The sequence below is a fragment of the Actinomadura sp. NAK00032 genome (assembly GCF_013364275.1).
In the GTDB taxonomy this organism is placed as follows: domain Bacteria; phylum Actinomycetota; class Actinomycetes; order Streptosporangiales; family Streptosporangiaceae; genus Spirillospora.
The window spans coordinates 9,387,548-9,430,849 of the sequence record NZ_CP054932.1 but is presented as its reverse complement, the minus strand read 5'-3'; the positions used below and the strand labels follow the sequence as shown (position 1 = coordinate 9,430,849).

33 protein-coding genes and 2 pseudogenes (1 of these 35 running past the window's edge) are annotated in these 43,302 nt (G+C 71.5%); 17 read left to right on the top strand and 18 right to left on the bottom strand.

The window, feature by feature from the left end:
* Positions 1-641: 641 nt before the first annotated feature.
* From rpmH to HUT06_RS43590, 5 genes and pseudogenes are all read left to right on the top strand, one after another.
* Positions 642-779, top strand: a complete 138-nt coding sequence (rpmH, locus tag HUT06_RS43610) for a 50S ribosomal protein L34 (protein ID WP_131736510.1) — start codon at positions 642-644, stop codon at positions 777-779.
* Between the two features lie 12 nt (positions 780-791).
* Positions 792-1,160, top strand: coding sequence for a ribonuclease P protein component (gene rnpA, locus HUT06_RS43605; protein ID WP_138638929.1), 369 nt, complete (start codon positions 792-794; stop codon positions 1,158-1,160).
* Positions 1,157-1,432, top strand: a pseudogene (yidD, locus tag HUT06_RS45095) (membrane protein insertion efficiency factor YidD); the annotation flags it as partial. The gene rnpA and the pseudogene yidD, both read left to right, overlap by 4 nt.
* A 193-nt stretch (positions 1,433-1,625) precedes the next feature.
* Positions 1,626-2,666, top strand: a complete 1,041-nt coding sequence (yidC, locus tag HUT06_RS43595; RefSeq protein ID WP_176201039.1) for a membrane protein insertase YidC — start codon at positions 1,626-1,628, stop codon at positions 2,664-2,666.
* Positions 2,667-2,703: 37 nt separating this feature from the next.
* A complete protein-coding gene (locus HUT06_RS43590) occupies positions 2,704-3,189 on the top strand; it encodes a R3H domain-containing nucleic acid-binding protein (protein WP_176201038.1) in 486 nt (161 codons plus the stop codon).
* A gap of 307 nt (positions 3,190-3,496) precedes the next feature.
* On the opposite strand, the pseudogene HUT06_RS45090 reads toward HUT06_RS43590, so the two are convergent.
* Positions 3,497-3,625 (bottom strand): annotated as a pseudogene (locus HUT06_RS45090) (AAA family ATPase); the annotation flags it as partial.
* 1,032 nt (positions 3,626-4,657) lie between these two features.
* Positions 4,658-5,125 carry a DUF6458 family protein gene (locus HUT06_RS43580; RefSeq protein WP_176201037.1) on the bottom strand — a complete coding sequence of 156 codons (468 nt, stop codon included), beginning with the start codon at positions 5,123-5,125 and terminating at the stop codon, positions 4,658-4,660.
* A gap of 185 nt (positions 5,126-5,310) precedes the next feature.
* On the opposite strand from HUT06_RS43580, the gene rsmG reads away from it, so the two are divergent.
* From rsmG to HUT06_RS43560, 4 genes are all read left to right on the top strand, one after another.
* Positions 5,311-5,988, top strand: a complete 678-nt coding sequence (rsmG, locus tag HUT06_RS43575; protein WP_176201036.1) for a 16S rRNA (guanine(527)-N(7))-methyltransferase RsmG — start codon at positions 5,311-5,313, stop codon at positions 5,986-5,988.
* Between the two features lie 293 nt (positions 5,989-6,281).
* On the top strand, positions 6,282-7,160 hold the full coding sequence (locus tag HUT06_RS43570; protein WP_302931873.1) for a ParA family protein: 879 nt from the start codon (positions 6,282-6,284) through the stop codon (positions 7,158-7,160).
* Positions 7,157-8,146, top strand: coding sequence for a ParB/RepB/Spo0J family partition protein (locus HUT06_RS43565; protein ID WP_176201035.1), 990 nt, complete (start codon positions 7,157-7,159; stop codon positions 8,144-8,146). Before HUT06_RS43570 ends, HUT06_RS43565 begins: the two co-directional genes overlap by 4 nt.
* Positions 8,147-10,243: 2,097 nt before the next feature.
* On the top strand, positions 10,244-10,882 hold the full coding sequence (locus tag HUT06_RS43560) for a maleylpyruvate isomerase family mycothiol-dependent enzyme (protein WP_176201034.1): 639 nt from the start codon (positions 10,244-10,246) through the stop codon (positions 10,880-10,882).
* 194 nt (positions 10,883-11,076) lie between these two features.
* On the opposite strand, the gene HUT06_RS43555 is transcribed toward HUT06_RS43560, so the two are convergent.
* On the bottom strand, positions 11,077-12,018 hold the full coding sequence (locus HUT06_RS43555) for a D-alanine--D-alanine ligase (RefSeq protein WP_176201033.1): 942 nt from the start codon (positions 12,016-12,018) through the stop codon (positions 11,077-11,079).
* A 68-nt stretch (positions 12,019-12,086) separates the two neighbouring features.
* The gene (locus tag HUT06_RS43550) at positions 12,087-13,379 is read right to left on the bottom strand and encodes a PLP-dependent aminotransferase family protein (RefSeq protein WP_368407017.1); all 1,293 of its coding nucleotides are present in this window, start codon (positions 13,377-13,379) and stop codon (positions 12,087-12,089) included.
* Between the two features lie 202 nt (positions 13,380-13,581).
* Here HUT06_RS43550 and HUT06_RS43545 point away from each other — a divergent pair, with 202 nt between their 5' ends.
* Complete coding sequence (locus HUT06_RS43545; protein ID WP_131943541.1) at positions 13,582-14,199, top strand: GNAT family N-acetyltransferase; 618 nt, start codon at positions 13,582-13,584, stop codon at positions 14,197-14,199.
* A gap of 113 nt (positions 14,200-14,312) precedes the next feature.
* Here the strand turns inward: HUT06_RS43545 and trxA are convergent, their stop codons facing one another.
* Positions 14,313-14,627 carry a thioredoxin gene (gene trxA, locus HUT06_RS43540; RefSeq protein ID WP_176201032.1) on the bottom strand — a complete coding sequence of 105 codons (315 nt, stop codon included), beginning with the start codon at positions 14,625-14,627 and terminating at the stop codon, positions 14,313-14,315.
* Positions 14,628-14,757: 130 nt separating this feature from the next.
* Positions 14,758-15,705 carry a thioredoxin-disulfide reductase gene (gene trxB / locus HUT06_RS43535; RefSeq protein WP_176201031.1) on the bottom strand — a complete coding sequence of 316 codons (948 nt, stop codon included), beginning with the start codon at positions 15,703-15,705 and terminating at the stop codon, positions 14,758-14,760.
* A 141-nt stretch (positions 15,706-15,846) separates the two neighbouring features.
* Between trxB and HUT06_RS43530 the strand changes: the two genes are divergently transcribed.
* Positions 15,847-16,419, top strand: coding sequence for a dienelactone hydrolase family protein (locus tag HUT06_RS43530; protein WP_176201030.1), 573 nt, complete (start codon positions 15,847-15,849; stop codon positions 16,417-16,419).
* A 289-nt stretch (positions 16,420-16,708) separates the two neighbouring features.
* On the opposite strand, the gene HUT06_RS43525 is transcribed toward HUT06_RS43530, so the two are convergent.
* From HUT06_RS43525 to HUT06_RS43500, 6 genes are all read right to left on the bottom strand, one after another.
* Positions 16,709-17,476 (bottom strand): anti-sigma factor, encoded by a 768-nt coding sequence (locus tag HUT06_RS43525; RefSeq protein WP_176201029.1) that lies wholly within the window; start codon positions 17,474-17,476, stop codon positions 16,709-16,711.
* Positions 17,473-18,081 (bottom strand): RNA polymerase sigma factor SigM, encoded by a 609-nt coding sequence (gene sigM / locus HUT06_RS43520; RefSeq protein WP_254715709.1) that lies wholly within the window; start codon positions 18,079-18,081, stop codon positions 17,473-17,475. Before sigM ends, HUT06_RS43525 begins: the two co-directional genes overlap by 4 nt.
* 184 nt (positions 18,082-18,265) lie before the next feature.
* Positions 18,266-19,852: a protein kinase family protein gene (locus tag HUT06_RS43515; protein ID WP_176201027.1), complete on the bottom strand. Its 1,587-nt coding sequence runs from the start codon at positions 19,850-19,852 to the stop codon at positions 18,266-18,268.
* A gap of 217 nt (positions 19,853-20,069) precedes the next feature.
* Positions 20,070-21,683, bottom strand: a complete 1,614-nt coding sequence (gene murJ, locus HUT06_RS43510) for a murein biosynthesis integral membrane protein MurJ (protein WP_302931897.1) — start codon at positions 21,681-21,683, stop codon at positions 20,070-20,072.
* A gap of 118 nt (positions 21,684-21,801) precedes the next feature.
* Complete coding sequence (locus HUT06_RS43505) at positions 21,802-24,372, bottom strand: DUF6049 family protein (RefSeq protein ID WP_176201026.1); 2,571 nt, start codon at positions 24,370-24,372, stop codon at positions 21,802-21,804.
* A gap of 110 nt (positions 24,373-24,482) precedes the next feature.
* Positions 24,483-25,133 (bottom strand): aminoacyl-tRNA deacylase, encoded by a 651-nt coding sequence (locus HUT06_RS43500; protein WP_176201025.1) that lies wholly within the window; start codon positions 25,131-25,133, stop codon positions 24,483-24,485.
* A gap of 378 nt (positions 25,134-25,511) precedes the next feature.
* Here HUT06_RS43500 and HUT06_RS43495 point away from each other — a divergent pair, with 378 nt between their 5' ends.
* Together HUT06_RS43495 and bioA are read left to right on the top strand one after the other, a co-directional pair.
* Positions 25,512-27,107, top strand: coding sequence for a CCA tRNA nucleotidyltransferase (locus HUT06_RS43495; protein ID WP_176201024.1), 1,596 nt, complete (start codon positions 25,512-25,514; stop codon positions 27,105-27,107).
* Positions 27,104-28,417 (top strand): adenosylmethionine--8-amino-7-oxononanoate transaminase, encoded by a 1,314-nt coding sequence (gene bioA / locus HUT06_RS43490; protein ID WP_254715707.1) that lies wholly within the window; start codon positions 27,104-27,106, stop codon positions 28,415-28,417. The genes HUT06_RS43495 and bioA overlap by 4 nt, the downstream gene beginning before the upstream one ends.
* Positions 28,418-28,433: 16 nt before the next feature.
* Here bioA and HUT06_RS43485 read toward each other — a convergent pair whose 3' ends face one another.
* Together HUT06_RS43485 and HUT06_RS43480 are read right to left on the bottom strand one after the other, a co-directional pair.
* Positions 28,434-29,738 carry an MFS transporter gene (locus HUT06_RS43485; protein ID WP_176201023.1) on the bottom strand — a complete coding sequence of 435 codons (1,305 nt, stop codon included), beginning with the start codon at positions 29,736-29,738 and terminating at the stop codon, positions 28,434-28,436.
* Positions 29,739-29,806: 68 nt separating this feature from the next.
* Positions 29,807-30,484 carry a TetR/AcrR family transcriptional regulator gene (locus HUT06_RS43480; RefSeq protein ID WP_176201022.1) on the bottom strand — a complete coding sequence of 226 codons (678 nt, stop codon included), beginning with the start codon at positions 30,482-30,484 and terminating at the stop codon, positions 29,807-29,809.
* 99 nt (positions 30,485-30,583) lie between these two features.
* On the opposite strand from HUT06_RS43480, the gene HUT06_RS43475 reads away from it, so the two are divergent.
* The gene (locus tag HUT06_RS43475; protein ID WP_176201021.1) at positions 30,584-31,102 is read left to right on the top strand and encodes a hypothetical protein; all 519 of its coding nucleotides are present in this window, start codon (positions 30,584-30,586) and stop codon (positions 31,100-31,102) included.
* A 10-nt stretch (positions 31,103-31,112) separates the two neighbouring features.
* Here the strand turns inward: HUT06_RS43475 and HUT06_RS43470 are convergent, their stop codons facing one another.
* From HUT06_RS43470 to HUT06_RS43460, 3 genes are all read right to left on the bottom strand, one after another.
* Positions 31,113-32,882 carry an ABC transporter substrate-binding protein gene (locus HUT06_RS43470; RefSeq protein WP_254715706.1) on the bottom strand — a complete coding sequence of 590 codons (1,770 nt, stop codon included), beginning with the start codon at positions 32,880-32,882 and terminating at the stop codon, positions 31,113-31,115.
* Between the two features lie 205 nt (positions 32,883-33,087).
* Positions 33,088-34,167 carry an inositol-3-phosphate synthase gene (locus HUT06_RS43465; protein ID WP_176201020.1) on the bottom strand — a complete coding sequence of 360 codons (1,080 nt, stop codon included), beginning with the start codon at positions 34,165-34,167 and terminating at the stop codon, positions 33,088-33,090.
* A gap of 69 nt (positions 34,168-34,236) precedes the next feature.
* Entirely contained in the window at positions 34,237-34,860 is a 624-nt protein-coding gene (locus HUT06_RS43460) for a PadR family transcriptional regulator (RefSeq protein WP_176201019.1), read from the bottom strand.
* Positions 34,861-36,087: 1,227 nt separating this feature from the next.
* Here HUT06_RS43460 and HUT06_RS43455 point away from each other — a divergent pair.
* The 3 genes from HUT06_RS43455 (at position 36,088) to HUT06_RS43445 (ending at position 43,220) form a co-directional block, all read left to right on the top strand.
* Positions 36,088-38,703 carry a transglycosylase domain-containing protein gene (locus HUT06_RS43455; protein ID WP_176201018.1) on the top strand — a complete coding sequence of 872 codons (2,616 nt, stop codon included), beginning with the start codon at positions 36,088-36,090 and terminating at the stop codon, positions 38,701-38,703.
* Between the two features lie 748 nt (positions 38,704-39,451).
* Positions 39,452-41,623 (top strand): transglycosylase domain-containing protein, encoded by a 2,172-nt coding sequence (locus tag HUT06_RS43450; protein WP_176201017.1) that lies wholly within the window; start codon positions 39,452-39,454, stop codon positions 41,621-41,623.
* Between the two features lie 139 nt (positions 41,624-41,762).
* Entirely contained in the window at positions 41,763-43,220 is a 1,458-nt protein-coding gene (locus tag HUT06_RS43445) for a glycosyltransferase family 87 protein (protein WP_254715705.1), read from the top strand.
* Positions 43,221-43,241: 21 nt separating this feature from the next.
* Here the strand turns inward: HUT06_RS43445 and HUT06_RS43440 are convergent, their stop codons facing one another.
* Positions 43,242-43,302: the end of a MerR family transcriptional regulator gene (locus HUT06_RS43440; RefSeq protein ID WP_176201016.1), read on the bottom strand. Its footprint extends 875 nt past the window's final position; the window shows 61 of its 936 coding nt (coding positions 876-936); its start codon lies off the right edge, out of view — the gene reads right to left on this strand; its stop codon occupies positions 43,242-43,244.

Below are 43,302 nucleotides of genomic sequence, written 5' to 3'. Positions count from 1 at the left end.
GCGCAAGGTCCCCCCTCCACCGACTCCGCCGTACGGAGTACCTGACTGCCCGGCTCTCCCACGGGTTACGGCTCGCCTCTCAGGGCACGGCCGCGACGCGGAAGACTTACTCTCTCACGAGTTGTCCACAGAGTTGTCCACATGCTGTGCATAGGCATGCGGCGCCTGTGTAAAACCCACGGGGCGGGGTCTTCGGAGACGGGGTCGGGAAGGCTCCGGCCATCGCGTGGCCGGTACCGGGGCGGTTCTCGAACGGGGGCTTGAGGGGCAGAGCGCCGACATCAGATCCTCGAATTCGTCGAAGTCGGAGGAGTGTCGGCTCGCCCAGACGACCTTAACCGCTGCCGTCCCCACCCGCAACACGAACCGACCCCGTCCACAGCGGCCCCGCGCCCGCGGTCTGTCCACAGCGACCGTGCCGTCCGACGGTCGGAGGAGCGCTCCGTTTGACCGCGCACCCGGAGAGCCCGTAACGTGCTGAGGTCGAGTCGCATCGACGGAGATGCCGCGTGCCCGCCGGCAGCAGCCCCTTCAGGCGAGTCCGGGTGGGCCCCCGCTGCGGGGGACCGGACGCGGCCCTCGACGCGAACCAGCGAGACTCAACACCCGTAGCCGAACGAACCGCAGCACTGGAGCCTCAAGTGAGCAAGCGTACTTTCCAGCCGAACAACCGTCGTCGCCACAAGAAGCACGGCTTCCGGCTGCGGATGCGCACGCGCGCCGGCCGCGCGATCCTGTCCGGTCGGCGGGGCAAGGGCCGCGCCCGCATCGCGGTCTGAGCCACCTGCACTGTGCTGCCGTCCGGTAACCGGATGCGGCGGCGGGACGACTTCACGTTGGCCGTCCGGCGCGGTCGCCGCGCCGGACGGCCAACTGTCGTGGTTCACCTGCTTCGCCCGGATGAGACACCGGCGCCGGCGACGCCGCCGCTGGTCGGATTCATCGTGGCGCGCACCGTCGGCAACGCCGTCGTCCGCAACGCGGCGCGGCGGCGCCTGCGCCACCTCATGCGTCCGCACCTCGACCGGCTTCCAGCGGGTAGCCTGCTCGTAGTGCGCGCCAACCCCCGCGCGGGAACGGCGCGTCCAGACGAACTGGCCGCGGATCTGGAGTCGGCGCTCGACCGGCTGCTGCGGCCCGCGTCCAAGGGGCGAAGATGAGGAGTCGGCAGGGGACCGCGTCCCCCGCGCAGCACGAGGAGGCCCGTCCGGGCCCCGTCGCGCGCGTACTGATCCTTTTCGTCCGCGCCTACCGCCGCTTCTTGAGTCCCCTGCTCGGGCAGCAGTGCCGCTTCCACCCCTCGTGCAGTGCGTACGGCCTGGAGGCGCTCCAGGTTCACGGGGCGGCGCGCGGCACGTGGCTCACGGCCCGCCGCATCGCGCGGTGCCAGCCCTTCAACCCCGGGGGTTACGACCCGGTGCCGCCTAAGAAGACGTCCGAACCCCCCTCCGGTGAGTCCGGGGACGGGGAATCCGGGGAGTCACGGGACGCGTTCACTCAGGGACCGTCCGTCTTCTCCGGGGAATCTGGGGGGACGACCCCTCAGCAGCGCTCCACGGCGGCCTCCTCGAACTCCGGCCGCGAGGAGAGCGGCCACGCCCTAGCAGAGCCCAAGGAGCTGCCCGGTGCTTGATTGGTTGTACGAGATCGTCTCTCAGCTCATCGTGTGGATTCACACGGGGCTCAGTACGGTCGTCCCCAAGGACAGCGGATGGGCGTGGGGCGGTTCGATCATCCTGCTCACCGTCCTGCTGCGGCTGATACTCGTCCCCCTCTTCGTGAAGCAGATCCACGCTTCACGGAAGATGCAGGAGCTGAACCCGAAGGTCCAGGCGCTTCGCAAGAAGTACAAGAACGACAAGCAGCGCCTCAACCAGGAGGTCATGAAGCTCTACCAGGAGAACGGCGCCAACCCGCTGTCGGGCTGCCTGCCGCTCCTGGTGCAGATGCCGATCTTCATCGGGCTGTTCCAGACCCTGAAGCGCATCTCCGACGCCAAGCCCGGCGAGAGCGTCTTCGCGGTCTCCTCCGACCTGGTGGCGAGCGCGCAGCACGCCAACATCTTCGGCGCGCACATCCCGGACACCTTCCTGAACGCGTGGGGCGCCGACCCCAAGAGCTGGACCGCGATCATCGTCACCGGCATCGCCGTGGTGATCAGCTCCTGCACGACGTTCTTCACCGTCCGCGCCAGCATGAAGCGGCAGCCCGTCACCGACGACGCCAACCCGATGATGCAGGCGCAGAAGATGATGGTCTTCCTCGCGCCGCTGTTCGGCCTCTTCGGCCTCGGCTTCCCCCTGGGCGTCCTCATGTACTGGGTCACGTCCAACAGCTGGACGCTGGCGCAGCAGCACTACATCTACAAGAAGTACCCGCCGCCCAGCACCGACGGCGAGGCCGCGACGACCACCGGCACGGCCAAGAGCGGCACCAAGGCCGGGACTAAGGCCGGCACCAAGGCGGGCACGAAGCCCGGCACCAAGACGGCCGGTTCGCGGGCTGCCGCGGCCAAGAACGGCCAGTCGCCGTCCGGCGCGAAGGCCAAGGCCAGGCTGAAGAAGGAGCCCGAGGCGGACCCCGAGCCCGAGGACAAGCCGAAGGTCGTGCGCAACCAGCCGACCCGCAAGCCGCGCAGCAAGCGCAGCGGCACCCAGAAGCGCTAGTTTGAACCCCGAGCACGTGCCGGAGAAGGAGTCACCGTTGAGCCAGACCGACACCACCGAGGTCGACGTGCAGGCGCTCGAACAGGAAGGCGAGATCGCCGCCGACTACATCGAGGGCCTGCTGGACATCGGTGACTACGACGGCGACATCGACATGGACGTCGAGGGCGAGCGCGCGATGGTCGCCGTCGTCGGCGCCTCGCTGGACGAGCTGGTCGGCAAGCGCGGCGAGGTCCTGGAGGCGCTGCAGGAGCTGACCCGGCTGGCGGTCCACCGCCAGACCGGCAACCGCACCCGCCTCATGCTCGACATCGGCGGCTACCGCGAGCGCCGCCGCGCGGAGCTCACCAAGCTCGGCACGGACGTCGCGGACGAGGTCAAGCAGGCCGGCGAGTCCAAGCCGCTCGCCCCGATGACCCCGTTCGAGCGCAAGATCGTCCACGACGCGGTCGCCGCGGCCGGCCTCCGCAGCGAGTCCGAGGGCGAGGAGCCCGACCGCTACGTCGTGGTCTACCCCGCCTGACCGACCCTCCGAACGGCCCCGCTGCCTCCCGGCACCGGGGCCGTTCGCATTCCCCTCGCCTACCCGAGTTATCCACACCTCCCGATCCATGACCGGGAGCACTCCGCGACCCGGAACCATCGCAGATAGCAGGCCCCCAACCTGCCCGGCGCGTTGTGCGCCGTCTGGGGGTTATCCACAACTTCCGATTCATGGTGGGGACGACCGGGAGAGGCTCGACCATGGAGCCAGCGGATCCAACTCGAAGGGGGCCACGCCATGAACACGCGCACCGAGACCAGGGAAGCGCCCCCATGGCCCGGCGTTAGGCCATGACCTTCACCAGGGCGGCCTGGACCTGGGCACGGTCGATCTCCTCGGCGAGGACGAAGGTGACGAAGACAGGGCCGAGCTCGACGTCGAGTTGCTCGGTGGCGGGTTGCGGGAGCCGCCGACCATGGGAGGGCCCCGCGCCCTGGCCGACGCGGGGCCCTCGGTAGCCCGGTGTGCACCGCCGCCAAAGCACACCGGGCAGGCCCTTACACCATCACCCACCCCTGAACGTCACGCCCGCAGCCTTCCGTCACCGACTCTCACCACCCGCACCCCTCTGGCACGAACCACCTCGCCCCGCGCCACCCCACTAACGCTCCCCCACACGAAAGCCCCGGCCCACACGAAAGCCCCGGCCCACACGGAAGGCGCGGCCCACACGGACGGCGCGGCGCCACACGGACGGGCCCGGCCCACCACCAAAGCCCCAGCCCACACGGACGGGCCCGGCCGGCGCGGGCGGCCTGGACGGCGTGGCCCGCGGGGGCGGTGTGGCCTGGGGGCGCTGTGGGCTCGTGCGGACCGTGCAGTCCGCGCCGCCTGTGTGGCTTTGTGCGGGCGGTGCAGTCCGCGCCACCTGTGTGGCTTGTGCGGGCGGTGCGGCTCGCGCGGACGTTCTGGCTCGCCCCGCCGGCGTGGCTCGCGTCGCCAGCGTGTGCGGGGGTGGCGTGCCTCGTGCGGTCGGTGCGGCTCGTGCCGCTGGCGTGGCCCGCAGGGGGCGGTGTGGCCTGGGTGCGCTGTGGCTCGTGCGGGACCGTGCGGGCGGCGCCGCCTGTGTGGCTTGTGCGGACGGTCTGGCTCGCCCCGCCAGCGTGGCCTGCGGGGGCGGTGTGCCTCGTGTGGGCGGTGCGGCTTGCGCGGGTGGCGTGCCTCGTGAGGGCGGTGCGGCTTGCGCGGGCGGCGTGCCTTGTTGGACGGTGCGGCTCGTGAAGCTGGCGTGGCCCGCGGGGGCGTGTGCCTCGTGCCGGCGGTGCGGCTTGTGTGGGCGGTCTGGCTCGCGCCGCCGGCGTGGCTCGTGGGGGCGGGGTCAGGTTGTTTGGGATGCCTTGTGCCGGGAGAGCGGCTTGCGTGGGGGCGCCAGGTAGGCGGCGGCCGCCGGGCGGAGGTGTCGGACGCGGTCGATCGCGTGCGGCTCACCGGGTGCCTGCCGAACGGGTTATCGGCGGGCGGTGCGGCGCCATCGGCGGCGCTGGGGTGGGATGCGGTCGCCTGCGTCCACGACGGAAGTGCTGTTCTCCTCCGCGGGGTCCTGCGCGTGCGCGGGGTCCTGGGCGAACTCCGGGTCCTGGGCGACGTGCCCGTGGGTCACGCCCTCGTCGGCAGGGTGTTCGATCACGCGTTCGACTCGCTCGGCCGGACGTCCCAGGGGTGCGGGGTCCTCGATGATGTGCTCTTCGCGGACGATGGTTCCGGGCTCGTCGCCGTAGGCGGGGTCGGCGCCGACGACGCGTCCGGCGCTCCGGCGGGGGCGCGTGTACTTGAGGGTGAAGCCCATGCTGAAGAGCCCCACCACGATGAGGATCCAGCCGACCAGGTGAATATCGACGCCGCTGAGGTCGACGCGCAGCGCGAACGCGAGGATCGCGCCCACGGCGATGAAAGCGAGACTGACTCCGATTCCCATGGCTCGGAGCTCCTTCCGGGGGGACGGTCGGGCGACACGGCACCTCTACCCGGCAGGTCCCGAATATGCAGTGGGGTCATGTGGTTCTCGCCATAACGCAAGGGTCGTGCAACCCTCCGCCTGGACGCTGCACCGGCACGTTTCGCGTGTACGCCGCCGCCGGGTTTTGTGGAACGATTCGTCTGATGGGCATTGGACGTGAGGTTTTCGGGGACGCGCTGCCGGTCGCGGAGCGTTATGCGGCGTTTCTCGCCGATGCGGGGGTTGAACGCGGGCTCATCGGGCCGCGTGAGGTCGACCGGCTCTGGGAACGCCACTTGATCAACTGCGCGGTGGTGTCCGAGGCCGTCCCGGCAGATGCGCATGTTGTGGACATCGGCTCCGGCGCGGGGCTGCCCGGCATCGTCCTCGCGATCGTCCGGCCCGATCTGCGGATCACGCTGCTGGAGCCGCTGCTGCGCCGCACCACCTTCTTGGAAGAGTGCGTCCAACTGCTCGACCTGCCGAACGTCGAGGTGCGCCGGGCCCGGGCCGAGGAGGTGGTGAAGGAGTTCGCGGTGGACGTGGTCACCGCGCGAGCCGTCGCGCCTCTCGAACGCCTGGCGAAATGGGCGCTCCCCCTCCTCCGCCCGGACGGGGAACTCCTCGCGCTCAAGGGGGAACGGGCCCAGACCGAATTGGACGAGGCGGAGCCCGTGCTGAAGCGGCTCGGGGCGCGCTCGGCGGAACTGCTCCAAGTCGGGCGCGGTATGGTCGACCCGCCGACAACACTCGTCCGTGTGGTCGCCGGCCGAGGAGAGGTTGTCGGGCGACGACAGCGCGCGCCGCGGCGTGCCAGAGGGTCGAGGAAGAGGTCTTCATGAGCACGGGACCAGGACTGGGCCGGCCTGACCGCGCCGACGAATCCCCCGACGAGCAGCCGTCCGGCCTGGGCGAGGGGGCCCAGCCGTCCGCCGGCGGGACAGAGGGAGTCCCGGCCCCGCGGACGGCGCCGGGATCCGGCCAGGGGACCGCCCCGGGGAGCACGCCCTCGGGGCACGCGATGTGGGGTAGCACGACGTCCGGTACCGCGGAGAACGTCGGATACGTACCGACGAACACCGGCGCACGTCCGCCGGAGCCGCGCAGCGGACCGAACCAGGGGGAGTCAGAACTCGTGCGCGAGGCGCTCAAGGACGCCAAGGTTTCACATGAAACAGCGGTCACCGCGCTGAAGGCGATGTCGGGCCGCAGGGAACGGGAGTGGCCGCGGCCCGACAGGTGCCGCGTGATCACCATCGCCAACCAGAAGGGCGGCGTGGGCAAGACCACCAGCTCGGTGAATCTCGCCGCGTCGCTGGCCATGCATGGCGCGCAGGTGCTCGTGGTAGACCTCGACCCGCAGGGCAACGCGTCCACCGCCCTCGGCGTCGACCACCACGCGGAGGTCCCGTCGATCTACGACGTGCTGATCGAGGACATGGCGCTCGCGGACATCATCGTCCCGGCGCCGGAGATCCCGAACCTGTACTGCGCGCCGGCCACCCTCAACCTCGCGGGCGCGGAGATCGAACTCGTCTCCAAGGTGGCCCGCGAGTCGCGGCTGCGACGGGCGCTCGACGCCTACGACACCGAGAAGTTCGACTACGTGCTGATCGACTGCCCGCCGTCGCTCGGCCTGCTCACCGTGAACGCGCTCGTCGGCGGCGACGAACTGCTCATCCCGATCCAGTGCGAGTACTACGCGCTGGAGGGGCTCGGGCAGCTGATCCGTACCGTCGACCTCGTCAAGGCGCACCTCAACCAGAAACTGAAGGTGTCCACGATCCTGCTCACGATGTACGACGCCCGGACGCGGCTCGCCGCCCAGGTGGCCGAGGACGTCCGGAACCACTTCGGGGACGTCGTCCTCAACACGGTGATCCCCCGCAGCGTCCGGGTATCGGAGGCGCCGAGCTACGGGCAGTCCGTCATGACCTACGACCCCGGTTCGAGTGGCGCGCTCGCCTACAGCGAGGCCGCCTCGGAGATGGCCCACGGAGGAGCTGTCCAGTGAGCCAGCAGCGACGCGGTCTGGGCAAGGGGCTCGGCGCCCTCATTCCCACCGCCCCGCCCCCGCCGACGCCGGACGAGCCGGGGAACGCGGGCGAGCCCGGCTTCCCCGGTGGCCCCGCCGCTTCGAACGGCGCCGCGGCCCCCGGGCTCGAACCGGTCGCCGGCGCGCATTTCGCGGAGCTGCCGGTCGGATCCATCACCGTCAACCCGCGGCAGCCGCGCGATCACTTCGACGAGCAGGCGCTGCAGGAACTCGCCGAGTCGATCGGCATCGTGGGGCTGCTGCAGCCGATCGTCGTCCGCAAGTCCGCGTCGGGCGATCACGACTACGAACTGATCATGGGCGAGCGCCGGTGGCGGGCGTCCAAGATGGCCGGACTGGACGTCATCCCGGCGATCGTCCGCGACACCGGCGACAACGACCTGCTCCGTGACGCGCTCATGGAGAACCTCCACCGCCAGCAGCTCAACCCGCTGGAGGAGGCCGCCGCCTACCAGCAGCTGCTGCAGGACTTCGGCGCCACCCACGAGCAACTCGCCACCCGCATCGGCCGGTCGCGCCCGCACATCACCAACACGCTGCGGCTGCTGAACCTGCCGCCCGCCGTCCAGCGCCGGGTGGCCGCCGGCGTCCTGTCCGCCGGCCACGCCCGCGCCCTGCTCTCCCTCGACAGCATCGAGGCCCAGGAGCACCTGGCGCAGCGGATCGTCCAGGAGGGGCTCTCCGTCCGCGCCCTGGAGGAGATGATCGCGCTCCGCGAGGTCGACGACGAGCCCAAGGCGCCACGCCAGGGCCGCCGCAAGAAGCCGGTCGCCCCCGGCCTGCGAGAGCTGGCCGACCGCCTCTCCGACCGCTACGAGACAAAGGTCCGCGTCGACATGGGCCGCAACAAGGGCAAGATCGTCGTCGAGTTCGCCACCCTGGAAGACCTCGACCGCATCATCAAGTCGATGGCCCCCGAGGACGACGACCTACCCGGCAACTGACCAACCCACCACCGCGCCCCGGAACGCCACCCGCCTCCGGGGCGCTTCTCTTTGCCCACTCCCCCAATGTTTCCCGTGAAACATCCCGTCATCAACACCGCCCGCCCATCCCACCAAACACCACGACGACCGCCCCACAGCGGTCCTGGGCGGGCCCAGTCGAAGAGCCGACCGTCCTACGTCTGTGGCTCTGTCTCGCCGCTCAGGCGGTGCGCGTCGCTGCCGCCGGTGGGGGTGGTCCCGGGCGGCGGCTTCAGCTGTGTGCCGTGGACGGCCCCGTCCCCGTGCGGCGTAGGCCTGTAGCGGCTGACGCGATTGGTCGGGCAGGTTGGCGGCGGCCTCGGTCGTGCCCAGATGAAGAGCTGGCCGTGCGCAGCCTTCCGGCTTGGCCCGTTGCTGGGGGCTGTGCGCGGTGGTTGGCGAAGCCGAAGGCGTAGAAGTCGGCGGTGTCCCCGTGGCCCACGCTCAGCTCGACCGCGCGGCGCAGCAGCGCGACGGCGTCGCCGGGGCTGCTGCGCAGGCGGTCGAGCTGGATACTGCGGCACATCGCCCTCAGCCACGCCCCGTTCAGCTCGCCGATGCGGCGTGTCGCTGGTCGAGGCGCATCAGATTAAGACGCGATCGCTGACGGACCGCCCGTCCCGCCCGCTCTGCACGCGGGGTAGTGGCAGTTCTGCTGCACGGGGCACGGGTCGGTGGCGGCCTTGGTCGTGCGCAGTGGGGCGGGCCGACGCGGTTTTGCACGTACCCCGCACCTTGGGGGTGCTGCTGGGCAAGGCGTCGGTCGATGACGGCCACTCGCTGACGTTGCGTGCCGTTGGTGGCGGTGCGGCAGAAGTCGCGATCGTTGGTCGGTCGACTCGGCTGTCGGTTCTGCCGCGTGGGCGCTGCTGGGTGGCGGCCTTGGTCGTGCGCAGTGGGGCGGGCCGGGGCAGTGTCGCACTCGTCCATGTCTCGGGGGTACTACCGGGAAGGGCGGACGGCCTCGGTCGTGCGTTTTCGGAGGGCGGGCGCGGTGGCATGTCTGCCGGCTGTCGGTGCCAACGAACGGGCGGGACGCCGCCTGATGATGCTTGTGGGGGCCCACTGCGGACGGCGGCTGCGTGTGACGCTTGTTCACGGCTGGCGTTGCTCGGCCGGGGCGTGCTCAGCGACGTGCGGCCGACGGCAGGGTGGTGCCGAGTTCGCCCATGGCGAGCGGCGTCGCCGACGAGGGACAACCGTTGGTGCCGGGCTTACCCCGCGGTGGCGGCGTAGTCGGGCGGAGCAGGCTTGTCCACAGCGGTGGTCGCGCAGTGGGTGGTGTGGGCCACGTAGTGCTTGCCGGGACTGGACGTCGACGTCGTTGGTAGCGCCGAGGGTGAAGCTGCGGAGGGGAGGTGGTGCAGGGGGGAGCGCTGTGCAGGTTTGGTGGCTTGATGTTTCACGGGAAACGGTGCGCCATCGGAGGCTCGATCCCTTCACAGTCCGCAGTGGCCGAGCGTGTTACGTGGCCCCGACCACTGTGCGCTGGCGGTGCCGTCATTGGTTGCGCCTTGCGTGGGCTTGATCGGCGGGATGGTTGGCGGCAGAGCTTCGCTGGTGTTGGTTGCGGTCATGCCGGGTTGGCCGCGCTGGCCTTACGGTCACCGGCTGGTTTGCTGTGGGGGTGGCGGGCGTTAGGCGGTCGTGGTTCTTGTTGGGGCGCCTGTCCCTCAACCGATCTGGCGCTGCGCCCGTGCGCGCTCGGCGGCCGCCACGACCTTCTCGCGGACGTCGTCGTCGTGGGCCATGACGCCGGGGGGGCGGGTGCCGAGCGCGGGCGTTCTGGTGCGACCGCGTCCTGTAGGAGGACGGCCTCGGCGGGATGTTGTCGTGGAGGCTTCGGCGCTGCTGTCGGTGGTCCTTGGCCGGGCGCCGGCGTTGGTCTCGCGTCGCCCTCGGAGGCGTCGCGCCGCCTGGCCGCTCAGCTGGGTGGCGTGGCGCCTCAGGCCGAGGGGGTGTCGCGGTGGGGGATTTGGGGAGTCTTGGGGTGGCTGGATGCTGGACCTCTGGGGTGGTGGCCAATATGTTCCGGCGGAGAGCAGATCTCGCGGAGTTCGGCCCTGGGAGGCTCGATTGGATCGCGAAGAGATGTGGCGGCACATCGGGGAGCAGCGCTCGGCGGTCGCGGACGCCCTGACGGATCTTCGGCCGGACGAGTGGGAGCACGCCTCGTTGTGCGAGGGCTGGCGGGTGCGCGATGTCGTCGCCCATGTCGGTCTGGGGTCGGAGATCACGGCGGGTACGGCGCTGCGGGAGCTCGTGCGGGCGCGCGGGGACTTCCACGGGATGATCCGTGAGACGGCTATCGAGCGGGCGGCGCTGCCGACCGATGAGCTGATCGCGATCGTGCGGAAGGGGGCCGGTCTCCGGCGGCGGGCTCCCGGCACCTCGATCAAGGAACCCCTTCTGGACATCCTGGTCCACGCGCAGGACATCTTCGCCCCACTCGGGCGCGAGTTCGCGATGCCGGTCGAGCCGGCGTTGGTGGCCGCCGACCGCATCTGGCAGATCCCGGCGCCCTTTGGCTTCGGCGCCAAGAAACGATTTCGCGGCCTGCGCGTCGCGGCCACGGACGTGGGATGGGCGCGTGGGGACGGTCCGTTGGTGGCCGGTCCGCTCCAGGCCGTCGTTCTCCTCCTCGCGGGACGCGAGGCGGCGGCTCTCCCGCATCTGGAGGGAGAGGGGCTGGAGCTTCTGGGCGCGGGAGGCTAGAGCGCGCGGTGATCGCTGCGTCCCCGCGGTGGTGAGTTGCGGGGGCGAAGGTGGGTGGAGCCTTCACGCGGAGGGCGCGGCCTTCACCATCCTCCGGTACAGGGAGGGTTTACGGCTCCTGCTTCGGAGATTTGGGCTGAGGGCTGCGCGGCTTGTTTCACGTGAAACGAGGGTGGGTGGCGTGGCGCGGTGTGTCAGGCGAGGCGGGACTGGAGGAGCGACTCGCAGACCTCGCCGAGGTCCAGGCCGGCGACGCTGACGGCGCGGGGGAGGAGGCTCGTCTCCGTCATGCCGGGGGCGACATTGACCTCCAGGAAGTGGACTTCGCCGTCCGGGGAGACGATGAGGTCGGTGCGGGAGATGTCCCGGAGGCCGAGGGTGCGGTGGGCGGTGACGGCGGCGGCCGTGGCGCGGGCGGCGGCGTCCGGGGACAGGCGCGCGGGGGTGACGAACTCGGTGTCGCCTGCGTCGTAGCGGGCCGTGTAGTCGTAGAGGCGGCCCGGGGTGACGATCTCGACGGCGGGGAGCGCGTTGGGCGTGCCGTCCTGCTCGATGACGCTGACGGCCACCTCGGTGCCGGCGACATAGCGCTCGACGAGTGCGGCATCGCCGTAGGCGAAGCAGCTGACCATGGCGGCGGACAGTTCGGACGGCTCGTGGACCACGGAGGCGCCGAGCGCGGAGCCGCCGCGGGTCGGCTTGACGAACAGGGGCAGGCCGAGCGCGTCCACGATGCGGGAGAGGACGGACGCCGCGCCGAGGTCGTGGAAGACCTCCTTCGGGAGGGCGACGGAGTCGGGGGTCCGGAGGCCGGCGCGGCGGACGACGGACTTGGCGGTCGGCTTGTCCCAGGCGACACGGCAGGCGTCCGGACGGGCGCCGAGGTAGGGCACGCCGACCAGTTCGAGGACGTCGCGGATCGAGCCGTCCTCCCCCGAGGCGCCGTGCAGGACGGGGAAGACGATGTCCGGCGGGTCGTCGGTCAGCGAGTCCAGGAGCGTCGCGTCGGCGTCACGTAGTTCGACCGGGATGTCGCGGGCGCGCAGCGCGTCGGTGACGCGGCGGCCGGACCGGAGCGACACCTCTCGCTCGTACGACAGACCTCCGGCGAGGACGACGACATGCCCGAGTTCCACCGCTGGTGCCCCTCTTGGATGGTGTGGTGCGCGCCGGGCGCCCCCGGCGCGCGTTTCACGTGAAACCTTCAGACGACGTCCGGGCCCGGTGTCTGGACGCCCGTGGAGCCGCCGCCGACGGCGCCGCCGAACGTGTCGCGGAGGCTGATCTCCTTCTCGACCACCGTCGCGAGCCGCCGGACGCCCTCCCGGATCCGGTGCGGTTCCGGGAAGCAGTACGACAGCCGCAGGTGCCGGTGCCCGTCGCCGTCCGCGTAGAAGCCGGTGCCGGGGACGTAGGCGACGCGCTCGGCGATCGCGCGCGGCGCCATCGCCTTGGAGTCGAGCCCCTCGGGGAGGGTGAGCCAGACGAAGAAGCCGCCGGCGGGACGCGTCCAGGTGCACCCCTCGGGCATCCACTGGTCAAGGGATTCCAGCATCGCGTCACGGCGCGCCCGGTACAGCTCGCGGAAGTCCTTGATCTGCTCCCGCCACGGCTGCGTGGCGAGGTACTCGCGGACGGCGAGCTGGGAGAAGTTCGACGGGCACAGGATCGCGGACTCGGCGGCCAGGACGAGCTTGGCCCGCACCGCGTGCGGCGCGAGCACCCAGCCGACGCGGAGGCCGGACGCGATCGTCTTGGAGAACGAGCCGAGGTAGATGACGCGCTCGGAGTCGTCCGCGCGCAGCGCGCGCATGGGGTCGCCGTCGAAGCCGAGGAGCCCGTACGGGTTGTCCTCGACGACCAGGATGTCGTACTCGGCGCAGATCTCCAGGATCTGCGCGCGGCGGGCGGTGGTGAGCGTGACGCCGGCCGGGTTCTGGAACGTCGGGACGGTGTAGAGGAACTTGACGCTGCGGCCCTCGGCGCGGAGGGAGGCGAGCGTCTCGCGGAGCGCGGACGGGATGAGCCCGCCCTCGTCCAGCGGGACGTGCACGACGTCGGCCTGGTAGGACGCGAACGTGCCGAGCGCGCCGACATAGGACGGGGCCTCGGCGAGGACGACGTCCCCCGGGTCCACGAAGATCTTGGTGATGAGGTCGAGCGCCTGCTGCGCGCCGACGGTGACGACCACGTCGTCGGGGGACGCGTGGACGCCCTCCAGGGACATGACCTCGCAGATGTGCTCGCGGAGATGCTCGTCCCCCTGCGCGGAGCCGTACTGGAGGACCTCGGCGCCCTTGCCGGCGACGAGTTCGCCGATCATCTCGCCGACGGCGTCGAGGGGCAGCGCGGACACGTAGGGCGCCCCGCCCGCGAGGGAGACGATCTCGGGCCGTGCGACCATCGCGAACAGGGCGCGGATCTCGGACGGCACCATCCCGGCGGCGCGGGCGGCGTAGCGATCGGCGTAGACGTCCGTACGCGAATGCTGTTCCACGAGGCACCTCCGAGGTGTGATGACTTCCCTGCAAACTACGCCATGGCGGCCGCGCTGGACCGCTCCGGGTGTGGCGTGCCGCCGGGTTGGGGAAACTCCTGTCCGATACGATGCCCGCGGGTCCCGGTTGGTTGCCGGGAAGTTCCGCCGTCACGGGTTCCAGGCCCGGCGGGCGAGGATCGAGGCAGGGGGTGCCGACCCGGTGTCGCGTCGTCTCGTCAACATCACGCTGGACAATCTCGACGATCTGCCGCATCGCTGTCGCGGCTGCGTGTTCTGGGAGCTTGATCCGGTCAGCCGGGACCGTGCGCTGGAGAGCGGCGACTCGGGCCTGGAGAAGGAGGCGTGGATCTCCTCGACGCTGCTGGAGTGGGGCAGCTGCGGCAAGATCGCGTACGTGGACAACGTCCCGGCGGGGTTCGTGATGTACGCGCCGCCGCTGTACGTGCCGCGCTCGGTGGCGTTCCCGACGAGCCCGGTCAGCGCGGACGCCGTGCTGCTGATGACCGCGCACATCCTGCCGGAGTTCGCGGGCGGCGGCCTCGGCCGGATGCTCGTCCAGGGCGTCGCGAAGGACCTGACCCGCCGCGCGGTGAAGGCGATCGAGGCGTTCGGCGACCTGAAGGGCGAGGAGGGCGGGTGCATGGTGCCCGCCGACTACCTGCTGTCGGTCGGGTTCAAGACCGTCCGGCCGCATCACCGGTACCCGCGGCTGAGGCTGGAGCTGAAGTCGGCCCTGTCGTGGCGTGAGGACGTCGAGGTGGCCCTCGAACGGCTGCTGGGCTCCATGACCCCGGAGGGGGCGCTACGACCCGTCTGAGGCGATCTGAGACGGTTTGCACGTGTGGCCCGCACTCCATGGCGGAGTGCGGGCCACACGTTCGCGCGCTCGCCGCGGGAGGCGGAGAGGCGGCCGGTGCCTGAGCCTGCGGCTCAGATGAACTCGGCGAGGTCCCGGAGCAGGGCGGCCTTCGGCTTGGCGCCCGTGATCTGCTTGATGGGCTGGCCGCCCTGGAAGACGCTCATCGTCGGAATCGCCAGGATGCCGTACTCCTGCGGCACCTTCGGGTTCTCGTCGATGTTCATCTTCACGATCTCGATCTTGTCGCCGTGCTCCTTGGAGATCTCCTCCAGGATCGGCGACACCATCCGGCACGGGCCGCACCACTCGGCCCAGAAGTCGACGAGGACGGGCTTGTCGCTCTTCAGGACCTCGGTCGCGAAGTCGGCGTCGGTCACGGCTTTCATGGTTCTCCTTCGTTCTCGCGCGACGACCGCAGCCGGTGCCGCCCGTGCCTGTGGGATCAAGACCCGCCGTGGAGCGAATCAGTCTGTAGAAGGGACGGGTGCGACCGGCTCGGGAAGCCGGTCGGACGCGTCAGGCCTGCGCGTCGGCGGCGTCCTGGTCCTGGAGCCAGTGCTCGGCGTCGATGGCCGCGGAGCAGCCGGTGCCCGCCGCCGTGATCGCCTGCCGGTAGATGTGGTCGACGACGTCGCCGCAGGCGAACACGCCGGGGATCTTCGTCCGCGTGGTCGGCGCGTCCACCAGCAGGTAGCCGTCGGTGTCGGTCTCCAGCTGGCCCGCGAACAGCTCGCTGCGCGGGTCGTGCCCGATCGCGATGAACAGCCCGGTGATCTCCAGCGACGACTCGGCCCCGGTCTTGGTGTCGCGCACCGTGACACCGGTGACCCGGTCGTCGCCCTGGATCGACACGACCTCGCTGTTCCACTGGAAGCGGATCTTGTCGTTGGCGAACGCCCGGTCCTGCATGATCTTGGAGGCGCGCAGCTCGCCCCGGCGGTGGATGACGGTGACCGAGCGGGCGAACTTGGTCAGGAAGATCGCCTCCTCCATCGCGGTGTCGCCGCCGCCGACCACCGCGATGTCCTGCTCGCGGAAGAAGAACCCGTCACAGGTCGCGCACCACGACACGCCCCGGCCCGACAGCCGCTTCTCGTCGGGCAGGCCGAGCTCCCGGTACCCCGACCCGGTCGCCACGATGACGGTCCGCGCCAGGTAGGTCTCGTCGCCGACCTTCACGACCTTGGGGTCGGCGTTCAGGTCGACCTCGGTGACGTCGTCGGTGATCAGCTCGGCGCCGAACCGCTCGGCCTGCTTGCGCAGGTTGTCCATGAGGTCCGGCCCCATGATCCCGTCGGGGAAGCCGGGGAAGTTCTCCACGTCGGTGGTGTTCATCAGCGCGCCGCCGGCCGTCACCGACCCCTCGAACACCAGCGGCTTCAGGTCGCCGCGAGCCGCGTAGACGGCGGCCGTGTAGCCCGCGGGCCCGGACCCGATGACGATGACGTTACGGACGTCGCTCACTGTTCTGCGCCTCTCCTCATTGGCCGACGGTGCCGCACGAACCGGCCTGCCAGTCGCGTCAACCGATCCTAGGCCCCGGGGATTCCCGTGACACCATGACCGGCCGTCCTACCAGGTGGTGTGCCCTCTAGGGTGTGGTGCATGGCACGCATCCTGCTCCTCCACTCGATGTACGGGCTGCGCCCGGCGGTGCACCAGGCGGCGGACCGGCTCCGCGCGGCCGGGCACGAGGTCCACGTCCCCGACCTGTACGACGGCCGGGTCGTCGACACCGCCGAGGAGGGGTTCGAGATCAAGGAGGAGATCGGCCGGGACGAGCTGCTGCGCCGCGCCGTGCACGCGGCGGCGCCGCTGATCGGCGACGGGGGCCTCGTCTACGCGGGCTTCTCGCTCGGCGGGTCCATCGCCCAGAACCTCGCGTTCGCCGACGCGAACGCCGGCGGGCTGCTGCTGATGCACGGCACGTCCGACATCGCGGAGGACGCGTCCACCGAGGTCCCGGCGCAACTGCACGTCGCCGACCCGGACACCTGGGAGCCCGTCGACTGGCTGAACGCCTGGTACCTGCGGATGCGCAAGGCGGGCGCGGACGTCGAGGTCTTCCGCTACCGGGGCGCCGGCCACCTGTTCACCGACCCCGATCTCCCCGACTACGACGCCGACTCGGCGGAACGCGCCTGGACGACCGCCCTCGCCTTCCTCGACTCCCTCTGACCCCGGCACGCCCTCACGACACGAGCACGGCGATCATCAGGAATAAGCTGAGCCGGGAACGTCCTGCGCTGGCCCGGGAGCGTCCTGCGCTGAGCCGGGAGCGTCCTGCGCTGAGCCGGGAGCGTCTTGCGCTGGCCCGGGAGCGTCCCGAACAACAGCGAGTGCGCTGAAAGTACCCGGAGCGCCGCGAATGCAGGTGAGCGGCGCGCGTGGCGCGGTCAGCCGGTTGTAGGGACGTGATGGGTCGGGCCGTTCTCGGGGGTGGGTCCGAGAACGGCGGGGTCCTGCGTCAGGCGTTCTCCAGCTTCTTCAGGACGTGCTGGTTCCGCGCGGAGCATTCCGGGCCGACCACCCAGATGTTCCATTTGCCGGTGTCGACGCCGTGCACGGCGATGACGATCGCCGGGGCGCCCTCGTATTCGGCGTTGTCGACGAGGGCGGGCGTCTGGCCGTGCGTGACGCCCGTGACGCATCCCTTGAGCTGCGCGGACGGGGTGCCCGCCGAGCGCTTGAGCCGCTGCCCGTCGGCGAGCAGCCCGTCGACCTGGGCGCCGAGCGTTCCGGCACGGTAGTCGGTGCCGCTGCGGGCGACCGTGAAGGCCCCCGCCGGGGCGGCGTTCGGGGCCACCGCGTGTTCCGAACCGGATTGGTCGGGATTATCCTGCGCGGGAGTCGACGCCTGACCGTGGTCGCCGCTCACGCCGTCCAATGCCATATTGCCGACCACCGCGCCGCCGCCGACGACGATCACCGCCGCCGCGGCCGCGGACAGTATCCGCCAATGCCGCCTTCCGCGCCGCTGCTCCATGCTCACCACGGTGGCGCTGTGCATGGACTCCGCGGCGATGGCGGTGTCGATGCGCTCGGCCAGTTCGGCGGGCATGGACGGTACGGGTGCCTCCGCCAGGATCCGGGAGACGTCCGCAAGGTCGGCGGACAGCTCACGGCATTCGGCGCAGGAGTCGAGGTGCGCGTTGACGGAGGCGGCTTCGTCGTCTTCGAGCAATCCCTCGGCCAGGTCGGCGAGGACCTCGTAGTCATAGTGTGCGGGGTTCACTTGGGCATGCCACCTCCTTCCACACCTCCGACGTTTTTGCGATCCCGTCGGTTCCGGTGGTGGGTGAGAAGGGGCGCGAGCCGGGCGCGCCCGCGCGCGCACCGGCTCTTGATCGTTCCGGGCGGAACCTCCATGACCTGGGCCGCGTCGTCGACGGAGTAGCCCATCATGTCGACGAGGACGAGCGCGGCGCGCTGCTCGTACGGCAGCTGCTCCAGGGCGGTGCGGACGTCGAGGGACACCCCGTGCGCGTCGGTCGGGTCGGGCATCTTCGGCGCGACGGCGTCGAACGTCGCGTCGTCGCCCATCGGCGTCGCCGGCCGGACGGACTTGCGCCTGATGCGGTCCAGGCAGGCGTTCACCACGATGCGGTGCAGCCAGGTCGTGACGGCGGCGTCCCCGCGGAACCGCCCGGCCGCGCGGAACGCCGACAGGCACGCGTCCTGCAGCGCGTCGGCCGCCTCCTCCGGGTCGCCGAGGGTGCGGACGGCGACCGCCCACATGCGGTCGCGGTGCCGGTGGACGAGTTCGGCGAACGCGTGCGGGTCCCCCTGGGCGTGGCGGGCGAGGAGCTCCTTGTCGGGCACCTCACCGACCCGATGCATGCTCACCGAGGTCATGAGCGACCGCTTTCTCGTTCGGGACGCCCGCTCGGTGCCGGACGTCCGCGACCGGCTGCTGGGGTTGGCACCACAGATTCCTGGGGGCGAGGGGACATTCTGCTCACAGGCACGATACAGACAAGAGCAACTCCACGTCACAGCCCTTGTGCACAGTGCGGGCGACGGGTCAGCCGGCGGCGCCGTAGACGGTGACCTCCCCGAGCCTGCCCTTGAGGGACGTGGGCAGGGTGGTGAACCAGACGAGCACGTACTGCCCGGTGGCCTCGGGGGACGCGGTGATGGTCAGCTCACCGCCGGTGGCGGGCTGCTGGCCGATGCGCTTGAGATCGCGGGGGGTCTTGGAGTCCCCCACCCTGACCTGCAGCATCCCGCCGCTCTCGGACGAGTAGATCTTGACCTTGGAGACCTTGACCGGCTTGCCCATGTCGAGCAGGACGCCCATGCCCTTGGAGTACTTGCCGAACTGGGCGTCGTTGTACGTCTGCGTCTCCCAGGAGCCGCTCGGCTTGCCGTCGATGACCGTTTCGGCGCCCTTGCCGAGGGAGGTGTCGGGGTGGCCGGGCTTGGAGTCCTGGATGCCCTCGGCGCCCACGGCCTGCAGTTTCACCGTGGTCGGCGTGGGCGGGGCGCTCGTCTTGCCGTTGTCGGTGGGACCGCCGCGGCCTTCGGGCTCGCCGCCGCCGGTGCCGGTCAGCGCCCACGCGCCGATGCCGACGATGACGGTCAGCGCGGCGGCGGCGATGCCGAGCAGTGCGCGGTTCGCCTGGCGTTTGGACGAGCCGGGCCCGTGCGCCGGCGCCGTCCGGGTGGAGGTGGACGCGGGCGGAGGCGGCGGCGCGTGCTGGGCGCGCGGCGGCGGGACGTGCGAGGCCGGCTCGGGGGGCCGGTGGGGCTGCGTCGCGGCGGGCGAGGGGTTCGCGGGGCGCGGGGCCTGCGCGGGCGCGGGACGCGGGGACGGCGGCGCGGTGTGCCCGAGCCCGGCGAACAGCGGCAGCGGGGTGCGCGGGACGCCGCGCAGCGCCTTGGCCAGGTCGGCGGGTGCCGCGATCGGCTCGCCGGGGCCGATGCCGAGGCAGCGGCAGACGATGGCGTCGACGCCGTGCGAGATGCCGGCCTGCACCTGCCGGGGCGCGTGCGGCACCCCGTCGGTCGCGGGCGCGGCGGGCAGGTCGGAGAGGTCGGGGTCGCCGGGCCAGTGCGCGGTCAGCGCCGCGTACAGCATCCGGCCGAGGCCGCGGACGTCCTCGGCGGCGGGGTCGTCGGCGGTGCGGTCGTGCAGCACGGCGTCGGTCGCGATGCCGAGGATCTTGACGGTGCCGCCGGTCGTCCACACGAGGTCGCGGGGGGTGAGGCAGAGGTGCGACAGCCCCGCGGCGTGCGCGGCGGCGACCGCCTCGGCCGCCTCGTACAGCAGGGTCGCGGCGCGGCCGGGCTCCAGCGGGGCCTTGCCGAGCATGCCCTCCAGGGTCTCGCCGGCCACCCACTCGCTGACGACGTAGGCGCTCTCGCCGGAGTCGTCGGCATCGAACACCTGGGTGCAGCGGGGGTCGGTCAGCCGGCTGGCCGACCGCGCGGAGGTGACGGCCTCGGCGATCCGGGGGAACTCGGGATCGAAGGTGCGGACGGCGACCGCCCGCGCGAGGATCTCGTCGATGGCCTTCCAGAGCGACGATCCACCGGAATCGCTGATGCGCTCTTCGAGGCGGTAGCGGCCGGCGAGACGCGTGCCGGGCTCGATGACTGACGTGCTCACGGCAACGTCCTGCACAGGTGGTCAGATCCCATGTTCGTGGCGTGGCAGCTTACGCCTCCGACCCTCCTCTTTGCGTTCCCCAGGGTGTCGCCCCGCAAGCCGTAGTCCCCCACATGGTAGTGCTTACTCGCCTGAGTGGCCGCCTTATCGCCGCGCGTCCTTTTTTACTTTGGGAGGTGTTCGCCTTCCCGTCCGGCCACGGCCGGGAAGGCGGAGGTCAGCGGCCGGGCAGCCGCCGCGCGAACGTCGCGATCGTCGTCTGGATCTCCTCCACCCGCATCAGCTTGGCGAAGAGCACGTACAGCAGCCCGCCGCCGACGGAGCCGACGACCAGGGTGACCAGCGCGGGAAGCAGCGACGAGGAGCCGCCGGCGGCGTCCGCGACGGTGTGCGCGGCGTAGCCGAACCCGATCAGCGGCCAGACGGCGACGAGCAGCTTCAGGTGGCCGGTGGCGATCCGCCGGCCGTCGATGCCGCCGAGCTTGCGGCGCAGCACCAGCCAGCAGGTGAGGGTGCCGACCACGTTGGTGATCGCGAACCCGCCGGCGATGCCGACCACGATCCACTTGACGTCCAGGACGTTGTAGGCGGTGAACGCCAGCGTGATGTTGGACGTGGTGACGACGAGGCCGATCAGCGCGGGCGTGCGGGTGTCGCCGTGCGAGTAGAAGACCCGCAGCATCAGCTGGTAGATCGAGAACGGCACGAGCGCGATCGCGAACATCTGCATGACCCGCGCGATGACGAGGGCGTCGTCGGGCGAGGTGTTGCCGTGCGCGAACAGCACCGTGGTGATCTCCGGGCCGAGCACCAGCATCAGCGCCGCCGCCGGCATGATGATCACCGAGGAGAGCCGCAGCCCGCTGGAGAACGCGGCGCGCACGTCGGCGGTCTTGCCCTCGGCGGCGAACCGGCTCATCCGCGGCAGCAGCGCGGTGATCACCGAGACGCCGACGATCGCGTACGGCAGCTGGAAGAGCTGGTAGGCGTTGAAGTACGGGGTGTAGCCGTAGCCCTCGCCGAGCCCCGCGCTCGCGGCGTTCTTCCCGGCGGCGTTCGTCAGCGCGGTGACGACGGCGAGCGCGGCCTGGGTGGCGATGACGTACAGCAGCGTCCAGCCGGCCATCCGGCCGACCTCGGCGATCTCGCCGCGCTTGAAGTCCAGCCGGGGCCGCCAGCGGAACCCGACCCGGCGCAGCGACGGCCACAGCGCGAGCGTCTGCAGGACGATGCCGCCGGTGGTGCCGATCGACAGCAGCATGAGCTGGGAGTCGGTGATGCTGGACGGGTCGACGCGGCCGGTCGTGATCGCCAGGAACGCGCCGCCGACCGCGATCACCACGATGTTGTTCAGCACCGGCGCCCACATCGGCGCGCCGAAGCTGCCGCGCGTGTTCAGGATGGCCCCGGCGAACGCGCCGACGCCGTAGAAGAACAGCTGCGGCAGGAAGAACTGCGCGAACAGGACGGCGACCTTGCGCGAGTCGCCGTCGTAGCTGCCCGCGAGGACGTCGATGAACAGCGGCGCACACAGCACCGAGACGACGGTGAGGACGCCGAGGCCGATCACCGCGAGGGTGAACACGCGCTGCTCGTACTGCTCGCCGGCGGCGCGGTCCCGCTGTTTGGCGCGCACCAGCAGCGGGACGATGACGCTCGTCAGGATGCCGCCGAGCAGCAGGTCGTAGATCTGGTTGGGGATCGTGTTGGCGGTGTTGTAGGCGTTCGCCAGCAGCCCGGTGCCGAGCGCGGCGACGATGACGGCGGTGCGCAGGAACCCGGTGATGCGGGACGCGAGCGTGCCGATCGCCATGATCGCGCCGGACCGCAGGATGCCGCCGGACGTGCCCTTGCCGCCGCCGTCCCCGTCTCCGCCTTCGCCGGGCGGGGGGACGGGCGTGTCGACGACCGTCTCCGCGACGGGCGCGCCGCCGCCGGGGACGGGTAGGTCAATCGCGGTCTCGGCGGCGATGTTCCCCGCGCCGGGCGGCCTGCCCGTCGGCGGCGGGCTCGGGTATCCCGCCGGGTTCGGCGCGGTCCGCGGCGGCGGGCCCGGCGGCCTCTGCGGCGGACCCTGCGGCCCCGGCCCCGGCCCCTGGGGGCCGCGCGGCGGCGGACCCGGGGGCCGCTGGGGCGGACCCTGGCGGGGCCCCCGCGGCGGCGGACCCTGCGGCGGGCCCTGTGGATATCCCCGGCCGGGTGGCGGGCCCTGCGGCGGGCCCTGCGGTGGGGGACCCTGCGCTGGGGGACCCTGCGGCGGTCGGCCCCGCCCCGGGTACCCCGGGGAATTCGGCGGCGGATACCCCGGCCCCTGGGAACCCGGGACCTGGGAACCCTGTCCCCCGCTCCCCTGGTCCCGCCGATCCCATTCCGGTCGACCCGTCACCGGCTGCCTCCGCTTTCCGGCGGCGCCTCGCTCTGATGGCCCGCACTCCGACGCCCACGAAGAGTACGGCAAGTCCGCCGCCGGTGATGAGCAGCGCGAGCCGCCCGTAGCCGGTGACGTTCACGGTGATGGACTCGCCGGTCCCGTACGTCCGGCGGGGCGAGCCCGGGATCCGCAGCTCCAGCTGGACGTGGAAGTTGCCGTTGCCGGCCGCCTGCGCCGGGATCCAGCGCTGGGCCTTCTGCCCGGGCTGCAGCTCGATGATCGCGTCCTCGGGCTCCAGCCGGCCGAGCCTGAGCTTGGCGCTGTTCTCCGAGGTGGCGACGAGATGGACCTTGACGGCCTGGTCGGGCAGCCTGTTCTCGATGAGCACCGGCAGCCGGCCCGAGCTGCCGCCCATCAGCACCCGCTTGCTCTTGGTGGTGACGATGCGGACCTTGCTCATGTCGCCCGCGAGCTCTTCCCTCAGCTGGTTGCGGGCGGCCCGCGCCTGCCGCGCCGACGACCGCCACGCCGCCGACTCCAGGCGCAGCACCGACCGCTCGTAGGAGATCTTGGACGGGCCGGTCATGACGGCCTGGAACGTCGCGGCCTGCTCGGCGATCTCCCGCACCTGCCGCAGGTGCGCGTCGCCGATCTCGTACTGCTGGTAGTCGTCGGAGTAGCCGTTGAAGACGCGGCCCTGCGGCGCGGTCGACTCGATCTTGGCGAGCGGCACCGCGCGCAGCCAGCGGGCCTTCTTGGTGTACTTGAGCAGGTTCTTGGCGACCCCGCCGGCCGGGTTCCAGTGCCGGTCGGGGGCGACGACGAGGGTGCGCTGCCGGTTCGGGGCCTCCGCCGCGATCATCGCGGTCTCGGCCAGGAAGCGCTGCTCGCTGAGCAGCCCCCCGGAGACCGACCGGGAGCCCTCGCTGACGATCTGGTTGATCTTGTCGTCGTAGAGGAGCGCCTTCCGGTCGCCGTAGTGGGGCTGGAGGGTGGTCGTGGCGTTCGGCAGCGCGCCCGTCGCCGGGTTCTGGAACTGGGAGCTGCTCATCAGGAACGCGCCGCCGTCCTTCAGGGCGTTCTTGGCGAGCTGGTCGACCGTGCCGGGGCCGGCGGCGCCGGCCGGCGGCCAGGCGACGCGGGCGTTCGCGGCGCGTCCGAGCACCTGTGTCGCGACGCCGGTGTTGCGCTCGGCGAACGCGTCGGCGATGTCGCGGGGCGTCTTGCGGCGGACGAGGGCCACGACGTCCGGGTCGGCGTAGGGGAGGGTGAAGTACGGGTCCTTCTTGCTGGCGTTCTTCAGCGCGGCCAGCCAGGCCGCCGCCGCGGCGCTCTTGCCCTTACGGACGCCCTTCTTCGCGCCGGGCGGCCGGACCATGTAGTCGCCGACCGCCATCTGCCGGACGTCGTCCAGCAGCGCCGGGTCGATCGCCCACGTGACGGGCGCGTCGGTGGCGGCCGCCGCGTCGACGAGCCCGTGCAGCCGCCCGCCGGGGGCCACGTCCTTGGCGAGGTCGTCGTCGAGGAACGTCTGGTCGTTGGTGCGGTGCATCTGGTCGGCGAGCGGCAGGACCCAGCCGACCGACACCGGGTTGAACCGCGGGTTCTTCGGCATGAACGTCAGGAAGGTCGTGATGCCGCCGACGACCTGCTGCGCGGAGTTCAGCACCTCGACGCCGACCGGGTAGACGCCGGGCGTGCCCGCCGGGGCGCGGAGCCCGAGCTGCTTGACCGTGGTCTTGAACGTCCAGCTCTGCTTCACGCCCGGTGCGGCGGCCCCGGGGAGCTGCTGGACCGGGCCGACGTTCGGCAGCGCGTTCGGCGCCGCGGCGGCGTACTGGTCGAGCTGGCTGCGGCTGGTGACCGGCTGCGCGCTGTACCGGAGCCGCAGGCTGAGCCCCGACAGCTGGTGGTCGGTGCGGTTCTTGGCCAGCCCGGAGATCTCGATCCGCGACTTCTCGTTGGCGCTCTTGGGGTCGACCTTGCTCAGCGCCATGGCCACCTGCGCGCGCGCCTTGCTCAGCGCTTGCGCCTGGGCCTGCGCCGGGGCGCGTTGGGCGAGGGCCGGAGACGCCAGCGTCGTCGGCGCCGCCATGGCCATACAGGGCAGCAGAGCGGCCAGCGCCACCGCGCGTTTGACCGTCCTCACGCCTTACCGGCCGCCTCAGGACGGCGGGCGAACATTTCCCGCACCACGGCGTCGATGGTAGTCCGTCGCCGTGTTCGGTTTCTCCGCTCTCGGCGCCGGATGTCGTGTGCTCAGGCCCCGGAGCGGGCGGTCTGCGGTTCGGCGGGGGACGGGAGCGGCGCGGCGGGCGGCAGGTCCATCGGCTTCGCGTGGCAGAGGGCGTACAGGGAGCCGCCCCGGATCCCGAGGGCGGTCGAGGCCTCGCCGGTCGCGGTGTAGACGACGTCGTCGGTGTCCAGGCCGCCGGCCAGCAGCGGGTCGATCAGCAGCGGCATCGAGTCGGGCAGCAGCAGCGGGCAGACGAGCCCGGCCGCGTACTCGGTGACGGCGTTCACGAGGTCGGGGTGCGCGGGCCGGACGGCACGGGCGCCGACCGCGCGCCGGACCGCCTCGGCCGGGGGCCGTCCGCCCGCCGGGACGATCACGCCCGCCAGGAAGCGCCGGCCGCGCCGGCCGCCATCACGCGCGTGGCCGGCTTCCCACGTGCGGCCGCTCTCCCACGTGCGGCCGCCTTCCCGCGCGTGGGCTTCCCGCGCGTGGGCGCCCTCGCGCGGGTGGACGCCGTCGCACGCGTAGACGCGCGTCACCAGGCACCGCTCCGCCGGGAGCCCGAGGGCCTTGGGGAGTTCGTCGGCGGTGGTCATCGCGACGGGCAGCCGCACGATCTCGTGCACGGTCTCCCATTCGAGCAGCGCGCGGTGGATGGCGAGAGCGTCCTTCATGTCGGGCTCCATCCCGCGGGGGTCTCCCCGCTCACCCCCGGAACTGGTTTCGCTGTGTCCCCGTGCTTTCCACTCTGTGGGGGATATCCCCACATACCCGGAACGAGTGGCCTAACTCGCGTCATACGTCACGTAAACCCTCCTGATGCGCCTCAGCCGCACGTGCGGCGGACCGGGGCCCTTGGGATCCCGCTACCGTTGTCGTGCGGGAGGCTCACCGGGGTCGCGTCGGCGTCATCGGAGTGCCCAGAACGTAACCCGGAGATCGCGGCATGTGAAGGGGCGCGTCCGGCTCCGGCCCCGCAAAGGCTCTCGCGCGGACCCCCGCCGATCGCCACAAAGTCCTTTGTCAGCCCGTCAATCAAGGAAATACGCTCGATGGCCGTGTCCAACCAGAACGTGACCCCAGAGTCCTCGCGGCGCATCGCGATCGCCGAGCTGCTGCGCGGCATCGCGCCCGTCGCCGACGACCTCGGCGCCCTGTTCGCGGCGGCCGGTCACGAGCTGGCGCTGGTCGGCGGGCCGGTCCGGGACGCGCTGCTGCGCCGTCCGAGCAAGGACGTCGACCTCACCACCGACGCGCCGCCCGAGCGCACCCTGGAGATCATCCGCGACTGGGCGGACGCGCACTGGACGATCGGCATCGAGTTCGGCACGGTCGGCCTCCGCAAGAACGGCGTCGAGCTGGAGATCACCACCTACCGCAGCGAGTCCTACGACCCGAAGTCCCGCAAGCCGGACGTCTCGTACGGGACGTCCCTCGTCGAGGACCTCCGCCGCCGCGACTTCGCCGTCAACGCGATGGCGGCGCGGCTGCCCGGCCACGAGTTCGTCGACCCGTTCGGCGGCCTCACCGACCTGCATCGCAAGGTCCTGCGGACGCCCGGCAAGCCGGAGGACTCCTTCAACGACGACCCGCTGCGGATGCTGCGCGCCGCGCGCTTCGCCTCGCAGCTCGGGTTCACCGTCGCGCCCGACGTCGTCCGCGCGATGAAGGACATGGCGGGCCGCATCGAGATCGTCTCCGCCGAGCGCGTCCGCGACGAGCTGTCCAAGCTGATCTGCGGCCGGTACCCGCGGGAGGGCCTGGCGCTGCTGGTCGAGACCGGCCTCGCCGCGCACGTCCTGCCGGAGCTGCCGATGCTGCGGCTGGAGATCGACGAGCACCACCGGCACAAGGACGTCTACGAGCACTCGCTGATCGTCCTGGAGCAGGCGATCGCGCAGGAGCAGGACGGGCCCGACCTCGTACTGCGCCTCGCCGCGCTGCTGCACGACATCGGCAAGCCGAAGACGCGCCGGTTCGAGCCGGGCGGCCGGGTGTCGTTCCACCACCACGAGGTCGTCGGCGCGAAGATGACCCGCAAGCGGCTGACCGCGCTGCGCTACCCGAAGGACGTCATCAACGAGGTGTCCCGGCTGGTGGAGCTGCACCTGCGCTTCCACGGCTACGGCACCGGCGAGTGGACCGACTCCGCCGTCCGCCGCTACGTCCGCGACGCCGGGCCGCTGCTGTCGCGCCTGCACAAGCTCACCCGCGCCGACTGCACCACCCGCAACAAGCGCAAGGCCGACCGGCTCCGCCGCACCTACGACGACCTGGAGCAGCGGATCGACCGGCTCGCCGAGGAGGAGGAGCTCGCCGCGATCCGCCCGGAGATCGACGGCAACGAGATCCAGGACATCCTCGGCATCAAGCCGGGCCCGCTCGTGGGCAGGGCGTACAAGTTCCTCCTCGAACTCCGCCTCGACCGGGGCATCATCGGCCGGGACGCCGCCGCGGCGGAACTCCGCCGCTGGGCCGCCGCCGAGGGCCTCCTCCCGGACGCCGCCGCCGACGAGGACGCCAAGGACGGCGAGACCTCCGGTGCCGACGAGACCTCTGGTGACGGCGGGGCGCCGCCGTCCTCCGAACCGGCCGTGAAGGGCGACGAGGACGCGGCCGCTCGCGCGGACGAGGAGGGCGGGGCGTGATCCCGCTGCAGCTCGGGCGGATGAGCCCGCGGGAGACCGAGCGGATGCTCGCGTTCGACCGGGAGCACATCTGGCACCCCTACGCGCCGATGCCCGCGCCGGCGCCCGCGCTGCCGGTCGTGTCGGCGGACGGGGTCCGGCTGATGCTCGCGGACGGCACCGAGCTGATCGACGGGATGTCGTCGTGGTGGGCGGCCGTGCACGGGTACAACCACCCGAAGCTGAACGCGGCCGTGACCGGGCAGCTCGGCAAGATGGCGCACGTGATGTTCGGCGGGCTCACGCATCCGCCGGCCGTGCGGCTCGCGGAGCGCCTCGTCGAGCTCACGCCGGAGCCGCTGACGAAGGTCTTCTTCGCCGACTCCGGGTCGGTCGCGGTCGAGGTCGCGATCAAGATGGCGCTGCAGTACTGGCGGTCCCAGGGCCGCCCGGAGCGGCACCGGCTGCTCACCGTCCGCGGCGGGTACCACGGCGACACGTTCGGCGACATGGCCGTCTGCGACCCGGTCAACGGGATGCACCACCTGTTCGGCGACGTCCTCGCGAAGCACGTGTTCGCGCCGCCGCCCCCGCTCGGCTACTCCGCCGAGCCCGACGACGCGTACCTGGACGAGCTGTCCCGGCTCGCCGAGGAGCACGCGGGCGAGCTGGCCGGGATCATCGTCGAGCCGGTCGTGCAGGGCGCGGGCGGCATGCGCTTCTACGCGCCCGAGTACCTGCGGGCGCTGCGCGACATCGCCGACGAGCACGGCCTGCTGCTGATCATCGACGAGATCGCCACCGGGTTCGGCCGGACGGGCGAGCTGTGGGGCTGCGACCACGCGGAGGTCGTTCCCGACATCATGTGCGTCGGCAAGGCCCTGACCGGCGGATACATGACGATGGCCGCCACCCTGTGCACCGACCGCGTCGCGGAGGGCATCTCCTCCGGGGATGCGGGCGTGCTGATGCACGGCCCCACGTACATGGCGAACCCGCTGGCCGCCGCCGTCGCGTCCGCGTCCATCGACCTGCTGCTGTCCCGCGACTGGCGGGACGAGGTCGACACCATCGAGGCGGTCCTGACCAGCGAGCTGCACGACGCCGCCGACTTCCCGGGGGTCGCGGACGTCCGCGTCCTGGGCGCGATCGGCGTCGTGGAGGCGCGGGAGCCGGTGGACGTCGCGGCCGTGCAGGAGATCGCGATGGCGCACGGCGTGTGGCTGCGCCCGTTCGGCAAACTCGTCTACACGATGCCGCCGTACGTCTGCACGGAGGACGAGGTCCTGCACATCGCCGCCGCGCTGCACGCCATCGCCGAATCGCTCTGACGGCACCCGCTCCGGTTCAGCGGAGGGCGTGCGCGGGGCGGTGGATGCGGGACGCCGCCGTCCGGTAGGCGACCGCCCCGGCGGCATACGCGGCGATCACCGTGAGCAGCGTCGGGACGGCACGGCCGTCCGATGGCAGCCAGGCCGCCGCGGCCGCCGCCGCTGCGGCGAACGTCGCGTTGAACAGCATGTCGTAGACGGCGAACACCCGGCCCCGGTACTCGTCGTCGATCAGCTCCTGCAGCGTCGTGTCGACGCACAGCTTGACGCCCTGCGACACGACGCCCAGCAGGAACGCGCCGACGGCCCAGGGACGCTCGGTGAACGACGTCCCGAGCAGCAGGAGGCTGAGCGCCGCACCGGCGAGCAGCCACGCCGTCCACGCCTGCTTGCTGATCCGCCGCACCACCGCCGGGGTGATCAGCGCCGCCGCGAAGTATCCGGCGCCGGACACCCCGAGCATGAGCGCGAACACCTCCAGGCCCCGGTCGGGGTCGTCGGCGAAGTGGTTGCGGCACAGCAGCAGCGTCATGATCAGGATGACGCCGTACAGGAACCGGTGGAACGAGATCGCGCCGAGCGCCAGCGCCGCCTGCGGGCGCCGCGCGATGTGCCTGCCCCCGGCGACCAGCCCGTGCAGGACGCCGCCGAGCGCGTCCCGGACGCCCGGCGCCGCCTCCGTCCGGTCGCCGGCCGCCGCGTGCGGCCCGAGCAGGCCCTTCGGCAGCGTCGTCGCGATCAGGCCCGCCAGCACGAAGAGCCCGGCCGCGGCCACCAGGATCAGCGCGGTGCCCTCGTGCCCCGCCCCGAACACCCGGCGCAGCAGGTAGCCGATCCCCGCGCCGCCGAACGAGATGATCGTCCCGGACGTGACCGAGAACGCGTTCGCCGTCACCAGCTGCTCGCGCCGCACCACGTGCGGCAGCGCCGCCGACAGCGCCGCGAGGAAGAACCGGTTGACGCCCAGCACGACGAGGACGCCGAGGAAGAAGCCGAGGCCGTCCTGCCCGGCCGCGACCAGGCCCGCGACGAGCAGCACCAGGACGGCCCGCAGGACCGGCGTCCAGACGAGGATCTGCCGGCGCCGCCACCGGTCGATGAACACCCCGGCGAAGGGCCCGAGGACCGAGTACGGCAGCAGCGTCACCGCGAACGCCGCCGCGGCCTTGCCGGCCGTCGTCTGCCGTTCGGGGGAGAAGAACACGTAGCCGGCGAGGGCCACCTGGAACAGGCCGTCGGTGAGCTGCGAGGCCAGCCGCGTCGCGTACAGCCGCTGGAAATCCCGGCCACGCAGGATTCCCCGCAACTCGCCCGCACGCATCTGATCAGGGTATGCGCTGCCACCCTCCACCACGTCCACCCCCTGCGGCCTCCGCCGGAGGGGGCCGGTCATCCGGGGTGGGACGCGGTGCGCTCCAGGCCGTCGAGCAGTGACTGGAGGCCGAACTCGAAGGTCTGGTCGGGGGACGCGGCGTAGCCCGTCGCGGCCGCGCTGTCCAGGCGGGCGCGCAGGCGCGGGAAGCGCTCGGCGATCTCCCGGGCCTGCGCCATGGCGGCGTCGAACTGCTCGCGGGCGCCGCCGTCCCGGTCGAGCCTGCGGGTGAGCGAGGCGGTCGCGGCGACGCCGGCCGCGTTGCCGAGGACGTAGGTGAACACGGCGGCGGCGGCCCGGTCGGCGTCCGCGCCGGTGAAGCCGCCGGCTTCGTACACGGCGAGCTGGTGCTCGTCATGGCGCGCCTTGCTCTCCCCGTAGACGAGGTGCGCGGCGAAGACCTGCACGAGCCAGGGGTGCCGGGTGAACATCCGGTACAGGTCGGCGGCCATGGCGGTGGCGGCGGCGCGCCAGCCGACGGCGTCCGGGTCGGGCAGCGTGAGCTCGCCCCAGACCTGGTCGGTGGCCAGCAGGACCAGGTTGTCCTTGCTCTTGACGTGCCAGTACACGGCGGTGGCGGCGGAGTCGAGCCGCTTGCCCAGGGCGCGCATGTTGAGGCCTTCGAGCCCTTCGTCGTCCAGCAGCGCGACGGCGGTGCGGACGATCTGGTCGCGGGAGAGGGTGTCGCGAGGCATGGACTCCACCGTAGGCACCACTTGCACATAGTTCAAGTCGTGGGTTACCGTTCTCCCCGTCCGGTAATTGAACTAAGTGCAAGTACTGAGGGAGCGCCCGTGAACACCCTTGCCGCCGTCATGCAGCTGCTGGTCGCCGCCGCGTTCGTCAGCATCCCGCTCGTCCGCCACCGGTACGGGCCCGCGGCCAAGGCCGCCGCCGTCGCCGAGCTGCGCCGCCAGGGCGTCCGGCCCGAGGTGCTGGAGGAGAACCGGCTCCGCTTCGACGCGGGCGGCCACGAGACCGCCGCGCCGGTCGCCGTCGCCGCGGTGATGGTCGCCACCGCCGCCGCCAACCTCGCGGGCGCCGACCTCGGAAGGCCGCTGACCTGGGTCTTCTCCTCGCTGGTGCTGCTGATGAACGCCGTGATCGTCTACAGCAACCTCACCGCGGTGAAGTCCGTGCAGGCCGCCTTCCGCCGGAAGGGCGACCCGGAGCTGGCGCGCGTCCGCGTCGCCCCGTTCCTCAAGGCCGCCGAGGACGCCTTCCCGAGCTGGGTGCGCCTCCAGACCTACGTGCGCAACACGGTGGTCTTCGGCGGGTCCGCCCTCGCCCTGGCCGCCGTCTCCTTCGCCTGACCAGCCGGGGTCAGCTGAGCCAGAGTCGGGTGTAGTCGTAGCCGGCGGTGGTGGGCAGGTAGAGGGCGCCGTGGACGCGGGACGAGTGGAACAGCGTCTGCGCCCGGTCGAGCAGCGGGACGATCGCGGCGTCCTCCATGATCTTCTGGTCGGCCTGCTGCCAGTAGCCGGCCGCGCGGCCCGCGTCCGGGGCCGTCAGCGCCGCGTCGATGAGGGCGTTGACCTGCGGGTTGTCGTAACCGCCGTAGTTGGTGGAGTTCTGCCCGTAGGTGCGGCCGTCGAACAGCGGCTGGATGATCGAGCGGCCGTTGTTGCCGTACCAGTCCGGTACCCAGCCGGGGGCGGCGATGTCCCACTCGCCCGCGAGCCCGCGTGCGGGCGTGCCGAGGGTGCCGGCGTAGAAGGAGCCGCCGGAGTCGGCGATGAGCTCGGCCTCGACCCCGCAGGCGTCGAGGTTCTGCGCGATCGACTGGGCGATGAGCTTGTGGACGCTGTTCGTCCGGTACGGGAACTTCAGCTTGAGGTCGGCGTGGCCCGTCCGGCCGAGCAGCTCCCGGCACTTGGCGGGATCGCCGGACTCTCCCGGCGTGGGGTAGTGGTTCACGGCGGCGTAGCCGGAGTTGCCCGGCGGGATCACCGTGTGCAGGGGCCGCGCCACCGACGGCCCGCCGACGATCTTGATGAGGGCGCTGCGGTCGACCGCGTACTCCAGCGCCTGCCTGACCTCCCGCTTGCCGAGCGCGCCGCCGTTGTTGGGGCTGCGGATGTTGAACACCAGGTACGGGCTGTTGTTCGGCGTCTCCCTGATCGCGAAGCGGGGATCGTCGCGGAGCCGGGGGATCGCGGACGTCGGGACGGGCTGGTCCCAGGCGAGGTCGGCGGTGCCCTGCTCCAGCTGCTGCTGGACGGTCTCCGGGGAGTCCTGCCCGAGCGTGATCCGGATCTTGGCGACGTGCCGCTCGCGCAGCGGGTCGGCCGCCGCCCGCCACGCCGGATTGCGGGACAGCATGTACGACAGGCCCGGCCGGTACTCGGTGATCTGGTACGGGCCGTTGGAGATCGTGTGCTGCCGCAGCTCCGGGCCGTCCGGGACGTAGGCGTCGTACTCCTTCGGCGCGGCGGCCGTGTACGGCAGCGCCAGCAGGTTGAGGAAGTCGCTGGCGGGGCGCCGCAGCTCGAACACGAGCGTCCGGTCGTCCTTGGCGCGCACGCCCGCTATCGCGTGGTCGCGCTGGTAGGCCGCCATCGCCCCCGGGTCCTTGGCGTCGACGCCGCCGTAGCCGCGGCAGAACTCGTCCATCCCCTTGATCGTCGAGATGAAGTAGCCCTTGCCGGACGACGGCGCCGCCGGGTTGCAGAGCCGCTCGAAGCCGCGGACGAAGTCCTGCGCGGTCACCGGGCGGGGCGGCTCGGTGTTCCACAGCACGCCCGTGCGCAGCCGCACCGTGTAGGTGCGGCGGTCCTTGGCGATGCCGCCGTTCTCGCGGGTCGGGAGGCGCTCGGCGACGTCCGGGCGGACGGGCACCGTCTCCTGGAAGTCGTTGGACGCCCGCGTGCCGAACAGCGTCCGGGCGAAGGTGCGGGCGAGCCCGTACGCGCCGACGCTCGCCACGGACGCCGGGTCGAGGTGCTCGACGTCGGACGATCCGACGATCCGCAGCGTCCCGCCCTCGCGGCCCTGCCCCGCGGACGCGTCGTCACCTCCCCCGGCGCATCCGGCGAGGGCCACCATCAGCCCCGTCAGCCCTACTGTCACCTTGTACATCTGGCGTGCCGTCACGTTCTCACCTCGGACACTCGGAACCTGGCGCGCAGTCACCGGCGGTGTCACAGTAGGGCCACAGAGTGACAAAGGGCCGGTACATCACCGTTTTCTCTCTAGAAGTAAGGACGCCCTGACAGTGGAGTGTCCACTCTCAGGGCGTCCTTTGGGACTTTTGTGATCGGACTCTCAGCGAGTCGCGATCAGCGCCTCAGCAGGCCGTTCAGCGCTCGACCTCGCCGCGGATGAACTTCTCGACCGCGTCGTGCGCCTGGTCGTCGTTGTACTGCTCCGGCGGCGACTTCATGAAGTAGGAGCTGGCCGACAGGATCGGGCCGCCGATGCCGCGGTCCTTGGCGATCTTCGCGGCGCGCACCGCGTCGATGATCACGCCGGCGGAGTTCGGGGAGTCCCAGACCTCCAGCTTGTACTCCAGGTTGAGGGGCGTGTCGCCGAACGACTTGCCCTCCAGCCGGACGTAGGCCCACTTGCGGTCGTCCAGCCACGGCACGTGGTCGGACGGGCCGATGTGCACGTCGGCCTTCGCCATCTCGTGCGGGATCTGCGAGGTGACCGACTGCGTCTTGGAGATCTTCTTGGACTGGAGCCGCTTGCGCTCCAGCATGTTCATGAAGTCCATGTTGCCGCCGAAGTTGAGCTGGTAGGTACGCAGCAGCTCAACGCCGCGGTCCTCGAACAGGCGGGCCATGACGCGGTGCGTGATGGTGGCGCCGACCTGCGACTTGATGTCGTCGCCGACGATCGGGACGCCCGCGTCGGTGAACTTCTGCGCCCACTCGGGGTCGCTGGCGATGAACACCGGCAGCGCGTTCACGAACGCGACCTTGGCGTCGATCGCGCACTGGGCGTAGAAGCGGTCGGCCTCCTCCGAGCCCACCGGCAGGTACGACACCAGGACGTCGACCTCGGCGTCCTTCAGCGCCTGGACCACGTCGACCGGCTCGGCGTCCGACTCCTCGACCATGTCCAGGTAGTACTCGCCGAGGCCGTCGAAGGTGTGGCCGCGCTGGACGGTGATGCCGGTCGGCGGCACGTCGGCGAACTTGATCGTGTTGTTCTCGCTGGCGTGGATGGCCTCGGACAGGTCCATCCCGACCTTCTTGGCGTCCACGTCGAACGCCGCGACGAACTCCACGTCGCCCACGTGGTACTCGCCGAACTGGACGTGCATCAAGCCGGGGACTCGCGTCTCGGGGGCCGCGTCCTTGTAGAACTCGACACCTTGGACGAGTGAAGAGGCGCAGTTGCCCACACCCACGATGGCTACGCGCACCGAACCCATCCGGTTGCTCCTTCTCTCTAGCGGAACATGTGGTGTTTCACCCGCCCCCGAAGGCGGCGGGCCGCGGAATCAGCGGCCCTCGTCCCGAGGCATGTCCTGATCAATTCGCTTAGCTGACTGTGCTTGCTGCTCCTGCTCGGCCCGCTCGCGCCCGATGAGCTCGTTGAGCCACCTGACCTCGCGCTCGACCGACTCCAGCCCGTGGTTCTGCAGCTCCAGGGTGTAGGAGTCGACGCGCTCGCGGGTCCGCGCCAGGGCGGCGCGGACGCTCTCCAGACGCTCCTCCAGCCGGCTGCGCCGGCCTTCGAGGATCCGCAGCCGGACATCGGCGCGGGTGTGCGAGAAGAAGGCGAAGTGAACGCCGAACCCCTCGTCCTCCCACGACGCCGGACCGGCCTCGGTCAGGAGCCGCTGGAGGCGCTCCTTGCCGTCGGCGGTGAGCTTGTAAACGATCTTCGACCGACGGCTCTGCAGTGCCAGCGGCGTGTTCGCCTCGTCGGGACGGTCCTCGACGATCATCCCGTCCGTGAGAAGCTGCTTCAGGCACGGATAGAGGGAGCCGTAGGAGAACGCCCGGAACATCCCCAGCAGGGCGTTGAGCCGCTTGCGCAGCTCGTAGCCGTGCATGGGAGCCTCGTGCAGCAGGCCGAGCACGGCGAGCTCCAGCACGCCCGCGCCCTTCCTGGCCGCCATCCCGGTTCCCTCTCTCGCAGAGACCGATGTCTCGATCCGATGTATCGAGCGAATGTATCGACTCGATACATCGACAAGATACGTACGAGGTCCCGTCCTGGCAAGTGGGAGTGTCGGGCCGCGGTGGCCGGACGTCCCGGGCCGCGGCGTCACGGGCGCCGAGGTCGGACGCCGAATACGCCGAATTCAGGGTGTATGTGGCGGAAATATGTCAAAGTTGCGCCAGGAACCACCTGGCCCGTCACACGGTCCCGGGCGGCTGACAGCACGGAAGGAGGACCCGGCCGCCCTCGTCGGAAGGGGCGTTGACCGGCCGGGATGGAACTTCACCATGCATGCGCTCCCCCCGCTCACCAGCCCGCACAGTACTCTTCGGACGGCGCACGAGTCGCAACAAGGGCCGGAGGCCGCCCCGGGCCACTGGCAACAACCGTTGTCCCCTGTCGATGAGGTCGCGTGAGTAATCCAAGCCAGCCCCGACCGGAACCCGGGTCGCAGTGGCCGGGCGGGCAGCAGAACCCCCGTCCCGGCGACCCCGGGCGTCCGGGTACCGATGACGCCCCCGGCACGCCGCAGAGCCCCGGCTCCGCGGACAGCCCGGGTCTCATGGGCGGTCATGCCGTCCCCGGCGGCGGTCCCCCCGCGCCCCTCGGCGGTGCCGCGCCGACCGCGCCGACTCCCGCGATCCCGGCGGCGCCCCCCTCTCCGGGACGCCACGCCTCCCCGCCCGCCGGCCCCGCCGCCCTCGGCCAGCCCGCACCAGGTCAACCGGCGCTCGGCCAGCCCGCACCAGGTCAACCGGCGCTCGGTCAGCCCGCACCAGGTCAACCGGCGCTCGGTCAGCCCGCGCCGGGTCAGCCCGCGCCGGGCGGCCCGCTCGGTTCCGGTGCGTTCTCCGCGTCCGGCGGTCCGTCCGGCCCCGGTGGAGGCGCGCCGAGCGGATCTCCCGGGCAGGGCGGGGTGCCCAGGACGGGCCCGCAGTACGGGCCGGGCGGGCAGCCGGGGCAGGGTTCGCCCTCCGGGCCGTCCGGGCCGGGCGGGTTCGGAGCTCCCGGTGGCCCTTCGGCGCCCGGCGGTCCTCCCGCGCAGCGCGGGCCCGGGCCGCAGCAGGGTGCGCTCCCCATGGGCGGTCAGCCCCCGCAGAGTGGACCGATGCAGCCGGGCGGGCCGTCCGCGCCCAACGGCGGTGCGCCGGGACGTCCCTTCGGGCCCGGCGGTCCTGGGCCGATGAACGGGCCTCCCGGCATGGGCGGTCCGCCCGGAACGGCCGGCATGGGCATGGGCATGGGCATGGCCGGCGCCGCCGGTGCGGCGCCGAAGCCCGGCGTCAAGGCGAAGCTCGGCGAGCTCGGGAAGACCGGGCAGGAGCTCGGGGCGAAGCTCACCGCGAAGTTCCAGGGGAAGGGCGTCCGGGCGGCGAACCGGTCCGGTGGTCCGGGCGGTCCCGCAGGGCCGGGCGGCCCCGGAGGACCCGGCGGGCCGGGAGGGCCGGGCAGGCCGGGCGGTCCCGGCGGGCCCGGGCGGCATGGGACGCCGCCGCCTCCACAGAAGAAGGGCTTCCTCGGCCACCTGCGGTCCCGCGAGACCGGCTGGCGGCGGTTCATCCCGTCCTGGAAGATCGTGGCCGGTGTCTGCGGGCTCGGCGTGGCCGCGTTCATCACGCTGATCTGGGTCGCCTACACGAACACGCCCACCCCCGCCGAGCCGACGGTCGCCGGCGTCGAGGACCAGGCGTCCATCTTCTACTACACCGACGGCACCGAGATCGGACGGATCGGCAAGAAGCGGCAGAGCGTCGAGCTGAAGCAGGTCCCGACCTTCGTCCAGGACGCGGTCCTCGCCGCGGAGAACCGCAGCTTCCGCACCGACCCCGGCTTCTCGATCAAGGGCACGACGCGCGCGGTCTGGGACAACCTGACCGGCGGGTCCGGCGGCGGTTCCACGATCACGCAGCAGCTCGCGAAGAACTACTACTCCGACCCGAAGAACCGGACGGTCAACCGCAAGTTCAAAGAGCTGTTCATCTCGGTGAAGCTCGAGGACAAGTACACCAAGGACGAGATCCTCAAGCTCTACCTGAACACGATCTACCTCGGCCGCGACACCTACGGGATCCAGGCGGCCTCGCGGGAGTACTTCGGCAAGAACGTCTGGGAGCTGAAGCCCGACCAGGCGGCCATCCTCGGCGGCATCATCCAGAACCCGAACCGGGACGCGGGCGACCCGAAGAACAAGGCGTGGGTGACCGCGCGCTACCAGTACACGCTCAAGGGCATGGTCTCGATGGGCAAGCTGAGCGAGGCCGACGCCGCGAAGTACATGCAGCGGCTGCCCAAGATCAGCAAGCCGGGCAGCGACAAGCAGCTGTACGGCGGCCAGCGCGGCTACATGCTGACCCGCGCGATGGAGGAGCTGCGCCGCGAGGGCATCGACCGCAAGGAGCTGACGACCGAGGGCCTGCGCGTCTACACGACGTTCGACCGCAAGCGGATGGCGATGGCCAAGAGGGCGGCCGAGAAGACCGTCCCGCAGGTCGACCCGAAGAAGCTCGCGAAGAAGAAGATCCGCGTCGGGCTGGTGTCGGTGAACTCCGCCAACGGCGAGGTGGTCGCCTTCTACGGCGGCCCCGACTACCTGGACCAGTCGTTCAACAACGTGTGGCAGGGCTCGGCGCAGGCCGGGTCGGCGATGAAGCCGTACGTGCTGGCGACGGCGCTGAAGCAGAACTACAGCCTGAAGAGCCTGGTCGAAGGACGGTCGAAGACCCCGATCGGCCCGGACGGCAGCGTGGTCTCCAAGAACGACCCGAACGCCGTGATCGTGCCGAACAGCCATGACGTCGGCCCGGCGATCAACCTGATCAAGGCGACCGAGGACTCGGTGAACACCGCGTTCATCCAGCTGATGGGCAAGGTCGGCATCGAGGAGGTCATCAAGACCGAGACCGACGCCGGCATCGCGTCCGACCTGCTGACGCCGCACAAGTGCTGCCTGAACCTGGCGCTCGGCGTCAACAACATCCGGCCGATCGAGCAGGCCGCGGGCTACGCGGTGTTCGCCAACGGCGGCGTGTACCACAAGCCGCACGTGATCCGCGTCGTCCGGTACAGCGACAACAAGCGGGTCCGGCTGAAGCCGAAGGTCGAGAAGCGCCGGGTGTTCAGCGCGAAGGTCGCGGCGGACGCCACGTACGCGATGCAGCAGGTCATCAAGAGCGGTACCGCGACGGCGGCGGCCCTGCCGGACGGACGGCAGGCGGCCGGCAAGACCGGTACCACCGACCGCAACGTCTCGTCGTGGTTCGTCGGGTACGTCCCGCAGATCTCCACCGCCGTGACGATCTACAACGACGCGGTCGGCTCGGACGGGAAGAAGAAGTCGGTGATCCTGCCGGGGATCGGCGAGGTGGAGGGCGGCACGATCCCCGCCCGCATCTGGCGGTCCTACATGTCGAACGCGGTGCGCGGCATGGACGCCGAGGCGTTCCCGCCGCCCGCGTGGGGCGGAATCGTGCAGAAGTGGGCGAAGCCGCCGGAGAAGAAAAAGAAGGACGACGACCGGCCGCCGTGGTGCGACAACCCGATCGGGCAGCACGACCCGCGCTGCAAGGACGGCGGCGATGACGACGACCGGGGGGACCTCCCGCCGTGCCAGTCGCCGTTCTCCAACGGCAACTGCGACCCGAACAAGCCGCCGAGCAACCCGCCGCCGCGCTGGTGGTGCCAGATGCACCGCGGCGACCCGGCCTGCCGCCGCGGCGGGGGCCGCGGCTTCAGCACCGGGGAGTCGGAACGCGTCGCACCTCTGGCACCCCTGGCCCCGCCGGGACGGCCGCCGGAATGAACCGGCGGGCCGTCCGCACCCGAACCGTCCACTGAAACGTGGGGGTGTGACATGAAGCATGATCGCGAATTGCCGCACGCCAGCGGCCCCGATCCCGCGTGCCCGGCGGGCCGGATGAAGGGCAGCCTCGCCTCACCGGCCTCCGCAGCCGCGGGTGCACAGTACGCTCGGACGACGCATAGCCGTCCCCCAGTTGATGAGGCCGCGTGTGAGTAACCCAAGCCGATACGGACCGGACCACGGAGAGAACGCCGGCCGGAGGGGCTCCCCCCGCCCCGGCTCCGCGGGCACGCCGTCCGGCGGGCAGCGCGGCGGGTCCCCCGGCCCGCCCACGCCCGGCAGGACGCCGCCCGGCAGGACGCCGCGTCCCGGTGGTGGCAGGTCGGGCGGCCGGGGCGGCGGCCCCGCACGGGCGGGAGCGCCCGGCGGCGGGCGGCGCCGCGGGGCGCCGGCGGCATCGCGGTCGGGGCCCGGCGGTCCGCCTCCGGGGCGCCGCGGTCCCGGTGGGCCGGGCGGTCCCGGCGGTCCTGGAGGCCCCGGCGGGCGCGGGCCCGGGGGCCCGGGCGGTCCCGGAGGGCCCGGAGGCCCTGGCGGGCCCGGCGGCGGCGGTGGCGGCGGCTTCTGGGACGAGGAGGAGCGCGGCCGCGGCCGGGGTCGCTCCCGGCGCGAGAAGCGCCCGGACGACCCGGAGAAGACCGGCTGGCGGCGGTACGTCCCGTCCTGGAAGATCACGGTCGCGGTCGTCAGCGTGCTGATCCTCGGCATGGCCGTCCTCGTCGTGGTCGCCTACGCCAACACGCCGCTCCCGACCAAGGCGCAGCAGGACGCGCTCCGCCAGGAGTCGGTGATCACCTACAGCGACGGGTCGACGCTCGCCCGGATCGGCACCCACCGCGAGGACATCGCGCTCGACAAGGTGCCCGACCATGTGGTGAACGCGGTGCTCGCCGCGGAGGACCGCAACTTCTGGAGCGAGCCGGGCATCTCCCCGACCGGCATCGCGGGCGCGGTGTTCCGCGCCGCGACCGGCGGCGACGTCGCCGGCGCCTCGACGATCACCCAGCAGCTGGCCCGGAACTACTGGGCGAACCTCAGCCAGGACCGCACGGTCAGCCGCAAGCTCAAGGAAATCCTCATCTCCGTCCGGATGGGCAAGGAGATGGACAAGAAGAAGATCCTTGAGCTGTACCTCAACGTCGTTTCGTTCGGACGCGACTCGTACGGCATCCAGGCGGCGTCCCGCGCCTACTTCCACAAGCCCGTCACCGAGATCAACGAGTACCAGGCGGCGATGCTCGCCGCGATGATCCAGCGACCGAGCTACTTTCACACCTACGGCCCGACGTCCAACCCGCGCAAGCAGGCGCTGGTCAACCGCTGGAACTACGTCCTCGACGGCATGGTCGAGAAGGGCTGGCTCGACCAGACCAAGCGCAGCGCGGCGAAGTTCCCGCAGACGCAGAAGGACTGGAGCGACGCGCCGGACGACCCGAACGCCGGCTACCTCCAGGCGCGCGTGATCAACGAGCTGGAGTCGCTCGGCATCGACCGGCAGCGCCTCGCGACCGGCGGCCTCCGGATCAAGACCACGTTCAACAAGGGGCTGCAGGACTACACCAACAAGCTCGTCAAGCAGGTCAAGAAGGAAAACAACCTCAAGTCGGACATCTGGTTCGGGCTCGCGTCGATCGACCCGAAGACGGGCGGCGTGGTCGCCGCCTACGGCGGTCCCGACTACCAGAAGCACGCGTTCGACAACTCCTTCCAGGGCAAGGTGCAGCCGGGTTCGTCGTTCAAGCCGATCGTGCTGGCGACCGCGCTCGACCAGGGCATCAGCCTGAAGACGACGATGGACGGCCGCTACAAGCGGACGATCAACGGCGCGACGTTCACCAACGACAGCACGTCCGAGAACGGCGTCTACAACCTCAAGCAGATGACGGCGATGTCGATCAACACCGCGTACGTCGAGCTGGGGCAGAAGGTCCAGCTGACGAACGTCGTCGACATGGCCAAGAAGATGGGCATCCCGGAGAAGACCCCGAGCCTCGACCCGACCTACACCTCGCTGCCGCTCGGCGTCATCGACGCCAGCCCGGTCACCATGGCGTCGGTCTACTCGACGTTCGCGGCCGGCGGCGAGCACCGCGACGCGCACGTGATCGCGAAGATCACGGACGCCAAGGGCCACACGGTCGTGAACAACGAGAACAAGCCGCTGGACAAGCTGCCCTGGCAGAAGCCGACGCGGGCCTTCTCCGAGGGCGTCGCCGCGGACGCCACGTCCGCGATGCAGGCGGTCGTCCAGACCGGCGGTACCGGTACCCGGGCGAGCCTGGGCTCCCGTCCGGTCGCCGGCAAGACCGGTACGACGGACGAGAACAAGTCCGCCTGGTTCGTCGGCTACACGCCGGAGCTGGCGACGTCGGCGGCGATGTGGCGGCAGGACAAGAAGGGCACCCGCAAGTCGCTGATCGGCGTCGGCGGCTACGACCAGGTCTACGGTGGTACCGTCCCGGCCGAGCTGTTCAAGCGCTTCATGCTGAAGGCGCTGGACGGCAAGGAGATCAGCCAGTTCCCGCCGCCCGCCAACGTCGGCCAGCTCGCCCCGTGGGCGAAGGTCAAGCCGACCCCGTCCCCGTCGAACACGCCGAGCCCGACGACCTCGCCGAGCTGCCGTCCGGGGCAGCCGAACCAGGAGCCGGGCTGCCCGTCGTCCTCGCCGTCCACGCCGACCTCGCCGTCGCCGCCGCCGAACAACGAGGACAAGCCCTGCGACGTGCTGAACCGGCCGGAGGGCTGCAACCCGAACCTGCCGCCCGAGGGCGACAAGGGCTGGTGGTGCGCGAAGCCGCAGAACCGCAACCATCCGGCCTGCCGGGAGGAACCGCCGGGCCCGGGGTCCGAGGAGGGCGCGTAGCGCACCCCGGCCGCGTAGCGCGAGCCTGACATCGGGCGGAACGGCCCGGAGCCACTGCGGCTCCGGGCCGTCCCCCTTTTCCGGCCGGTGTCCGGTCCGTGATCGCCGGTACCGCCCCGGACGAATAGTCTTGCTGTCCATGTCGTCGTCTTCTGAGGGGCTCGCGATGTCCGCCGGCAGCGACCCGGCGGACGGCCGCCCCGGACCGCGCCCGCCCGCCCGGCTGATGCGGCTCGCGCCGGTGCTGACGGGGCTCACCGCCCTGGTGTGCCTGCTCGGCTGGCTGCAGAAGCAGCCGTGCGCGTCGTCGCGGTTCGACTTCCTCAAGACGACGGCGAACGCCTGCTACACCGACATCTACCCGCTCTACTACGTGCGCGGGCTGAGCGACGGCAAGCTCCCCTACTTCGACTCGCTGCAAGGGTCCGACATCCACTACGTCGAGTACCCGGTGCTCAGCGGCGGCTTCATGCAGCTGGTGGCGTGGCTCGTCAGCCCGTTCGGGGTGGACGGCCGCGGGATGGCGTTCTTCAACGTCACGGCGCTCATCCTCGCCGTCCTCGCGGTCGCGGCCGTCCTCGCCACGGCGTACGCGGCGGGGCGCCGCTCGCTGCGGGTGGGCCTGATGGTGGCGCTGTCCCCCGCGCTGCTGCTCACCGCGTACATCAACTGGGACCTGCTCGCGGTCGCGCTGTCGGCGCTCGCGGTCGCCGCCTGGTCGGCGCGCCGCCCGGCGCTCGCGGGCGCGCTGCTCGGGCTGGCGATCGCCGCGAAGTTCTACCCGCTGCTGTTCCTCGGCCCGCTGGTGCTGCTGTGCGTCCGCGCCGGTCAGTGGCGCGCGATGGGCCGCCTGCTCGCCGGGACCGCGGGCGCGTGGCTGCTGGTCAACCTGCCGGTGATGCTCTTCGCGTGGGACGGCTGGCTGGAGTTCTACACCTTCAGCCAGAAGCGCGGCGTCGACTGGGGATCGATCTTCTTCGTCCTGCAGGACCACGGGCTGCCGGAGCCCTCCACCGACACCGAACTGCTCAACCTGCTCGGCACCGGGACGTTCCTCGTCCTCGCCGCCGGCATCGCCGTCCTCGCGCTCGCCGCGCCGCGCCGTCCGCGCCTCGCCCAACTGCTGTTCCTGGTGCTCGTCGCGTTCATGCTGCCGAACAAGGTGTGGTCGCCGCAGTACGTCCTCTGGCTGCTGCCGCTCGCGGTGTTGGCTCGTCCTAAGGTGCCCGCGTTCGTCGCATGGCAGATCGGCGAGATCGCCTACTTCTTCGGCATCTGGTGGTTCCTGCTGTCGGTGTCCGGGCAGACGCAGGGGGCGAACCTGTCCGACACCATGTCGGCGGTGCTGAGCCTGGACGCCCCCGAAGGCGGCATCAGCCAGGACGTGTACTCGCTGGCGCTACTCGCCCGGTTCGTGACCGTCCTGGTGCTGGCCGGTCTGGTGGTGTGGGACATCTTGCGGCCGTCCGGTGACATCGTCCGGGCGGACGGCGTGGACGACCCGGCGGGCGGTGTCCTCGACGGTGCCGCGGACGTCGTGTCGCTGGGGCGCTGGCGCGGCGCTCCTCACCACGCCGGCGCCCCAGCACCATCCTGACCTGCCGGGGAGCCGCCCGACTCAGCCGAGCCGGCCGCGCAGCGCCTCGGCGAACCATGCGAACGTCGGAGTCATCGCGGGC

Bases quoted from the DNA above. Each gene is read 5' to 3' on its own strand.
- HUT06_RS43460 (WP_176201019.1), bottom strand. From the start codon at position 34,860: ATGGCGGCCAGGAAGGGCGCGGGCGTGCTGGAGCTCGCCGTGCTCGGC.
- HUT06_RS43500 (WP_176201025.1), bottom strand. From the start codon at position 25,133: ATGAAGGACGCTCTCGCCATCCACCGCGCGCTGCTCGAATGGGAGACC.
- rsmG (WP_176201036.1), top strand. From the start codon at position 5,311: ATGGGCATTGGACGTGAGGTTTTCGGGGACGCGCTGCCGGTCGCGGAG.
- HUT06_RS43455 (WP_176201018.1), top strand. From the start codon at position 36,088: ATGAACGGGCCTCCCGGCATGGGCGGTCCGCCCGGAACGGCCGGCATG.
- trxA (WP_176201032.1), bottom strand. From the start codon at position 14,627: ATGAAAGCCGTGACCGACGCCGACTTCGCGACCGAGGTCCTGAAGAGC.
- HUT06_RS43530 (WP_176201030.1), top strand. From the start codon at position 15,847: ATGGCACGCATCCTGCTCCTCCACTCGATGTACGGGCTGCGCCCGGCG.
- HUT06_RS43485 (WP_176201023.1), bottom strand. From the start codon at position 29,738: ATGCGTGCGGGCGAGTTGCGGGGAATCCTGCGTGGCCGGGATTTCCAG.
- HUT06_RS43445 (WP_254715705.1), top strand. From the start codon at position 41,763: ATGTCGTCGTCTTCTGAGGGGCTCGCGATGTCCGCCGGCAGCGACCCG.
- sigM (WP_254715709.1), bottom strand. From the start codon at position 18,081: ATGCATCGGGTCGGTGAGGTGCCCGACAAGGAGCTCCTCGCCCGCCAC.
- HUT06_RS43495 (WP_176201024.1), top strand. From the start codon at position 25,512: ATGGCCGTGTCCAACCAGAACGTGACCCCAGAGTCCTCGCGGCGCATC.
- HUT06_RS43480 (WP_176201022.1), bottom strand. From the start codon at position 30,484: ATGCCTCGCGACACCCTCTCCCGCGACCAGATCGTCCGCACCGCCGTC.
- HUT06_RS43580 (WP_176201037.1), bottom strand. From the start codon at position 5,125: ATGGGAATCGGAGTCAGTCTCGCTTTCATCGCCGTGGGCGCGATCCTC.
- HUT06_RS43465 (WP_176201020.1), bottom strand. From the start codon at position 34,167: ATGGGTTCGGTGCGCGTAGCCATCGTGGGTGTGGGCAACTGCGCCTCT.